At 35.2% G+C, this 57671-nt stretch carries 59 protein-coding genes and 3 pseudogenes (2 of these 62 running past the window's edge); 23 read left to right on the top strand and 39 right to left on the bottom strand.

The genetic code is table 11. From position 1 onward, the window contains the following. Positions 1–334, top strand: the end of a protein-coding gene (locus MJ631_RS07785) for an IS4-like element ISWosp2 family transposase (RefSeq protein ID WP_214303148.1). It extends 1079 nt beyond the left edge of the window; only the last 334 of its 1413 coding nucleotides appear in the window; its start codon lies beyond the left edge, outside the window; it ends in the stop codon at positions 332–334. 6 nt (positions 335–340) lie between these two features. Here MJ631_RS07785 and MJ631_RS07780 read toward each other — a convergent pair. The 27 genes and pseudogenes from MJ631_RS07780 to MJ631_RS07650 all read right to left on the bottom strand — a co-directional run. Beyond that, positions 341–490: pseudogene (locus tag MJ631_RS07780) on the bottom strand (phage major tail tube protein); the annotation flags it as partial. Between the two features lie 15 nt (positions 491–505). Beyond that, positions 506–1687 carry a phage tail sheath subtilisin-like domain-containing protein gene (locus tag MJ631_RS07775; protein WP_263858709.1) on the bottom strand — a complete coding sequence of 394 codons (1182 nt, stop codon included), beginning with the start codon at positions 1685–1687 and terminating at the stop codon, positions 506–508. Next, positions 1680–2240 (bottom strand): hypothetical protein, encoded by a 561-nt coding sequence (locus MJ631_RS07770; RefSeq protein ID WP_262986348.1) that lies wholly within the window; start codon positions 2238–2240, stop codon positions 1680–1682. The genes MJ631_RS07775 and MJ631_RS07770 overlap by 8 nt, the downstream gene beginning before the upstream one ends. A gap of 24 nt (positions 2241–2264) precedes the next feature. Then, positions 2265–2534, bottom strand: a pseudogene (locus tag MJ631_RS07765) (hypothetical protein); the annotation flags it as partial. A gap of 4 nt (positions 2535–2538) precedes the next feature. Then, a complete protein-coding gene (locus tag MJ631_RS07760; protein ID WP_214303148.1) occupies positions 2539–3951 on the bottom strand; it encodes an IS4-like element ISWosp2 family transposase in 1413 nt (470 codons plus the stop codon). Positions 3952–3998: 47 nt separating this feature from the next. Then, a complete protein-coding gene (locus MJ631_RS07755; RefSeq protein WP_262986346.1) occupies positions 3999–5240 on the bottom strand; it encodes a hypothetical protein in 1242 nt (413 codons plus the stop codon). Next, the gene (locus tag MJ631_RS07750; RefSeq protein ID WP_262986345.1) at positions 5237–5431 is read right to left on the bottom strand and encodes a hypothetical protein; all 195 of its coding nucleotides are present in this window, start codon (positions 5429–5431) and stop codon (positions 5237–5239) included. Before MJ631_RS07750 ends, MJ631_RS07755 begins: the two co-directional genes overlap by 4 nt. Positions 5432–5435: 4 nt before the next feature. Continuing rightward, positions 5436–6620, bottom strand: coding sequence for a hypothetical protein (locus MJ631_RS07745; RefSeq protein WP_262986344.1), 1185 nt, complete (start codon positions 6618–6620; stop codon positions 5436–5438). A gap of 14 nt (positions 6621–6634) precedes the next feature. Then, on the bottom strand, positions 6635–8554 hold the full coding sequence (locus MJ631_RS07740) for a DUF4815 domain-containing protein (protein WP_262986343.1): 1920 nt from the start codon (positions 8552–8554) through the stop codon (positions 6635–6637). Positions 8555–8569: 15 nt separating this feature from the next. Further along, positions 8570–9247, bottom strand: a complete 678-nt coding sequence (locus MJ631_RS07735; RefSeq protein WP_262986342.1) for a hypothetical protein — start codon at positions 9245–9247, stop codon at positions 8570–8572. Positions 9248–9268: 21 nt separating this feature from the next. After that, the gene (locus tag MJ631_RS07730; protein WP_262986341.1) at positions 9269–10558 is read right to left on the bottom strand and encodes a hypothetical protein; all 1290 of its coding nucleotides are present in this window, start codon (positions 10556–10558) and stop codon (positions 9269–9271) included. Next, positions 10555–11370 (bottom strand): baseplate assembly protein, encoded by an 816-nt coding sequence (locus tag MJ631_RS07725; protein ID WP_262986340.1) that lies wholly within the window; start codon positions 11368–11370, stop codon positions 10555–10557. The genes MJ631_RS07730 and MJ631_RS07725 overlap by 4 nt, the downstream gene beginning before the upstream one ends. Positions 11371–11379: 9 nt before the next feature. Then, entirely contained in the window at positions 11380–11715 is a 336-nt protein-coding gene (locus MJ631_RS07720; protein ID WP_065094334.1) for a GPW/gp25 family protein, read from the bottom strand. Between the two features lie 5 nt (positions 11716–11720). Next, complete coding sequence (locus tag MJ631_RS07715; protein ID WP_065094333.1) at positions 11721–11975, bottom strand: PAAR domain-containing protein; 255 nt, start codon at positions 11973–11975, stop codon at positions 11721–11723. A gap of 8 nt (positions 11976–11983) precedes the next feature. Continuing rightward, positions 11984–12439 (bottom strand): phage baseplate assembly protein V, encoded by a 456-nt coding sequence (locus MJ631_RS07710; protein ID WP_065094332.1) that lies wholly within the window; start codon positions 12437–12439, stop codon positions 11984–11986. After that, entirely contained in the window at positions 12426–12899 is a 474-nt protein-coding gene (locus MJ631_RS07705; protein ID WP_262986339.1) for a hypothetical protein, read from the bottom strand. Before MJ631_RS07705 ends, MJ631_RS07710 begins: the two co-directional genes overlap by 14 nt. Beyond that, a complete protein-coding gene (locus MJ631_RS07700) occupies positions 12880–13377 on the bottom strand; it encodes a phage tail protein (RefSeq protein WP_262986338.1) in 498 nt (165 codons plus the stop codon). Before MJ631_RS07700 ends, MJ631_RS07705 begins: the two co-directional genes overlap by 20 nt. Further along, positions 13370–13690, bottom strand: a complete 321-nt coding sequence (locus MJ631_RS07695; protein ID WP_262986337.1) for a head-tail joining protein — start codon at positions 13688–13690, stop codon at positions 13370–13372. The genes MJ631_RS07700 and MJ631_RS07695 overlap by 8 nt, the downstream gene beginning before the upstream one ends. Positions 13691–13773: 83 nt before the next feature. Then, the gene (locus MJ631_RS07690; protein WP_262986336.1) at positions 13774–14778 is read right to left on the bottom strand and encodes a major capsid protein; all 1005 of its coding nucleotides are present in this window, start codon (positions 14776–14778) and stop codon (positions 13774–13776) included. Positions 14779–14804: 26 nt separating this feature from the next. Further along, entirely contained in the window at positions 14805–15173 is a 369-nt protein-coding gene (locus tag MJ631_RS07685; RefSeq protein WP_262986335.1) for a head decoration protein, read from the bottom strand. Then, entirely contained in the window at positions 15166–16248 is a 1083-nt protein-coding gene (locus MJ631_RS07680) for a S49 family peptidase (RefSeq protein WP_262986334.1), read from the bottom strand. Before MJ631_RS07680 ends, MJ631_RS07685 begins: the two co-directional genes overlap by 8 nt. Then, on the bottom strand, positions 16245–17663 hold the full coding sequence (locus MJ631_RS07675; protein ID WP_262986333.1) for a phage portal protein: 1419 nt from the start codon (positions 17661–17663) through the stop codon (positions 16245–16247). Before MJ631_RS07675 ends, MJ631_RS07680 begins: the two co-directional genes overlap by 4 nt. Further along, positions 17664–17888, bottom strand: coding sequence for a gpW family head-tail joining protein (locus tag MJ631_RS07670; RefSeq protein ID WP_065094324.1), 225 nt, complete (start codon positions 17886–17888; stop codon positions 17664–17666). It abuts the gene before it with no gap. Further along, the gene (locus MJ631_RS07665; protein WP_262986332.1) at positions 17881–19707 is read right to left on the bottom strand and encodes a phage terminase large subunit family protein; all 1827 of its coding nucleotides are present in this window, start codon (positions 19705–19707) and stop codon (positions 17881–17883) included. The genes MJ631_RS07670 and MJ631_RS07665 overlap by 8 nt, the downstream gene beginning before the upstream one ends. Beyond that, positions 19704–21188 carry an ankyrin repeat domain-containing protein gene (locus tag MJ631_RS07660; protein ID WP_262986331.1) on the bottom strand — a complete coding sequence of 495 codons (1485 nt, stop codon included), beginning with the start codon at positions 21186–21188 and terminating at the stop codon, positions 19704–19706. The genes MJ631_RS07665 and MJ631_RS07660 overlap by 4 nt, the downstream gene beginning before the upstream one ends. Positions 21189–21207: 19 nt before the next feature. Beyond that, positions 21208–21678, bottom strand: coding sequence for a hypothetical protein (locus MJ631_RS07655; RefSeq protein ID WP_262986330.1), 471 nt, complete (start codon positions 21676–21678; stop codon positions 21208–21210). Positions 21679–21810: 132 nt separating this feature from the next. Beyond that, on the bottom strand, positions 21811–22281 hold the full coding sequence (locus MJ631_RS07650; protein WP_262986329.1) for a RuvC family protein: 471 nt from the start codon (positions 22279–22281) through the stop codon (positions 21811–21813). An 866-nt stretch (positions 22282–23147) separates the two neighbouring features. Here MJ631_RS07650 and MJ631_RS07645 point away from each other — a divergent pair. Genes MJ631_RS07645 through MJ631_RS07625 form a run of 5 tightly spaced genes read left to right on the top strand, consistent with a single transcriptional unit; the run spans position 23148 to position 28261 of the window. Beyond that, positions 23148–23639: an RNA polymerase sigma factor gene (locus tag MJ631_RS07645; RefSeq protein ID WP_262986328.1), complete on the top strand. Its 492-nt coding sequence runs from the start codon at positions 23148–23150 to the stop codon at positions 23637–23639. A gap of 51 nt (positions 23640–23690) precedes the next feature. Next, positions 23691–24488 (top strand): ATP-binding protein, encoded by a 798-nt coding sequence (locus MJ631_RS07640; RefSeq protein ID WP_262986327.1) that lies wholly within the window; start codon positions 23691–23693, stop codon positions 24486–24488. A 23-nt stretch (positions 24489–24511) separates the two neighbouring features. After that, positions 24512–25000: a hypothetical protein gene (locus tag MJ631_RS07635; protein WP_262986326.1), complete on the top strand. Its 489-nt coding sequence runs from the start codon at positions 24512–24514 to the stop codon at positions 24998–25000. Further along, positions 24997–26223, top strand: a complete 1227-nt coding sequence (locus MJ631_RS07630; protein ID WP_262986325.1) for an AAA family ATPase — start codon at positions 24997–24999, stop codon at positions 26221–26223. The genes MJ631_RS07635 and MJ631_RS07630 overlap by 4 nt, the downstream gene beginning before the upstream one ends. Before the next feature lie 22 nt (positions 26224–26245). After that, the gene (locus MJ631_RS07625; protein ID WP_262986324.1) at positions 26246–28261 is read left to right on the top strand and encodes an AAA family ATPase; all 2016 of its coding nucleotides are present in this window, start codon (positions 26246–26248) and stop codon (positions 28259–28261) included. A 12-nt stretch (positions 28262–28273) separates the two neighbouring features. Here MJ631_RS07625 and MJ631_RS07620 read toward each other — a convergent pair whose 3' ends face one another. The 3 genes from MJ631_RS07620 to MJ631_RS07610 all read right to left on the bottom strand — a co-directional run bounded on the left by MJ631_RS07620 (position 28274) and on the right by MJ631_RS07610 (position 32171). Continuing rightward, on the bottom strand, positions 28274–29383 hold the full coding sequence (locus MJ631_RS07620; RefSeq protein ID WP_262986323.1) for a hypothetical protein: 1110 nt from the start codon (positions 29381–29383) through the stop codon (positions 28274–28276). Further along, entirely contained in the window at positions 29349–30545 is a 1197-nt protein-coding gene (locus tag MJ631_RS07615) for a hypothetical protein (RefSeq protein ID WP_262986322.1), read from the bottom strand. Before MJ631_RS07615 ends, MJ631_RS07620 begins: the two co-directional genes overlap by 35 nt. Before the next feature lie 213 nt (positions 30546–30758). After that, complete coding sequence (locus tag MJ631_RS07610; protein ID WP_214303148.1) at positions 30759–32171, bottom strand: IS4-like element ISWosp2 family transposase; 1413 nt, start codon at positions 32169–32171, stop codon at positions 30759–30761. An 81-nt stretch (positions 32172–32252) separates the two neighbouring features. On the opposite strand from MJ631_RS07610, the pseudogene MJ631_RS07605 reads away from it, so the two are divergent. The 12 genes and pseudogenes from MJ631_RS07605 to MJ631_RS07550 form a co-directional block, all read left to right on the top strand. Then, positions 32253–32765, top strand: a pseudogene (locus MJ631_RS07605) (ankyrin repeat domain-containing protein); the annotation flags it as partial. Positions 32766–33022: 257 nt separating this feature from the next. Next, positions 33023–34204: an ankyrin repeat domain-containing protein gene (locus tag MJ631_RS07600; protein ID WP_213863805.1), complete on the top strand. Its 1182-nt coding sequence runs from the start codon at positions 33023–33025 to the stop codon at positions 34202–34204. Between the two features lie 122 nt (positions 34205–34326). Next, positions 34327–35553, top strand: coding sequence for a cytochrome b (locus MJ631_RS07595; RefSeq protein ID WP_052264707.1), 1227 nt, complete (start codon positions 34327–34329; stop codon positions 35551–35553). After that, positions 35553–36314: a cytochrome c1 gene (locus tag MJ631_RS07590; protein ID WP_052264708.1), complete on the top strand. Its 762-nt coding sequence runs from the start codon at positions 35553–35555 to the stop codon at positions 36312–36314. Before MJ631_RS07595 ends, MJ631_RS07590 begins: the two co-directional genes overlap by 1 nt. Before the next feature lie 85 nt (positions 36315–36399). After that, positions 36400–38334 carry an excinuclease ABC subunit UvrB gene (uvrB, locus tag MJ631_RS07585; protein WP_052264709.1) on the top strand — a complete coding sequence of 645 codons (1935 nt, stop codon included), beginning with the start codon at positions 36400–36402 and terminating at the stop codon, positions 38332–38334. Positions 38335–38641: 307 nt separating this feature from the next. Then, the gene (locus tag MJ631_RS07580; protein WP_007302153.1) at positions 38642–39838 is read left to right on the top strand and encodes an MFS transporter; all 1197 of its coding nucleotides are present in this window, start codon (positions 38642–38644) and stop codon (positions 39836–39838) included. A 38-nt stretch (positions 39839–39876) separates the two neighbouring features. Beyond that, positions 39877–40176 carry an integration host factor subunit alpha gene (locus tag MJ631_RS07575; RefSeq protein WP_007302154.1) on the top strand — a complete coding sequence of 100 codons (300 nt, stop codon included), beginning with the start codon at positions 39877–39879 and terminating at the stop codon, positions 40174–40176. Further along, positions 40173–40499 carry a MerR family transcriptional regulator gene (locus tag MJ631_RS07570; protein WP_012481900.1) on the top strand — a complete coding sequence of 109 codons (327 nt, stop codon included), beginning with the start codon at positions 40173–40175 and terminating at the stop codon, positions 40497–40499. Before MJ631_RS07575 ends, MJ631_RS07570 begins: the two co-directional genes overlap by 4 nt. 52 nt (positions 40500–40551) lie before the next feature. Continuing rightward, positions 40552–41142 (top strand): murein hydrolase activator EnvC family protein, encoded by a 591-nt coding sequence (locus MJ631_RS07565; protein WP_007302156.1) that lies wholly within the window; start codon positions 40552–40554, stop codon positions 41140–41142. A gap of 4 nt (positions 41143–41146) precedes the next feature. Beyond that, complete coding sequence (gene leuS / locus MJ631_RS07560) at positions 41147–43615, top strand: leucine--tRNA ligase (protein WP_214303203.1); 2469 nt, start codon at positions 41147–41149, stop codon at positions 43613–43615. 108 nt (positions 43616–43723) lie between these two features. After that, positions 43724–44314 (top strand): outer membrane beta-barrel protein, encoded by a 591-nt coding sequence (locus tag MJ631_RS07555; RefSeq protein WP_262986320.1) that lies wholly within the window; start codon positions 43724–43726, stop codon positions 44312–44314. A gap of 110 nt (positions 44315–44424) precedes the next feature. Next, the gene (locus tag MJ631_RS07550) at positions 44425–45162 is read left to right on the top strand and encodes a cell envelope biogenesis protein OmpA (RefSeq protein ID WP_214303201.1); all 738 of its coding nucleotides are present in this window, start codon (positions 44425–44427) and stop codon (positions 45160–45162) included. A gap of 99 nt (positions 45163–45261) precedes the next feature. Here the strand turns inward: MJ631_RS07550 and folD are convergent, their stop codons facing one another. The 6 genes from folD to ndk form a co-directional block, all read right to left on the bottom strand. After that, positions 45262–46149, bottom strand: coding sequence for a bifunctional methylenetetrahydrofolate dehydrogenase/methenyltetrahydrofolate cyclohydrolase FolD (folD, locus tag MJ631_RS07545; RefSeq protein WP_007302160.1), 888 nt, complete (start codon positions 46147–46149; stop codon positions 45262–45264). After that, the gene (locus tag MJ631_RS07540) at positions 46133–46708 is read right to left on the bottom strand and encodes a UbiX family flavin prenyltransferase (RefSeq protein WP_007302161.1); all 576 of its coding nucleotides are present in this window, start codon (positions 46706–46708) and stop codon (positions 46133–46135) included. Before MJ631_RS07540 ends, folD begins: the two co-directional genes overlap by 17 nt. Further along, complete coding sequence (locus MJ631_RS07535; protein ID WP_007302162.1) at positions 46701–46958, bottom strand: DUF2312 domain-containing protein; 258 nt, start codon at positions 46956–46958, stop codon at positions 46701–46703. The genes MJ631_RS07540 and MJ631_RS07535 overlap by 8 nt, the downstream gene beginning before the upstream one ends. A 9-nt stretch (positions 46959–46967) precedes the next feature. Continuing rightward, positions 46968–48245: an HlyC/CorC family transporter gene (locus MJ631_RS07530; RefSeq protein ID WP_214303200.1), complete on the bottom strand. Its 1278-nt coding sequence runs from the start codon at positions 48243–48245 to the stop codon at positions 46968–46970. 68 nt (positions 48246–48313) lie between these two features. Next, positions 48314–49492 (bottom strand): aspartate aminotransferase family protein, encoded by a 1179-nt coding sequence (locus MJ631_RS07525; RefSeq protein ID WP_007302164.1) that lies wholly within the window; start codon positions 49490–49492, stop codon positions 48314–48316. 122 nt (positions 49493–49614) lie between these two features. Next, positions 49615–50034 (bottom strand): nucleoside-diphosphate kinase, encoded by a 420-nt coding sequence (ndk, locus tag MJ631_RS07520; RefSeq protein ID WP_007302165.1) that lies wholly within the window; start codon positions 50032–50034, stop codon positions 49615–49617. Between the two features lie 105 nt (positions 50035–50139). Here ndk and MJ631_RS07515 point away from each other — a divergent pair, with 105 nt between their 5' ends. From MJ631_RS07515 to MJ631_RS07505, 3 genes are all read left to right on the top strand, one after another. Beyond that, the gene (locus tag MJ631_RS07515) at positions 50140–50901 is read left to right on the top strand and encodes a hypothetical protein (protein WP_214303198.1); all 762 of its coding nucleotides are present in this window, start codon (positions 50140–50142) and stop codon (positions 50899–50901) included. After that, positions 50898–51851 carry a ferrochelatase gene (hemH, locus tag MJ631_RS07510; RefSeq protein WP_214303197.1) on the top strand — a complete coding sequence of 318 codons (954 nt, stop codon included), beginning with the start codon at positions 50898–50900 and terminating at the stop codon, positions 51849–51851. The genes MJ631_RS07515 and hemH overlap by 4 nt, the downstream gene beginning before the upstream one ends. A 61-nt stretch (positions 51852–51912) precedes the next feature. Beyond that, positions 51913–52713, top strand: coding sequence for a hypothetical protein (locus MJ631_RS07505; protein WP_019236750.1), 801 nt, complete (start codon positions 51913–51915; stop codon positions 52711–52713). On the opposite strand, the gene gshA is transcribed toward MJ631_RS07505, so the two are convergent. Then, positions 52710–53864, bottom strand: a complete 1155-nt coding sequence (gshA, locus tag MJ631_RS07500; RefSeq protein WP_010406439.1) for a glutamate--cysteine ligase — start codon at positions 53862–53864, stop codon at positions 52710–52712. The two genes, MJ631_RS07505 and gshA, sit on opposite strands and share 4 nt — an antisense overlap. A gap of 82 nt (positions 53865–53946) precedes the next feature. Between gshA and hslV the strand changes: the two genes are divergently transcribed. Further along, complete coding sequence (hslV, locus tag MJ631_RS07495) at positions 53947–54501, top strand: ATP-dependent protease subunit HslV (protein WP_010406442.1); 555 nt, start codon at positions 53947–53949, stop codon at positions 54499–54501. 1 nt (position 54502) lies between these two features. Then, positions 54503–55954, top strand: coding sequence for an ATP-dependent protease ATPase subunit HslU (hslU, locus tag MJ631_RS07490; protein WP_010406444.1), 1452 nt, complete (start codon positions 54503–54505; stop codon positions 55952–55954). Positions 55955–56024: 70 nt separating this feature from the next. On the opposite strand, the gene MJ631_RS07485 is transcribed toward hslU, so the two are convergent. Further along, complete coding sequence (locus tag MJ631_RS07485; protein ID WP_052264717.1) at positions 56025–56897, bottom strand: FKBP-type peptidyl-prolyl cis-trans isomerase; 873 nt, start codon at positions 56895–56897, stop codon at positions 56025–56027. After that, positions 56890–57671, bottom strand: partial view of a polyprenyl synthetase family protein gene (locus tag MJ631_RS07480; RefSeq protein WP_006014603.1) — the 3' portion only. It continues 1 nt past the right edge of the window; only the last 782 of its 783 coding nucleotides appear in the window; its start codon straddles the right edge of the window (only 2 of its three bases are visible, at positions 57670–57671); the stop codon is at positions 56890–56892. The genes MJ631_RS07485 and MJ631_RS07480 overlap by 8 nt, the downstream gene beginning before the upstream one ends.

Raw genomic sequence — 57671 nt, 5'->3', positions numbered from 1 at the left:
AAGGTTGATGCGATATTTAACAGTAATGAGTATTATTGCTTGGAGAATTTTCTTTATTACAACAATTGCAAGAACTGATCCAACATTACCGTGTACTACCTTATTAGCCGAAGAAGAATGGAAAGTTCTATATGTAAAAATACATAGAAAACCATGTTCAAATGCAACTCCTACTATAAAAGAAGCTGTTTCATGGATTGCTCAACTTGGAGGACATTTGGCTAGAAAAAATGATCTAGAACCAGGCCCCATTACTATTTGGAAAGGATGGAGACGTCTCTTTGATCTAGCAGAAGGATGGCGACTTGCTCACGAACTTTATATTTGTGGGTAATAGTAAGATGTCAATATTTATTGGAATATCCATACCACCAGCTCTGTATTCTTCTGTTTTTATGGTAAGCTTTGGTAGCGTAATTTCATCTATTTTCCCTGCATAACCTCGACCATCAACAAATACGTTAAAATTCTTTAGGATCTTTGGTAACATCTCTCTTTCTCCTTTTTACAATATTGCGCCACTTACGAGATGCGAACGGAAAGTAATCTGTTCAGCTGGATATGGTGGTGTAAACTCAAAGTCAAAGTATACTTTTCCACTTGCAATATTTGCCGTTGTATTGAGCTCTGGAGTTGCATAACATTTTCCGCTGATAATAGCTCCCTGAGCTTTCAGATTTGCAAGATAAGAATTTACCCCCTCAATCACATCATCTATGTAAGTTTTGGTAATATTTCGATCAACTGCCCATAGATGAGCTCGAAGTAAACTATCGTTAATTAAATCTGCAGTACGCCTCACTGATAGAAAAGCCCATTTCGCATCGTTTGAACATGTCCTATTTCCCCAAAGCCTATAGCCATTTTGATGAATTATAGTTGTTACTTCATTTTCATTTAAGTGGTTTGCTCTACAATTTGTATTACCGAGCGTAAAATCAATAGGCCTGCTTGTTCCAATAATACCATTTATCTCTTTATTTGAAGGTGAGTGCCAAAATCCTTGCTCGCTATCTACTTTCACTATTAAACCAGCTACAAATGAACTTGGAGGCAAAATTTCTTCTTTTCCTTCAATAAATACCTTAACCCAAGGATCAACTACGTAAACTCTTGAGCTGCCCACACTTTTTCTCCATTTTATTGCTTCTTCATCATTGGTATTTGGTCCATCTGCTACTATTATGCTTCTCAGCTTTTCTGCTATAGGAATTAATGCTGCAACCACTGGATTTTTGCCATCTTCTGGTAGTTGGTGAGTAAACTGAGGTGCAATTAATATTCTTGGGGCAACATGAACTATACTTTCACTGCTGAGGAATGCTTGAATCCCTTGATACTCTCCAGTCTCTTTATCAACTCCACCAATGATATTTGCAGTTGTTTCTTCTTCTTTTAACTTTAGATCAATATTTTTACTTTCCTCAACTCTAATTACTATAACTGTTGCACCAATTTGGGAAAATATTCCATTTACTGCAGAAGGTAAACTGCCGCTCTTTCCAAGCTTTGCTGCTTCCTTTAAGCTTCCTGCTATTAGTACTGGACTATTGAGTGGAAATTTTTGCCCATCTGCTTCAGGTGCGGTACCAATTACACCTATCACTGATGATTTAGCTGTACGTACTGTTCTTGACCCTGAGGTTACCTCAATAACATTTACACCATGTAAAAATTCTTCAGCCATTTCTTTGCATCTTTTGTTTAAAATCATTGAGCAAAGCCTGTAGCTCTACTTCACTTTTAGCTTCTTCAATTTTCCTCTTCGCCATGTCTTCCAACTCCTCGCATTTCACTATCGCTTTTACTGCTTTTTTCACTTTTTCCTCAATTATTCTTGCCATTTCAATAACTGTAATACCGCGGACTTTTGCTAATGGCTCTATAATTTCTGCATCTTTTTCATCTATAGATTCCGGTGCTGCTAGAATGCTTTTTGCGGCTTTCGCTTGAATCTCATAAGATTTAGCTTTTTGGTGAGAATGACCTGCGTATTGGTGAGTATGATTATCATAATAGAAACGCATACTATCAAATGCACAAAGCTTCGCATTATCCAGTAACTCCTTTTGTATATCTTCTTTAGTACGCTGAGCAATTTCTCCTCCTTCTGTTAAACAATAACTTTTTTGCCAATCAAAATTCTTTGGCGCTTCGTACCAATCATTCCCTGTTGGCTTGCTTTCAAGTGTTGTTGTTTCTACTTGTTTGTGGTTTTCAAAACGTATGTAAATGCTCACAGTTTTTCTCCCTCCCTATTTGATTTACTGCCAAATCTCACGTGTGCTAGATAACCCTGGACATTGCCAAGCTCTTAGCGTTCTCTCTACGTCCACCTCAAGTCCTGTGGTGAGAAAATTGCTACGTATGTTATAAATTCCCCACTGAATAAATTGACCATAGGTATATACATTACCTGAGAGCACACCTTCACTAACTTTTGTTCTGGAATATAAATAAGATGATGTGTAAAGTAATATTGCAACTGTTTTTCCTGCTGGAATCTCCACATTTCCAGATCCAGCTAATTTCTTACTATTACCCACAAATATAAAGTTCGTGAGCAAGTCGCCATCCTTCTGCTAGATCAAAGAGACGTCTCCATCCTTTCCAAATAGTAATGGGGCCTGGTTCTAGATCATTTTTTCTAGCCAAATGTCCTCCAAGTTGAGCAATCCATGAAACAGCTTCTTTTATAGTAGGAGTTGCATTTGAACATGGTTTTCTATGTATTTTTACATATAGAACTTTCCATTCTTCTTCGGCTAATAAGGTAGTACACGGTAATGTTGGATCAGTTCTTGCAATTGTTGTAATAAAGAAAATTCTCCAAGCAATAATACTCATTACTGTTAAATATCGCATCAACCTTTCTGCTGTTCCAAGCCTACATTCTTCAACTTTGAGACCAGATTTTAAAATTTTATGTAATATTTCTATTTTCCATCTAAGACAATACCACCTAACTTTTTCAACAGCTTCATCAAAGGTATTGACTGGAAGATTTGTTAAAAGCATCCACTCTAGCGGATTTGTTTCAGAAGGAAAGTCTTTTTCAACAACGTAAACTGCATAGTGTGGTAATTTAAGTAATTCTTCTGTCTTATGCCTAATACTATTCTTAGATGGATGCATAATAAACTTTCCGAATCTAACTTCCAAATGTGCTGTTCTTTTTGGCTTATTATCTTTTGCAGGAACTTCAACTTTTACCGTACCTGCACAATGAGAGGATTTAATAAATTCCCATAACTTCTGCTCACCTTTTTCAGGATATCGAGATTTTCTATTTACTGCCCTATCTTTGGAAGCTCTAACTAACACTGCCGAATTAAGATTATATGCAAGCTCAAAAAACTCATATATATCTGCTTCTCTATCGCATATAGTTATAGTCTCAGTTTGAGTTGAATCAATAATGTTGTTTGTGTTGCTTAAAGTTTCTAACCATTTTATACTCTCTTTATCTTCAATGCGGATACTGTCATTGTTCTTTTTTTTTATGTTTTCAGATTCTTCAGGTCTTGAATAAATTTTTTGATCTAGTATCCCTAGTACCAAACCTTCTATACTAACAGCTAGAGCTGTATGCATTATAATACCTTGACTATGTTTTCTTGTAATAACTCCCAATCCACTTGTTTTTTCATGGTCTGTGTATGAAATATAACTTGTATCTTGGATCACAAAAATTTTTTTATGGGCTTTTGTTCTTTCAACTGTTTTAGCAACGTGTGAAGCTAGAATATCGCCTTCTTTCACGTTCTCATTTTGAAAAAAACGATATGCTGCTTTTGCTTCTGACCAACTTCCACACGCCTGATTGATTGAGCTTTCAGGTAAACTTGTAAAACTATCAGCAATATTTACTAATCGGTCAGTTAACCTTTTATCTCCAAGTACAGCATCTCCAAATTCATTTTCAGCCCATTCATTATTCCTGTTTGCCATTTTTTACCCTCAATGTTTGCAAACTTTAATGTTGTAATACTTTATTTTTATGTCCATTTATATTTGTGGGTAATAGTAAGAGCTAATTTGCTATCAGAGCTCATATATTGGTAAACATTTTTCCATACTATTTTCGAAATTCTTGATTTATCGGTATTATCTGGCGTTCCCACAAATAATCCTGCACCCCCATACTCCGTACTCGAGTATGATGATCCAACAAATTCTATTGTTTTATTTATGTTCACATTTGTTGTATTTTTTACAAACACTACTCCAAGTGCAGCATATGGGTAATAGTATATCTCATCATAACTACCAGAAAAACTGTTTGTGCATAACTCTCCGTAAATAAATGTTCCTTTATTTCCCTCTATAAAATAGAGTTGTCTTGGCCGATAAAAACTAACGTAATCTGTATCGTATGTATGGCTACCTGCTAGTAGCTGCAGCATATAGTCTGTTTTTGTTATATCACTGCTCCACTTTCCAAGCTCTGTTGTAAAAGTTCCGTGGCCAAAGTAATTATTTTTTCTACCCAGTACACCAAATAAGAAAGGTAATGACCCTGGTTCAACCATATTGCGCTTTCTTATTTCGTTTGTAAGCGACACTTTTAATTGATCATCTCGAGTCTTTACATCATTTGTAATAGATGTTCTTAATTGATCATCTCTAGTTTTTACCTCATTAGAGATGTTTTCTATTCGAGTTTCTATTTCTCCTATAATTGATGAGCCAGGTGGTACATTATTAACAGCACGAAAATCTTCTACTAAACCTTTAAGACCATCTTTATGACTGTTGCTAATACTATTTATTGCTGCAATATTGACATTCTTTCTCGTATCAAGTAGTGATAAATTTGTTGTGCCTTTCTCATCTATTTTCTTTAATAATTGTTTCTCTGATTCAGAGATCGCTGCTAAAGAGCTAGTTTTTTTAGTATCCAGATCACTTAAGTGTTTTCTTGTACTATCAAGAAGTTCTTTTAGCTTACCATCTGTCATCTGTACAATTTCAGAAACTGCACTTTTGTCGATTATTGATTCCAATGCTTTAGCAAGATATGCTAGTTGATCTGGAGTGCTGTTTGCTGCTAAATCCTTAAGTCTTGTTTGTAGCGCATCAATTATTTCTTTTATTTTTGCCATTTGCACAATATTGGAAATTGCTTTTTTATCTATTATCAATTCCAGGGATTTTGCAAGATATGCCAGTTGATCAGGTGTGCTATTTGCTGCTAAATCCTTTATTCTTTGGTGTAATGCTTCTATTGCTTCCTTCATTCCCAAAAATTTAAAAAAGTTTCAAAGTTAAACCGCTCAAAATTACTTTTAAGTTGATTATGTTTATCTTCTCTTTCGGTAATATCTTCATCTATTTTTTCTATAGCTCTTCGAATACGTACTACATCTTCCACTGCAATATTTTCTGGATGAGGTAGTGGATACCCTCTGCTTGTTTTATCATCTGACATTCTGCTAAGTGATAATGATTCGTAGATTTTTGACTTTAGGACGATAAACAACCGTTCCACTTAAAACTAATTTTATCCTTGTCTCATTGCCATTAAAGTTTGTCAGCACATGAGTTCTCTCTACCCAATTTTCTCCAATTGGTTTTCCTGATGTTAAATTTACTAATTGCCAATCCACATTTTTTTGCACATATGCTTTTACATCTGCAGTGCCAGGTATTAGCGCATCATACGTTATGGTAATTTTAGTGTTAGCTCCTGCGGTAATGCTCCTCGTGACATAATCTCCTTCTTCCCCTATATTTCCCAGAACTAGCTGTAACCCAGGATAGAGAACAGGACTTTTTTCTTGCCCTCCTTTTAGGCTTGCTTTTACCGTTAGCTCTCCAGATAATCTTTCACGCAGTGCGAGCGGCAAATTATCAGATAAAAAGTTTTCTTTGCCCTCCTCATCTGTTAAGATAAATTCTACATTCGTATCAAAGCCTACTTTTTCCACATTCGTCAAAACTATTAAATCTGATACATTGTTTGCTGTAACTTTGCCCAGATCAACAACGTGAGAATTTTCGCTAAATTTTGCAGCTAGTAGTCGAAACGTTAAATCTAAATTTTGATGTGATGTCCAGGTGCTTGCATTGCTTGATGACAGTAATACTCCTACTTGATATGGCTGACTCGTTACCCAGCGGCTATTTACTGCATCATATTTGCCAAGTTCTGCTATCTTTACTGCAGTACCAGGATCATCAGTAAGCAGTACTATTGCATACTCCTCTCCTGCATGGCAAAACACTGGTGACCACTCTATACGTGTTGCTGTGCCATCTATCTTTATATTTTTTGGCTCAATACAACTTTCAGCAATGACAGTCTGCGAGGGCATTCCCACTGCTGTTTCTCTAATCTGCACAACAACACGTTTTTTGCCGCTATTTGTGAACCATAAATCTAGACCCCCTATGTGTCTGCTCTCATTTAAAGTAAATGTTTGTGCTAAAGGATCAACTCTTCTTGCTGCGATAACTCTTCTTCTTTCCTCTATGATAATAGTTTTTTTACCAGTATAAGTTGCTTCTCCATAACTTCCTTTATCCCCGTAAAATTGCACTAATTTAGTACCGGCTGGAATATTTGCTGGTACTTTCACCTTTCCCTTTAATTTTCCCTGATTGTTAGCTGTTAACATTTGGTTTTCCAGTTTTAAGTTATAGGTTGAATGTTTATTCCGTCAAATTTTATCTCTTTAAGCTTCTCATTTGGCTCAAAACCTTCAATTTCAAAATTCTGTATTGCTTCTCTCATAAATTCAGTTTCGTATGAAGTACTTGACAGCAGCTCTGTCGTTTCTTTAACATTAAATACTCTTGTTACTGGACTTTTCCAATTCGTGGTAACCTCTGTCCAGTGGTCAATGTTTTTATTTAGAGTAATTTGCGCCGGGACTGGATCAAAAGCTTGATACGGATTAATCTTTTCTCCTTTAGTCTGTAAAAGCTGCTCCAGTACCGGCTCAAGTTTATATGGCAATAAATAAGTTTTCTCCCCCTCATCAATATCAGCAATCGTTACATCTATTGGTAAAATTAGTTCCTTATTTACTATTGCTGCAGACTGCGAAATTCCTTGATCGCGCATATCATCATCAAAGAATGAATCAACAAATACTCCTTTTTTGGTGGTAGGTTCTCTTGAATTTGCATCATTGCGTAGACGTTCCTCTGCAACCAGCGCATAAAGATCATTTATTCCTTTTTTCATTGCTTCAAGCTCATTCATCGGTACAGCATGAATAGCATTATTCACTATTTTTACCCCTTCGCCTTTTTTCCACGTCTGATGAATGTAGCAGAGTAAGAGCTGTCCAGAGGGAGCTTTAGGCATCGATGGTCGCCAAGGGTGAGCTATACCTTTTATTCTCCTTACCACCCCTTTGCTATCGATAGTAATTAAATCAAAGCGTGGCATTTTCCAGGTGTAATCAATCAAAACCAGACTGTTATCAACTGCTCCTTTTACTTTACACCCCTCTTCACTTATATCTTCAGGAATTACATGAGTGCGGCAGCGGTAGGTTATCAGGTAACTACTTCCAGGTGCTGGTTCTTTACCTGGTAATGACCAATCAACGTTTCCTGCATTTAACTTATAGTCTATACTGCTTTCATAAATAACATTTCCTTGCTTTATTTGAATAATCTCAAGTACTGCAGAGTCAGGTATCGGATCAACAGCTCCTGAATATGAACTATGAGTAACAGTAATAGTTTTTTGAACAGTTATGTCTACTTTTTTGATTTCACTTATTGGAAAATCATTAACCTTCAGTTCCATTACTCTTTGGCTATTTGGCTGAAAAGTATGTGGTTCTGATTCAACTGATTTTATATTCGGATCTTGATCAAAAGAAACACGAATACTATGAGGTAACTCAATTTCATAACCATCAACATGAGCTTTGCCCTCATTAATCACAAATATTTTTTTTCCTCCTTCTCCCTCTTCCTTTTGCAGGAACATTACTTCAAGACCATTTACGACATAGGAACCATTTGCTTCTTTGTCATAACGAGCAAGAGCAGTAGTTACTATATTTGCTTGTGGTGGCGGTGAATGTTCTATCAATACTCCATTTTCAATGTTATAAATTGGATAAAATTCTCCTGAAGCATTAGTAGTCATACCCTCAGCTTGATAACTCCAAGTGGTGGAAACTTTAAGCCTTGCAGCCCCTACTTCTTGATAGTTACGTGTACCAACAGCAGGATCACGAAGGTTTTCATCCTCAAGCTCTGTAATGGTAGATTCTACGTAATAAACACCTATACGCACTGTGGTACTCAGTGGAATAACAAACTCTTCTTTTTCGACTTTTCTAACTGCACCACGCAGATAGATTTTTCCTCCTTCAAGTGTAACTTTACCAGTTTCTCTATCTATAATACAATTGCTTCCTGTTATAACATCACCATCACGAAATATTGCATCGCCTATGCCTTTAAGCTTTGAAAGAGCATACTCCTGAGTCTCATTTAGTTCTGCAGACTGTAGACCTCTTCCTGCAAGAAACAAGCTTTTTTCGTATTCTTTGTCAGAGCGATTATAATAGTTATTCAAGGTCATCTTTTTTCCCTTTTGCTAAAATGTAACGACAAATGAAAAAGTTTCGCGGGTTGCTGCGGTTCTGATAAGTGGTACCGTGTGTTCTAAAACTAACAAAATTCCCGGGTCTTCTATATCTTTTGGTTCAAAATACTTCTGTCCAGGCGGTACTTTCTCTTTTACCTTAGTACCAACCATAACCCCAAGCTCTCTGATTACTTGATTTGCTGCGTCCGTGAAATCGAAAGTAAATTTAAGGTACAAGTTATTGGTTGGTACATTTGAGGGCCTAAACCTTCCAGAAGGAGTTACAAGTTCGCCGTTTTCATCACCTGTGCAGAAGAGTATCTCATCAACAACACGACGTCCAACTTCCTTAATTAATGTTGCAGAAGTAATGAGTTCCTGTGGTGTATCTTGAGTATACTCTATGGTCACCTCTGCAATGGAGCTGTTTTCTGTGCGCTTAATAACACCAGTGCTGCTATCAACTGTATAATCAATACTTGGCTGATAAATTATCTGTCCTGTAGTAACCTTCACATCTTTGACGGGGTGGTGATCTAGGGCTATTTTGCCGCCTGCTGCAAAAGTTTTTTCAACTTTGTAGCTGCTTTCCCAGGTAGAATCTCCAGATCCCCAAGCAAGATGTATCGGTTGCTCTTTTATGCTCGCAGCAATAGCTGCTCTGCCTGATTGTGTGAGTACTGACATAGTTGATTTGTGCAGTTGATATTATGTATATACAAGATCCGTAGAAAAAACGTCCAATTTTTTTGCAATAATAGGATCAAAATCTTTCCAAGGGCGATTTAAGTGGCGATGTTCATGCCAAGTAACCATACCTGGATAGAATGCTGCTACGTAATTTTCTAGCCCATGAATGGGATCTTTCTGTTTTGAATCTGAATCATTTTTACAATCAACATGATATTCCGCTAGATTAAACTCTATTATTCTTTGATCAGTAAAATTCTTCGCTTCATAGTAATAAGTTATACTAAATCGCTCTAAAATTGGTGTACGTTGAAAATTCCAAATCTGCTCAGAAAGTTTATCTTCACTTAAGTGAAATGTATGCTCTATTTCTTCATAAGTAGTTGATGCAAAACAAGCATTTATATCCCCTAAATTCCAACTATCTGACAATACTATCAATGCTTTAGCAAACTTAATTTCTGGCAATAAACTCTGTGGTAGAGGATATAGTGCTTCTAAGTTGTACCACTCATGATTTCTTTCATATGTACCGTTGTAATTCTTCGTATGAGGCTCTGTTTCTCCTAATATTGCAACATCTAACCTATATAAATCATTACTGTAGCTTCTATCATAATGTGATCTAAAAGTGCCAAATTTAAATCTTGGATTTCCTATTTTCAGTTCAAATGAATTTTTTCTTCCAAACGATAACACTGGTCCTTCTTTTGCTATTTTTACACCTGAGTAGTCTGAAAGAAGATCTCCAAAAATACTTTCATCTAATATAAATCGCTGAGCATTGTAATAGTCATTGAATATTCGCATTAATCGAGATCTTGCCGGTGCAGAAAGTTTTGCCAAAGCAATTACACTATCGACAAAAAAATCATTAGGAACATCAGAGATGCCAATTTGAAATTCAGCAAAATGCTTCCCTGGCGATTCTTCTTGAATGGTAATATTATCAATGTTTGCCCACCTAAGTGCCATCTTCAGTGACTGTGGTGTACCACGCAGATGTTGAAATTTTATTCCGTTTTGAATAACTTTCTTAGGATCTTGCTCTAAACTATAATATACCAATTTTTCTAACGCACTTTTGAGCGATTTATCGTTTAAACGCTCAAACTTTATCTTGGTAGATTTTTTATGCTCTGGTAGCCATGATAAAATTTCTCCCAAACCATACTCTGCTATCAACCATGGTAATATTTCTGTCTTAGAATTAAACTTAAATCCCCGTAGAGAATTTACATCGAGAGAATAATTAATTATACCAGCAAGTATTTGCTCTTGCTTTAATGCATTTGGAGGAAGTATCACCAGTCTTTACCTATTAACTCAATTTGTAAATCGCGTAAAGTAACACATTCATTATTTTGCACAATGATATCTTCTATGGGCTCTGTAAGCTCTATATTCTGTATACCTTCTGTAAAAAGATGAGCAATAATCCATGATTTGGTAATATTCCATCCTAACCCTTTAGCAGATTCAAGATCTTTGACAAATTGTTCTTTTGCAGCTTCGATAACATCTTTTGATGCAGTAGAATAAATATGCACTTTAGCATGAATAGTAATGGGAATAATACCACAGCCAATAACTGTAAGCGTATCTGTTAATACACGAATATCATCGCGAATAACGTGATTTCTGACGATCTCTAGCAATTCTTCTGAAGGTACTCCACCATTTTCTGTAGAAAGTATTGAAATCTGTACACTTCCTGGTATAGGTGATACCACTTGCGCATCTTTTACTCTTGTGTCAACAGATAATGCATGATAACGATAATGCTCTTTACTCCCTGCTGTTGACCAACCAACAATTTTGGCTTTTACCCGCTTTCTTAAGGATTCATCATTCTCTGACTCTTTTCTCAGCACACCATAAAATTCAGCCAAGTGATCAAGGTCATTACCTCTTGCAAAAGCAAGTAAATTTGCCTGTGCTGCATCATTAATCCTTTGCCTAAGCAAAAGTTCACGCCAGGCTGCTACTTCCAGTATCTTTATTGCTGGATCACTCTCAGTTAGCGCAGAAAAACTTGCATCTCGACGCATTAACTCTTCTTTCATTCGCGAAAGGATTTCCTCAAATTTTAATGTTTCGACAATATTTGGTGTTTTCATCCTATTACCTTATACTATAATACCATCAAGGCGGATCAGCTTTCCATTTGGCAAATAGATTCCTTCTAAAATGAGAGTTACTTTACCTTCTTTTATTTCTGTTATTTGTACACGTTTAAGCTTAAATCGGCGCTCCCACTTTTCTAATGCTTCTGCAACTGCTGCATAAAGTTCTTGTGCAAAACCAGGTACAATTGGATGATCAATCAGCTCAAATAACCTTGATCCGTAATCTCGGCGCATAACACGAGTGCCAACTGGCGTAGTTAAAATATCAACTATTGATTGTTTTAAATGCTCTATACCACTTATTGTTTTACCAGTTTCAGAACTCATACCACGCATATTATTTACCCTGCAAAAACGTTATCACTCCCTTCTTCTGCTATTGCTCCACAGGAAATTAGGTCACCAGTACGAGCAATGGCTTTGCCATTTACAAACACTGCTTTCGACCCTTGTGTCATTACTTTTCCTTCACTAAAATTATCTCCTTGCCTACAGACAGGTCTTCCGTTTATAAATACATCTCTGCTTCCACTTATACAAAAATGCAGCAACGCTCCTTCACAGTGATCTCCTAGGCGTATAACTGATTTATTCATTCCTTTCCCTAATTTAGATTTACTCTTTTTGCTTTTAGTTTTATTTCGCTCTTTGTTATCTCTACACTTGATTCCCCAACATTCAGTGTTATCTTGTCTACTACTTCAATCTCTAAATGATGTTTCTCTTTATCATATGTAAATCTTGTCCCATCTTGAAATTTTACACTATTTACTTCCTTTTTATTCTCTGGAGGAGGGTATTTTTCCTGATATATTGCCGGTAACACCACCCCCAAAGACAATTCTCCCAATGGTGATAATACTATTACCTGTTCATCAATATTTGGTGGTGACCAACTTTCAGCTCTATTTGTTATCCATGGAAGAAAATCTGTTACAAGTTCACCTATTTTAACTTTTACTTTAGCTTTTTCATAATCTATTTTTTCGACAATGCCTATACGGACAATGTTGGCCAATTTCCTCCGCAATTCTGAAATTGCAAAATTACTTTCCAACATTCACATCGATTAAATGAGGTTTTATTTTACTCACTTCCCAAATCGATCGCCCTACATGCAATTCGTGCGCCCAGTCTACCATCCACACTAAATATGCATCGAGCTCTGGCCTAAAATCATCTCCTCCTCCTGATATAAATTCTCCTGGTGAAACATTTTTCACGTTCCAAGTATTTTTATTTACTACTCTGGCAACCTCAGCAGCTAATGATCTGACAATAATAGGGGCATTTTCTATTGTGCTATCGATCACTATTCGTGCCTCAAATTTTGCTCTCAGCGCTAGCTCCTCTGTTCCTGGATCTTTTCCTTGCTCTAGACTTGACAATTCTATAAATACCGCTGGAGTTGCTAACTCTTTCCTTATTGCTGGATAAACCTCACAAGTTTGAATTGCTGGTATCTCTGCCTTTAGCGTATTACAGATTACCTCATGTAAATTAGTCCAAAATGCCGTCATAAAATAACTCATGTGTAAAATATTTTTCAAATATCCTTTCAACTTCATAATTAACAAGATTTTCTATTATCCTTGAAGCCTCAGGTTCAAGTGGTAGTTTAACTTCCTGTATTGGCAGTGCTGTTTTTCCTTCACGTTTAAAAATACCACGATAGCCTCTTGGCATCGTTGCCATAAATGCATCATTAAATGATGTTCTTATTTTTGCTTGTTTTATATTTCTCATTCTCACATCATACAGATATGCTCTAATTAAAACCTTCAAAGTGCTTTTCCTTGCCTTGATAATTCTTAGTCTTTTTCTAATTACTTTTAGCCTAATTTGCTTTTCTTCACTGATTTCTCGGACAGCCTGAGATTTTAACCATAATGCCGTTTTGTTTAGCGCTCTTACCGCTGCCAATTCTATTTTGGCTTTGTTAGCATCAATGTTGTGAATAATTCTCTCAATATTTTCATTAACCTCAATGTTAAACATCATTCTCTCCAAGTACTGTACATTTTATATTCCATACTATTCCTGAATTATCTCGCAGTGGTGGAGAATATACTTTATATTTACGGCCATCAATAACAAAAATATCTCCCACCATTGGCCTCAGTATATCAAAAACATTTACCTCAAGAAAAAGCATCTCTCCCACAAATTGTCCTTCACCAATCTCGTATAATTTATCTGGCTGTTGCTTTAATACCTGTACCATATATGACTTATCCTTTGATTTATAACAAGCCACTTCTCCTAAATGGGCAAAACAATCTTTAAATAATCTCTTAATATTCTCTTGCACATTTCTCCGCTATATACTAACATTTATATGCTAAGAAGAGGTAAAGCATTCTTCTGCCTCACACCGCTTTATATTTGCTCTACCTATGTTGCAACGATCTTGACTAGTATTGCTGGACGGTGGCACATTGGCAGAGGGTTTGACTGCGTATGCAAATCAGTCCCTCTATCAAATCTTCTTGGCTCTTGTTTTGCATATAGTGGCTGCCCAAGAGTATTTACTGTCTCGTTAAAATCTGCTGGTGCAAAATATGTTGTAAATGTGCTTGCTGTTCCTAGTGGAAAACAATGCCCTGTATCTTTCTCAATAAATCTTCTCACGGTTCCTTCAGGATCAGTTGCTTGTCCTCTATATTCCTCAAACGTTATACCACAAAACGTAAATCCTGACCTCATATCATTCCTTAGCGCTGCACCTTCTTGCCATCTTTCATATGCTTCTTTTACTTTACTATGCGAAGTTAATGCATCAAAAAACTCAGGGCTTACCAAGGCATGAATTCCAGTCATATATTCACCACTTAGGTTATCTTCTATGTGCCTCAATACCTCCATACACTTACGTTTTACATCTGTTGTTGCTGTTCCTAGTGCAAAATTTACTACTTTTGGCGTAATTTCAAATTCGTTGTACAGATTTAATAATTCACTGCCATCTGCGTCCAGAATAATCCCTTTCAGCGCTCCCATTCGCAAATGCTCTAACGTTATTGCGTGTTTGTTTCTCATTAGCTGTAAATGATCGGTTATTACATCTGCCAGCGCTTTAAGTTCACTCTCTGATCCAAAAGCTCTTATTCCTTGTACTTCTTCTGGCAGCACTACATCATCATGCGGAATGTGCGGAATCGTAAATGTTCTTACCTTTCTTTTTCCTCTTTTTCCTACTGTTGCTGGTGCTCCTGGTACTTGCGTCGGTAGTAAACTTAACACTCCGTTGTGTTCTTCTATCGTAATATGTCTAAATCTTACTGACCTACTTGGAAATAAATTTAAATTTTCAACTCGTCCATAATTTATCGGCAATATATTTATCGCATTAGTTAGTGCCGTCATGCTAAATGCTGTATTTGTAAATGGATTTTGCATTTTTTTCTCCCCCTTATTAATTTAAGTTACACTCCCTTGCGGACAATGATCCCTCGTGCTTCAAGTTGCTTTATTGCTGCAGCTTTCTGCTCTTCAGTGATATTTGCTGGCCATACAACTGCATGATCTGCTAGTATTGCTATTCGAGTAATAATTACTCCTTTAGTATTTTCTCCTGCGTTCACATCACTTATTATTACACCTATTGCTGTTTGTGTACCATCTGTGGCAGTTGGATTTATTATCTTAATCATGTTATCTTTATCACAACCAACAACTGTACCCAGTTTAAGATTTTGTCCTTTGGCTACCGTTATTTGATCTCTTGAATACAGGCTTGATGCCTCATACTTTAATAAATCACCTAGATTATTTTGTTCTGTTATACTACTCATTTTGCTTTTCTCCTTTTGTTATATATTTTAAATGCCTACGACTTTTCGCTACCTGCATCATCAACTCTTCTCCTGAATTCTGTGGTATTGCACTCAGTATCTCTGTCTTTTTCGTTCGCTCTGCAAGTAATTCCATTAAAACCTCCCTTGCTTGCTCAACACTTACCCCCTGCTCAATAAATTCTCCTATTTTCTCTGGCATTCGTGATAAGTTACATAAACGTATTAATTCAAGAACTTCAGTACGATACTTAGTTAAATTATCAGTTTCTAGGTCAGTTGTAGTTTGTTTGTTCATAGTAATACTCCTGTTTTTATTAATAGATTTAAACTCTGAAAGAATTGTAATTCCATCTGCAAGACCTATTTCTACTGCTTTCTCGCCAAAATATAGCCCTGCTTCTGTTGATTTTATTGCCTCTACAGAAAGGTTTCTATTCCGTGCTATTAGCTCAACCAGCATTTCATATAAACGATTCACTTCGCTTTTTAGATTTTCTAAACTCTCAGAAGTTATTGGCTCATGTGGATTTAAATCATTTTTTCTACTTCCTGCAAACACTGTGGTATATTTTATTCCACATTTTTCATCAAATCCACTTTGATCTATATGACTTGCTATTACTCCTATACTCCCAACTCCTGAAGTGCGGGTGAGAAAAATCTTTTCAGCGCTAGAGGCTATAGCGTACGCTGCAGAATATGCATCATCATTTGCTATCGCTATTATCCTCTTTTTTCCTCTTGATTCATAAATAAAGTCAGCTAGGTCAAATATACCGTTTACCTCTCCTCCGGGGCTATCTATTTCCAGTATAATTGTCTCTATGCTACTATCTGCTAATGCTTGTGTAATTTGTTCTTCTATTTGCTCATATGATGTCATTCCGAGCATTTCATCAAATGCACCAGGTTTTTTAGTTAAAATGCCATGTATCGGTATTATTCCTCTTTCACTATTTCTTACTGCATGTTTTATCTTTTTAAAGATAGGCTGCTTTCCTGTTTGTAGTGACAGTAATTCAAAACTCCTTGGTTCTACCATTACACATCTGTTTAGCCATTGTTGTTTCATATCACCTCTTGATTGGCCGTAACGTCAGAATCAAAACTTAAGCCCAGTTCACTTGCACGTCTTTGATCTTCAGCAATTTCCTGATCAATTTCTTCTACATCGTAACCCATTTCTGATACTACTTCTGATCGACTCTTAAATCCATTTCTTACTGCCATTTGCTGTGCTTGCTGATCTTTTAGCGGATCGACCCAATCAAATCCCTGTGGTATCCATTTTACTTCTTTTTTTGCTCCTTCTTTTCCCTTTGTCCATTCTTCACCTATGTCTAGCTCTCCAGAAAGTAGTGCTAACTCTAACCACCTATCCCATACAGGACGGCAAAACTGAAATACCATAATGTTATGCTGTAACATCGTGCACCTCCTGCGAAACTCTATTAATCCTGCTCGAATGGATGAATAATTAACGCCTGTTAAATCTCCTGTTAGCTGTTCATATGTTATCCCTGTGCCTATTGCTATTGCCCTGAGTTGCTGTCTCATAAACGCTTCATAACTTCCTCCTACATCTGACGGCTCTGAAAATTTTATATCTTCTCCCGGGTCTAAAAGCTGCATTGTTCCAGGTTCTAGGCCAGATAGTGCTATTCCTTGCTCATTACTTTCACCTTCTCCCATGATATTTGCTTCAGGATCAAGTCTCGTAATAAACCCTGCAAACATCGCTGCTGTTTTCTTTCTTACTAGCTCTGCATCGTCGTATTGATCAAGCTCATAGAGCTTTAGCAGTATATTAGAAAGCCATGGCTCTCCTCGGATCTGACCAGGTCTTAGTGGTCTATAAATATGTAAAACATCATTTGCTGGCACTCTCACTGACTCTCCAAATGAGCCTTCACCTGGATGTTCTCTAAATAGGTAATACGCTTCTCTCTGCCCAAGCCTATTGAACTCAATCCCGTTTCTAATTACATTACCGTTGGCAAGGGTTTGATTGCTCTTATTGTCTAAATGCTCTGATTCAAGTACTTGTAATTGCAGAGGTACACAAAGACCATCTTCGTATCTCAGCCGTACAAAACATTCTCCTCCCTCTATCATACTTCTGCATACTAGAGTTTGTAATCCGTAAAAATCACTTATCCCATTACTGTCTGCTTCATCTGTCCATTTCAGCCATAATTCTTGTACTTTCTTTCGAAATTCTCCATCCCTTGCTTTTGATTGCGGTTTTATTCCTGTTCCAATAGAGTTACTTACTATTGTATCAATGATATTTGCTGCATATGGGTTTTTTCTCACCATATCCCGAGAACGGCTACGTAAGTGCTCAAGGCTCTGAGAAAGTAAATTATTTATGCTTCCTGTTTCTCCTTGCCAATACATTATCCTTCTCCCTGAGCCTGATGCATCCCAGGCTGAATTTTTGATTTTTGGCTTGTAGAATAATTGTTTGAAGGTTTTTAGTAGCATTTATAAAATTCCTTTATTTGTTGAAAAAACAATCTTTCTTTTAGGTTTCACACCTACAATTTTCAATTCAGCCTTAATACGTTGCCGTAGATTCAGCAAGTCATTTATCTGGACTTCAGCATATCTCACCACATGGTCACCATATGCAATTGATACTACTCGCTCTCCGTTTTGCAGCTTCTTTATTGCTTGTTCAACTTGAAACAAATACTCTTCGTTATACATTTTTCAACCACTTACTCTGTCTTACTTTTTTAGGCTTTTTACTTTCCATTTTTCCACTCAGACTATTCCATTTACTCTCTGGCCAACGATCAATTCCAAGCGCAATAGATGCAGCTCTGGCATAAATCCGGCAATCTAGTACTTCATTTCTTTCTCTTACCTTTTGCCACTCTTGTTTAGTGTATCCTTTTACTACCTTGCTGACTAATTGCTCTGCCGTTAGCTGCTTAAAATACTCAGGTGCATACTCGGGAAAATGACAATACCCTGCTGGCACTTTCTCTTCTTCTTTTAAAACATTAAGTAATTGAAAAAGTTCTGACTTTAATATCGATACTCCTACTGGCCAAAGCTTTATTCCTCTTTTCAGCTTTTGACCACCAACTGTTATATCTACTCTGCTTGGACTGCTAAGTGGTACTAGAGCTTTATTTACACCTTTGACTGCCATTACTCTTCCAGATCCTTGATGACCTCTTACCCAGTTGTATACTTCTTGCGTTGCATATCCAGCATCTACTGCCATCATGCTTATCATATATTCAAGCCCATTTTCACCGATAAAATGATGATTGAGTAACTCTGAAAGCTTTCCCCATACTTCTCCACCTCCTGTATCTCCTTCAAATACTCGATAGTCTATTGACCAATTTTCACGGCTTTTTCCCCATGCTACAACTTCCACCTCTAGACGATCTTTTTGGACATCTACTCCTGCTGTGAGGATCACTTCGCCTTTTGGTACTGTGCCAATCTGAAAAAATTCTCTCCTGTTAAATAATTGCTTCCAGTCTGGTACTTCTCCTTTATCTACCCAAGTTTCTCCTAAAGTGGTATTTATCCATACTTTTAGTAATTGTTCACTTTCCTTTGCATGAAGAAAATCCTCCACTGCTTGTTGCCAACTATACCAGCCAACTGGACTATAAAGACTTGAAAGATGAAATCCTTTTTTCTCACCTTTCATTGGATTAGTAGGCCTCCATTCTCCACGCTCAAGCATCTCTGTCTTTTGATGATTTTCTATTTTGCCGCTACATTCAGTGCAGATATAATGTGCTGTTCTCGAATCGTTATTTTCCCATTTAATTTGTGCCCATTTTAGAACTTGATAGTAATTACAATGCGGACATGGTACAAAAAAATATCTCTTATCTGTTGCTTCAAATTCTTTCTCAATTCTGCTTATTCCATGAATTGTTGGTGTTGACACTAAAAAAATCTTTCGCCGTGCAAATGTATTAGTTCGAGCAATACTAAGCAGTACTGGATCTCCTTCTCCTCCTGAATCTCCTGGATACGCATCAATCTCATCAAGAAAGAGATACTTTACTGGCATAGATCTAAGTCCTACACTGCTATTTGCTCCAGTTATTACTACTATTCCACCTGGAAATTCCTTACTTTGTACAGTATTGCCTGAGTCTCTTGACCTTGGGTCTTTTACTTTACTTTTTAAACATGGTGTACTTTCAATCAGTGGTGCAAATCTTCCCTTTGACCAACGTTTTCCCATTTCAACTGTTGGCTGTACTACTAGCATTGGTCCTGGCGTTTGATCGATAATATAGCCAATCCAATTGTTACCAGCTTCTGTTCCCCCAATCTGCGCTCCTTTCATGAATACTACTTTTTCTGCTGGTGAGGACGGAGAAAGTGAATCCATGATTTCTCTTAAATAAGGAGTTCTTTCCGTTCTCCATTTACCTGGCTCTGATGCTGCAGTTGCTGCTAGAACTCGATACTCATTCGCCCACTCTGATACTTTAAGCTCTGGATCTGGTTTTAAACCTTCAGAAAAAGATGTTGCGTATATCATTGCCTGCATCTACTCACAACTGGTTCTATCTCAACATCATTAACAGTAGAACTACACTCTTCCAATTCCATAAACATCTTTTTCTGAAATTCGTTTTCTATATATCTTTTGCTCATCTCACTTATCATTATTGCTATAACAAGCGCAAATACTCCTGTTATTGTTGCAAAAATGATCGCACTGCTTATTGTTGTTGTTATCAATCCTATATATACTGCTATTGCTATTGCGCTGACTGTAGTATAGATGCAGATAATATTATTATGTTTTTTCGTCCTTTTATCTGCTATTTCTCTCTGTGCTGTATATTTATTATGAAGGGTTGGAAAATTAACAATGGTATCTCTGCAGAGCAGTGCCCCATTTTTTTCAGTAAATAAAACTTTAAGTAACTCCAAATTATTTGATTTGATTGCTAAGTGCAAAACAGGTGTATAATTTGCTCCTTTTTTCAGTAGTAATTTTACTACATGTAAATGCCCTTTCTCTGCAGCAAGGTAAATCGGTGATAGACCTTTATTATTTACAATATCAATATTGATTTCTTCTTTTAAAATTGCATCTACAATCTCAATTTCTCCTCTTTGTGCAGCTAAATGTAGTAGACTATTCTTTTCAGAACCGTATTTATTACTCATCAAAGCCTTCTTTATCTCAGGTTTAGCGTAATCAAATGGTGTCTTGCCGCTATCGTCTTTTACCAGAGGGTCTATATCTTCTCGCGTTAGTAAAACTTCTATTGTTTTCAGTCTTTCAGCATAATGTAGTGGTGTTTTATTTTCGTAGTCCTGCAAATTGACTTGAGCATTAGGCTCCTTTATTAAGGATTTGAGGATATCAAGACATAAGTCTCTTTCATCGTAATTAGTATTACTTACAGCTATATGCACAGGTGACAATTTCATTGAGTTTTGTCCCATACGCGCGCTATTTACATCTGCTCCAAGCTTTAGCAGTAACTTTACTATCTCTAACTTTTTGTTATTAACTGCATAGTGCATCGGTGTCTGATTTCGTGCATCAAAGACATCTATTTCAGCTTTTCCTTCTCTTATCAAAATCTTTACAACTTCTGCATGTCCTATCCCTGCTGCTAGATGTAATGGCGTATGATGCAAAGCATTTCGTACATTAACGTCAATACCCTTTCTTATTAAATATCTAACGGCATTAATTTCACCTATCATTGCAGCTAAGTGAAGTAAACTATCTTGTTCTGATCCGTATTTGTTATTAATTAGCGCTTGTAATATTTCTGCTTTTTTCCCTTCTTTTGCGTAATCAAGAGATGTTTTACCTTCACTATCTTCTACAAAAGGATTAATATTCTTTTTCGTGAGTAGCAGATCTACCATGCTTAATTCATCAAACTCTATAGCGCAATGTAGTGGTGTCTTTCCATTTAATCCTCTAACATTAACATCTAATCCAGGTTGATTGATGAGACACTTTATTAACTCTAAACTTAAGTTATCAGTCATTTTATATTCAAAATCTTTTTTATATTTGAAATTTAGTATTAGATAATTCTTGTAATGAGTTTGTAATCTCTTCAGTGAGCGTCTTATGAATCTTTTCAGTGTCACTCAGTGATGCAAGCAGCGCTGAAACCCTATTCGGAATATTAAGCAAATTATTACGGACAACTCTTGCTACATTAAATGCTTCAGTTTTTACCTCTTCAATTGACACAAATTTGCCTACTTCAGCTTTCACTTTAGCTTCCAAAAGTTTACCACGCTCCGTTTCATTTTTTATTCGCGTTTTTAGCAATATCGTTGAAAGTTTTTCTCCGCGCTCTTTTCTCCTAAGTGGTTGACTTGGATCTCTTATTGCTGCTACCGCTTCATTTGCTTGTTCTCGGTCAATAAGTCCATCTTCCAGCTCAACTATTCCTTTTTTTACTAAAGAACAGACATATTGCCTCGAAAACCCTTTTTCCCTTGCCCACTCTGCTTGCGTAATTCTCACCTTTTTTTCTCCTTTTTAGCACTGCTCAGCTATAATTTCGTAAGTAGTTAACATTTGAAATATGTCTAACGCTAAAGAAGGCCCGAGGTCAGGACCACCAAACCCGCCAGCATGGCCGAAAGGACCCACTTTTTATGATATTTTTAATGTATTAAAATCTTTACTAAAATTCATAACATAGAACATTAAAGCTAAAGAATCTGCTTCATTATCATCTGTTGGACAAAAACCCTTTTTCTGCACTGCTTCAATTACATCAGCTTTACTTGCATTTCCCTTGCCAGTTATAAAACGTTTAATAGTCTTAACCGAAACACCTTGGTAGGGAATATTGCTTTCCTCGCACCAAGCAGAAAGGTGTGCTAAAAACCCTCCATAGATATGTGCAGCATCAGTTCCTAGATGTCTTCTCACTTCTTCAAAGTACACAACTTCAATACCTGGAAATTTATACTTAAGTGCATTAAGCCAATTACGAAAATTTAAAAACTGCATTCCACCACCACTAAACCTGCTAACATGAAAACTCTTACTTCCACTTTGCACTATTCCATCATGTAAAATAGTCCAACCAGTTTGTTTGCCAAGATCTAGGGTGAGCATTTCCTTTCAATTGCCGAGTACATATATATACAAGATTTGAAAAAATTACGTCCAAAAAATCTTTAATTTTCGAAATTTAACAACTAACATGAAAACTCTTTTACAGCCAGTTTGTTTACCAAGTCTTTCAATTGCCGAGTACATATATATACAAGATTTGGAAAATTTTCGTCCAAAAAATCTTCAATTTTTGAAAAATTTTTCTCGAATTTGAAAACCTTATTTATCCCCAACATGATTTTTCTACTTTCAGAGGTTTTTTTATTATTCTAATCTGATATTTTATATGTTTTTATATATGTGTATATTTTTATATATGTATTATATATATATATTATATATAAGGGTTTCAGGAAGCTAGAATCCTCCATATTGGCGGACTTCAGATATGCCGTTCCTAGGAACGGTTTTAGGAACGCATGGTGAAAACCCGCCATACAGGCTAATTCTAGATTCCTGCTTCCTAATTCCTGATTTAGGAAGCCAGTAATTAGGAACGGAACTTAAGGTTATAGAGAGCATACTTTTCCTCTTAAAAATTTAAGCTATTCTTTTAATAGCGAAATCCACATTTTTAGCTCTTTAGGTGATATTGAATTTCAAAATATGAAATTCTTATATATTTTTAATATAACTTTAGGAAGCCTGAGCTACCCATTCTTAAAAATATTGAAATCCATTCAAAATAGGTTCTAAAAACCTGAACTGTATTATTTTAAATTGCACCGGTATTATTCTCAAAAAAAAATAACAGAATATCAATAGATTAAAAATCGCATCAGTATTATTTATTTTTGCTCCTGTCCTACATAAGGGCATTAATAACTCTCATCCTTAAAAGCATCAATTTGTTTTTAAGGAAAGTTATGAAATTACAAAACTACCATATAGTTATTAAAAATGTAAAATATCAAGCTTATAGACTGAAACTTGCTAAGTGCTTTATTAATGAAGCTCACGAAGATCTTGAGCAAGAACTCTTCTGTGAAATTTGGCCATATCTTGACCAGTATGATGAAGATAAAAGTAGCTTTAACACTTTCGTAGCAAGATTAACTGAAAACAAAGCTATTAACTTGCTAAAGAAACAGCGATGTGCAAAACGCGATATCAACAATTACATTAGTATCGATGTAACAGAGCTACTTGAGAGTGAAATAACAAAACGCATTGATGTAGACTATATGATCTCGGTTTTACCAAAGGAATGGCAAAATATATGTGAGCAACTTAAATTTTTTAACTTACATGAAGTTGCCAAAATGAACAACGTTTCAAGAACCACTTTAAACAATATTATCAAGAAGATACGTGCCAAACTTTTTCCTATTTACTACGCAGGCAAAAAGAAAAATTGAACAAAATTTTTGCCTTTCTTGTATATATATACATCGTAGCATGGATAAATAATGGTTCTTAAAATTTTGAATAATAATGAAAGATTGCAAACAATATCAACTGTAAAAATGGTCATCTTTGGTCCTTATGGTATTGGTAAAACAAGTCTACTAAAGACTATAGATGAACCAACACTTTGCCTTGATTTTGAAGCAGGGCTTCTTGCTGTTCAAGATTGGCAAGGAGATTCAATTAGTCTTCGCACTTGGAATGAAGCTAGAGATATTGCTTGTCTTATAGGGGGGCCTAATCCTGCGCTGAAGTCTGATCAAGCATATAGCCAAAGACACCATGAACATGTATCTGGTAAGTACAAAGATCTTTTCTCTGAGTTTTCTAAATACCGATGCATCTTTGTAGATAGTATAACCGTTGCTTCACGTTTATGTCTATTATGGGCAAAAATGCAACCTGAAGCTTTTTCTGAGAGATCGGGAAAACAGGACATGAGAGCTGCCTATGGATTACTTGCTCAGGAAATGATGGCTTGGCTCAATCAATTTCAACATATCAGAGATAAGGACATCATTATAGTTGGCACTTTAGGTCAATATCTCGATGACTGCAATCGTCCAACTTGGCTACCTCAATGCGAAGGGGCTAAAACTGCTAGTGAAATTCCTGGAATAGTTGACGAAGTAATCAGTATGGTTGGAATCAAGAAAGATGATGGAACGGAGAAGCGCTCTTTTGTTTGCCACACTTTAAACCCTTGGGGATACCCAGCTAAAGACCGCAGTGGACGCCTGAGTATGGTTGAAGAACCGCATTTAGGCAAGCTGCTTACAAAGATTAAAAGCAAGTTTTAAAATTTAAACACGGAGAGTGATATATGTTACAAAACCTATTAACTGATTTTAACACTGTAAAACCGCAAAGTAGACTGATACCAAAAGGTACAATAGTAAAGGTAAAAATGACAATCAAGCCTGGAGGTTATGAGCATTGGTTTACTAAAAGCCCCACTACCGGTAGCATTTATTTAAATACAGAATTTACCGTTATTGAAGGTCTATATGAAAAGCACAAGATTTATCAGATAATTGGTATTAAAAGTAGTAAAGCAGAAGATACTTGGGGAGAAATGGGTCGCTCTATGCTTCGCAGTATTCTAGAATCAGCACGTGACATTCATCCACATGATAACTCAGAAGGTGCAATCCTTGCTCGTAAGCTGAATTCAGTTGCAGAATTAAATGGGTTGGAGTTTACAGTAAAGGTAGGTGTTATAACTGATGAATATGGAGAAAAGAACAAAATTGCTTCAATAGTTACTCCGGAATACCGTAAAAATTATGAAATTGACAGAGTACCATTTTGAAGTACGACGAGGAAAAGCTTTGGTCTGCTGTCGTTACTAGAGGTATTCAGGACGCAGTAGGAAAAAACCCAAAGCTAAGAGAAGAAGCAATTCATTGGCTGAATTCAAAATCTTTTGAAACTGTTTGCGAGCTAGCTAATCTCAACTTTAATCGTATAAAAAATATGTATGGGAATTTTATGTCTAAAAAGCAAAAAGAGTTAAAGATGTTATTGATTGATAATATCAAGGAGTGTGTTTCTTACCTACTTCCAAATGGTGAGTTTTACCGAGATAAAACTTATATTGGAGACTTAAATGGAAATACAATTACAGTTAAAATAGTAGGTAAGGAAGCTGGTGATTGGCGTAATTTTACCAAAGAGACTAGCGGTGATATTATTGATCTTTGGGTTTTAATTAAAGGTGATATAGATTCTGCTAGGAAGTGGCTCAATAAGAAATCAAAGAGTGGAGAAAAAAATGGGGAAAAGAGAGAAGAAAAAATATTTTCTGTAAAGCAGTACTTGAGCGATCAATCACCAATACCAGAAGACATAATAGCTCCACGAATTCTCACTCCAGGTGGTCTTTTAGTCATTGGTGGTACGCCAAAGGTTGGCAAAAGTTATTTTCTTCTCTCTTTGCTTGCACATCTTGCAGCAGGAGTGTCGTTTCTTAAGATGAAGTCAGCAAGGCCACTAAAAATAGTCTATCTGCAAAATGAGATGGAGTACAATTATATCAGGGAACGCATACAACAAATCATAACTAATCAAAGGCTACCAAATCTAGCAGAAGAAAACTTGATCATTACTACAAAGATGAGATTAACTTTAAATGATGAAGGTATAGAGAGAATAAAAGAGATCATAGGGGAAAAATTTAAAACGATAGATCTTATCGTCTTGGATTCGATTGACTATGAAAATATATTTTCTGGCCTGCAAAGTAGAATAGAAAAACTACGTTCTATAATTAATCCTATGGCTGGAATAATTATTACACGTCATACCAGAAAAGTATCCACAGCTACACTCGCAAAAAGTCCTTTTCAAGCTTTAATTGGTGCTAATGCTTTAAGAAGTTTTTATACATCTGGTATGGTAATGTTTCAACCAAATAAACGTGCAAATGTCTTGCAAGTAGTATATGAGCTAAGAAACGGTAAATCAATACCAGCAAAATTCATTAGCAGAGTAAATGGGCGTTGGCAGAACTCTAAAGTTATAGCTACGGCTTAATTTATCCACAAAAACCGACACTATGCTAGAGCTAAAAACTCAGCTTTTGCAAAACATCAGATCTTGTCTTTTTTACCTACTACCAGGAGGGACATTTCGTGGTGATAAGTTTTATGTAGGTGATGTACAGGGTAACAAGGGCAAAAGTACTGTAATAGAGTTAACAGGCGAAAGAGCCGGATTATGGAAAGATTTTGCAACGGGAGAAGGTGGTGACATTATTGATCTTTGGGCAACGGTACACGGGAAGAATGCGAAAACAGAATTTCCTGAAGTAATGCTCTCAATAAGTGAATGGCTTGGCATCAAAGAAAAAAATAATATTAGAGATCTAGAACAATATCTGACTTGTAGTTGGAACTACTACGATGAAAATAACCAATTGATTGTAATAGTCTACCGTTATGATCCTCCTTTAGAGAAAAAACAGTTTAAACCATTTGATGCTAAAAAGCAGAGATTCAAAGAGCCAGAGATAAGGCCGCTCTACAACATTCCAGGTATCTTAAAATCAGATAAGGTTGTTCTGGTTGAAGGAGAAAAATGCGCAGAAGTACTTATAGAGAAAGGAATAACTGCAACAACAGCAATGTTTGGAGCAAATGCACCTATTGATAAAACAGATTGGACTCCGCTAAAAGGTAAACATATTATCATTTGGCCAGACAATGATGAAGCAGGTAATAAATATGCTAAAAACGCTGAAAAGAAACTTTTAGAACTTGGTGTTGCATCACTTGCTACGCTTAGGATTCCACCAGATAAACTAAGGAGTTGGGATGCTGCTGATGCTGTACAAGAGAATATAGATATTTTTGACTTCATCGAAAAAAACTCAAGAAAAATAATTATTAAATCACCGCTTGATATTTTTAGCTGGAGTGTGGAGCGTTTTGTAGGTCCAGTACCAAAGCAAAGATTCTTAGTTGAAGGATTATTTCCTTTGGGTGTCACATCTATTTTAGCTGCAATGGGTGATACTGGTAAAGGTATGCTTCTTCTTGACCTAGCCCTCAAGGTTGCAGCTAGCATAGATCAGGTATGCGGATTTGGCCAACTTGTTACTGAACACGGATCTGTTGTGGTATTTTCTGCAGAAGATGATACAAATGAAATACATCGTCGCTTAGAACGACTTGATCCCAAATGTGAAAGATTAAAATATAAAGATAGGCTATTTATTGTACCACTGCCAAATATAGGAGGATCTTTTGCCATACTTAAGAATGTTCGCGGTAAAGTTGTAGAAATATCTCCAGAATTTGAGTCTGTAATGAAGCAGCTGAGCAGGATAAAGGGTTTAAAGCTCATTATATTTGATCCCCTTGCTTCTTTCATTCATGCAGATTTAAATGCTGATCCAGCAGTAGGGGATTATCTCATGTGTTTATTATCTGATTTAGCATGTAGCACTGGAGCTTCAATAATTACTGCACATCATATGAGAAAGCTGAAGGGAGAAAAGCCTATATCAACAGTAGAGCAAGCACGAGATGCTATTCGAGGTACTTCTGCTCTCGTAAATGGAGTCAGGTGTTCTTTTGCTTTTTGGCCTGTTGAGGATATAACTAAACCAATGATTTTTAGATCAATTGGAAAAATCCCAAGACAAAATGCCTTATTTTATGGAGCTGTTGTTAAGGCAAATGGCCTGGCTGATCGTACTGTACGTACTTACCTGAGAAATGAAGAAACAGGACTATTAGAAGACATCACTGAACAATTAAAAGCTCAAAATACTAGTGATAAGGATCTTAAAATATATCTTATTGATTCAATTGCGCGAGCTGCTATTTCAGGACATCCATTTACTCATACAGGAAGTGCAGGAATACATAAACAACGACATAGACTGCCTGAAATTTTTCATAGTATGGGAAGAGATAGACTAGAGCGTATAGTTCAAGAGCTTTTACAAGCAAAGCAAATAGTTAAAGGAATGGCTAATGGTTCAAAAGAAGATAAATGGCTTGATGTAAAAACAGGACCATTTGCACGTGGAGTTGGAAAATTTACTCATGGAGCTGAAAATTTTTAAAATCAGGAAATTCTATTTTTTTATAGTCAAAGTAAAAGGGTTAATACGATAACCATGTGATGATCTTTGCCAACCAAGAGTTTGTATTACATCATCACGTTCAATACTTAATCCTAATCTCTCAGCAAGTGTAGTTTTGATTGTTCTTTGCATTTTATTTAATGGTTTTCTGATTTGATGTTCTAAATCTGCTTCTAAACTAAGTCCCAAGAGTTTTTCTAACTGATTAATATTGAGAAGTGTATGTTTTTCCGGTGGTAATTCTTTCTCACAGTCATGTAAAAATTGCTTGAACAATATTCGAAAAATATTAAGACATGATACAGCTTTTTTATTTATAACTTCAATACTATTAACATATACCATACCTTTAACTACCTGTAACTCCAAAAGCTTTGTTGGTATAATTGGTTCAACACGTTTAAGCGAAATATATGAAGCTGGTAAAACTTGCAAAGAAGTATTTTCTACTACCTTTGGTACTCCTCTTTTAGCTGCTTCTTGAAATATCTCAGTTAAAGTCTTAAGCTGACAAAACAGTTCTACCATTGGCACTACATATAGGCTCAATAATAGATTAGGTATATCTTTTTTTAGAGTGATGAGAACTGTCGGATAGACTCTAAGTTTATCTATGGTTAAAAATATCGCATCAGTACAAAAATCAAGGATTATTAGATTTACAATGCGACCTTGATTACAAATATAATAAACTCCTTTTTCCACTTTTTCCCACATAAGTCTTGAATCATTCAACTCGGTTTCAAACCAGTCTATGATTTTCTCTATATTTAAGTATATGGATAAGAGATGAAATCTCTGTTTTTGATAAGTATTAGGCAGAATATGACGAGAACAGTTTTCACAAATAGCGTCATCACATGCTTCATCAAAGTCTGGATCAATAAAAATCTCATTGCTACAACTTGGATCAATTACATTCGGCCAATCAAGATGATCTTCTTCACGAGAACAAACAATATAGCACCTTTCTTGCATTTTTATCAATCCAAGATCAAATAAGTATCTTGCTGCTTTAATATGATTTTGACTTGGATTGATCCAGGAATTATTCAAACTTAAAAGATCAGCAATTTGCTCGTGAAAGGATTTTAAGACCATAAGATTGTTCCATATGTTTTTTCAGGTCCTCTCTTTCTTTTTTATTGAGTGGATGCTCTGAATAATAAACTTCTCCACTTGCTTTGAAAGAAAATGTTACCTTTTTGTTTTGGAACATTACTTTAGCTGATTGAATAGATTGTAGTATATTGCCAACAGATGGCTTTAAAATATGTAACTCTGGTGTAATAGGATCATACGGCTTTACACTTAAAGTAAGATATGTATTACTATTTTTAAAATAATCTGACTTAAAATTTAACTCAAATATACAAATATTAGGGTCAGAACCCTCTATACATGCTTGAAGAAATTTGTGCACTTGTAGTGGAAAGTTCTTATCTTGTATATTTACAAAAGTACATTCGCAGTCAAAATACCCACTTACAATGCTATTTGCTATTTCCACAGCCTTGTTAGTATTTTTAGCACAGAGATTAACCTGAGTGCCATCAAGAGAGAAATCTAAAATCATCCACTCAGGTTTATGACCATGAACAACTTTGTTTGAATTAAGCAGTAAATCCATGTCACTTCCTCGACGTACAAACATATATATTCGATCTTGGTGATGGAAAAAACCCTGCAACTGGTCATCATCCTTAAGTATCTGTTCTACAGCTTCTTGTGACATAAATTCCTTAAATGAAGTGTTTATTTGTCTTGGTGATTTCTGTAGAGCAAATGATACGAAACCTTTCTTTTGTACTTTATCAAAGTGATAGACAGATTTTAGAAGTTCACAATTTATGTGAAATAGTAAAAACAATAAGGATCTTTTATCATACTTAGTATTGTTTTTTACCAGGTACGATCTCATTAACTTCTCAGTCAGAGCAAATCTTGCCACTTCACTGACCGTAGCCTCAAGTTTCGTACGATCAAAGTAGCTAATGAGATAATAGTCAAAAAGAGAGTCAGAGTAACTGGTAAGTATCTTACGTTTTTGTTGAGTGGATCTATCGTCATAATCTCCGTCCTGAAAAAGCTGCCCATTTAAATGATTTTTAAAGCAATGCTGAAAAATGATGCTAAGTTGTTTACCAGAAAGGGAATCTAACCAAGATTGACGTACATTAGAATCCTGAAAACGTTCTAGTAAAAGGTTAACAGGAACTTCTAAATCACTCTCCCAGAATTCATTACTTGGATAAACATTCATGATACTTTAAATAAGCTATATCATACATAATATGATAATTTAAGCAAAGATTTTTTGGACATAATTTTTTCAAATCTTGTATATTTATTAGGGAGAATTTGTGTGAACTAGACAGCTACCTTGAATAAGGTATCCATTGGTTTAGTTTAAAATGGTAAAAGTTTTCTTTTAGCTGGTGATAAGAATTCTCCCAACCTATTAGAAAACTTACTATTACCCACAAATATAAAGTTCGTGAGCAAGTCGCCATCCTTCTGCTAGATCAAAGAGACGTCTCCATCCTTTCCAAATAGTAATGGGGCCTGGTTCTAGATCATTTTTTCTAGCCAAATGTCCTCCAAGTTGAGCAATCCATGAAACAGCTTCTTTTATAGTAGGAGTTGCATTTGAACATGGTTTTCTATGTATTTTTACATATAGAACTTTCCATTCTTCTTCGGCTAATAAGGTAGTACACGGTAATGTTGGATCAGTTCTTGCAATTGTTGTAATAAAGAAAATTCTCCAAGCAATAATACTCATTACTGTTAAATATCGCATCAACCTTTCTGCTGTTCCAAGCCTACATTCTTCAACTTTGAGACCAGATTTTAAAATTTTATGTAATATTTCTATTTTCCATCTAAGACAATACCACCTAACTTTTTCAACAGCTTCATCAAAGGTATTGACTGGAAGATTTGTTAAAAGCATCCACTCTAGCGGATTTGTTTCAGAAGGAAAGTCTTTTTCAACAACGTAAACTGCATAGTGTGGTAATTTAAGTAATTCTTCTGTCTTATGCCTAATACTATTCTTAGATGGATGCATAATAAACTTTCCGAATCTAACTTCCAAATGTGCTGTTCTTTTTGGCTTATTATCTTTTGCAGGAACTTCAACTTTTACCGTACCTGCACAATGAGAGGATTTAATAAATTCCCATAACTTCTGCTCACCTTTTTCAGGATATCGAGATTTTCTATTTACTGCCCTATCTTTGGAAGCTCTAACTAACACTGCCGAATTAAGATTATATGCAAGCTCAAAAAACTCATATATATCTGCTTCTCTATCGCATATAGTTATAGTCTCAGTTTGAGTTGAATCAATAATGTTGTTTGTGTTGCTTAAAGTTTCTAACCATTTTATACTCTCTTTATCTTCAATGCGGATACTGTCATTGTTCTTTTTTTTTATGTTTTCAGATTCTTCAGGTCTTGAATAAATTTTTTGATCTAGTATCCCTAGTACCAAACCTTCTATACTAACAGCTAGAGCTGTATGCATTATAATACCTTGACTATGTTTTCTTGTAATAACTCCCAATCCACTTGTTTTTTCATGGTCTGTGTATGAAATATAACTTGTATCTTGGATCACAAAAATTTTTTTATGGGCTTTTGTTCTTTCAACTGTTTTAGCAACGTGTGAAGCTAGAATATCGCCTTCTTTCACGTTCTCATTTTGAAAAAAACGATATGCTGCTTTTGCTTCTGACCAACTTCCACACGCCTGATTGATTGAGCTTTCAGGTAAACTTGTAAAACTATCAGCAATATTTACTAATCGGTCAGTTAACCTTTTATCTCCAAGTACAGCATCTCCAAATTCATTTTCAGCCCATTCATTATTCCTGTTTGCCATTTTTTACCCTCAATGTTTGCAAACTTTAATGTTGTAATACTTTATTTTTATGTCCATTTATATTTGTGGGTAATAGTAAGAATTAAGATAGAATTGGAAGTTAGTAATACCAAAAACTTGGCAAGTAGCACAGTGAACTCTTCCTCCACTCCTACCAGAGCAGATTTTAAAGAAGCTAGCAGCATCACAAGCGGTGCAGTAAAACCTTCTTCTTCTATTAATAGTATATTTAGTTGGGTAACCACTGCCACACTCAATGGCTTATTCAGCAGTGCTCCTACTTTACTTCCTGCACAGCAATCTGTTGACCACTTAGATCGTAGCCCAATTAGTTCTTCACAAGTTGATTGTAATGGAATAATTCTACTAACTGCTGCAGCAATGAGTAAGTTCACAGGAAAAAAATATTCAAGGACACTGGACAATTCACTTCTCACAATAGAAGAAATTAGAGAAAGAAAGCTTAACACTATAGAAAAAAACTTCGAGACAGCACTTAGTAAGTTTAAAAAACTTTATCAATGTCCTGAAAGTTCATTAAGCAATTTAACGATATCTAAAGGTATACATCAAAAGTCCCTTTTAATCAGTTAAAATAAGCACTCAAGCTTGAGTGCTTATTTTCGTATAATCCTCTTTAAGTTAAAGCTCTTATATGTTGAGAATAAGCTGCTAAGCAATTTAAGCAAACTAAGGAGGCTTATGGTGTTTTGTACAAAAACTAAATGTAGCACGTGATCAAATAACAATCTCTTACGTTGTAAATTTTTTTTAATTTTACATATAAATTTCACTAGCATATGCCCAAATTATGTGGTATAAGGGCAAAAATTTTATCCTTTAGGAGGGTTATGGTTACAAAAACAGAAGTTGAAAAATGGAGAGATGGGTTACGTTCTGCAGTAAAGGAACGTGATTTTCAAAAAGCTGAGGAGTATATTAGAGAAGGAAAGACACATACTACTAATGTTATTAACTCTAAAGATAGAAATGGTAACTCACCTTTATCGATTGCTGTTAGTAAACAAGATTTAGAAATGATGAGGTTTTTAATTGAGAATGGTGCAGATGTTAATATTGAGGACTTTTTTCGTGTGCCTCCTATATACTATGCTGTTACAAAGGGCACCAAAAAAATGATAGAGCTTCTAATCGATAAAAAGGCTAGCATTAGTGGTTATTTTTCATATGCTGGTGAAAAACGTACTCTTATAGGCTGGGCTATAGATAAAAATAGTTCGGAAAAAGTAGAGGTCCTACTTAAACATGGTGCTAGTCCAGATGGCAAATTTGATTTTAATGATTCTTCACAAGATTCGTGTCTACATATTGCCATTCAGAAAGATTACCAAAAAATAGTAGAGCTTCTTATTGAATATCATGCTGACGTCAATGTTCAAAACAGACGGGGGCACACACCTATATATTTGGCTATTAGTTTAAAACGTCCAAAAATAATGAAGCTGTTATACGATAGTGGTGCTGATATTGATAATGTTAAGGATATAAGGAACGAGACACCATCAGATTATGTTAAGTTATTTTATCCCGGTAAAACGATAAAAGAGATTGTTGCAGAAGCAGAGAGTGCCAATGTAAACCCAGGTGATACTACTCTTGCACCAAGTAGTGCAGTAAGACCTTCTTCTTTTATTAATAGTGTATTTAGTTGGATGGGAACTTCAACAACTGCTGCACTCAGTAGCTTATTTCAGAGTGCCCCTGCTTTACCTCCTGCACAGCAATCTATTGCACATTCAACTGGAAGCTCAATTGGTTCTTCACAAGTTGATTGTAATGGAGCAATTCTGCTAACTGCTATAGCAATCAGTAAATTCACAGGGGAAAGATATTCAATGCCACTGGATAATTCGCTTTTGACATTGGAGCAAATTAAAGAAAGAAAGGTTAGTGCTATAGAAAGAAATGTCAAGATGGCACTTAGTAATTGTGAAAAACTTTATCAATGTCCTCGAAGTTCATTAAGCAATTCAACAATATCTAAAGGTGTATGTCATCAAAAGTCCCTTTAAAACAAGCACTCAAATTTGAGTGCTTGTTTTTGTGAAATCTACTCTTTAAACTTAAACTTTTTATTGTTTATTAGCGTTAAATTGTTACAATACAATGAGTTAAGATGACAAAGCTTTAAGTTATGGAAGATGATAGCAAAAAAGAAATAATAGAAGAAAAAGGTATATTAGGTTGGATAGAATATAGACTGCCTATATTTTCTTTTCTAAAACATATTGCTTCTTATCAAGTACCAAAAAATTTAAATTATGCTTGGAATTTTGGTTCTTTGGCTGGTATAGCGCTGATTTTACAAATAATAACAGGTATATTTCTTGCTATGCACTATACTCCGCATGTTGATTACGCGTTTAATAGCGTGGAGCGTATAATGCGTGACGTAAGTTACGGATGGTTAATACGCTATACTCATGCTGTTGGGGCGTCACTCTTCTTTATGGTGGTCTATGTTCATATCATGCGTGGATTATATTACGGATCTTATAAGAGACCGCGAGAAATGGTATGGTTTATTGGCATATTTATATTTTTTGCAATGATGGCAACTGCCTTTATGGGATATGTTCTTCCATGGGGACAAATGAGTTTTTGGGGTGCAACAGTTATAACTACTTTATTCTCGGCTATACCTTTAATTGGTGATAAAATAGTTATATGGCTATGGGGAAGTTTCTCTGTTGATAATCCAACGCTCAATCGTTTTTTTGCGCTGCATTATCTTATGCCTTTCATTATTATCGCTTTAGCTATGTTGCATGTTGTTGCTCTGCATAGGTTTGGCTCTAATAATCCAAGTGGAATAGAAGTCAGGTCAGATAAGGATACCATTCCTTTTTACCCTTACTATATAGCAAAGGACTGCATAACTTTTGGTTTATTTTTTATAATTTTATTTGCATTTGTTTTTTATGCCCCTAATTATCTTGGGCATCCTGATAATTATATAGAGGCTGATCCTATGGTAACTCCAGTACATATAGTGCCAGAGTGGTATTTCTTACCTTTTTATGCGATGCTGCGTTCAATTCCAAATAAACTTATTGGTGTACTTACCATGTTTGGATCTATTTTAGTGTGGTTTCTTTTGCCTTGGCTTGATAAATCAAAGGTTAAAAGTGGTGCTTATCGCCCATTATTTAAGAAATTTTTTTGGGTTTTTGCAATAAATTTTGCATTTCTTGCCTGGCTTGGGGGACAAGAAATTAAGGAGCCTTACATTACTTTAAGTAGGCTCTCAACTCTTTATTATTTTTCATATTTTGTGATAATTTTACCTTTACTTAGTAAGTATGAGAAACCAAAAAAATTACCAAAAACAATAAGCGATTCCGTGCCGGAGATGAAGTGATGCTATTGGTTAAAGTTGCTGTGTTTTGTGTATTATTTTTCGCTAATTCTTTGTCTGCAGAGGAGTTTAAACCTTTACCAAATAAGAAAATCGACTGGAGTTTTGATGGAATTACTGGATCTTTCGATAGAGAGTCAATTCAGCGTGGCTATAAAGTATACAAGGAAGTCTGTGCTGCTTGCCATTCAATGAATAGAATAGCGTTTCGTAATTTGCAAGATGTTGGTTTTTCTGAAGAGGATGTAAAACAAATTGCAGCCTCTTACCAAGTTAAAGATGGTCCGAATGATTTGGGTGAAATGTTTGATAGGCCGGGAGTGTCTTCGGATTATTTTATTGCACCTTTTGATACAAAAGAAGCAGCTGCAGCAAGCAACAATGGAGCAATTCCACCGGACTTATCATTAATTGTCAAAGCAAGACATGATGGTGCAAATTATGTCTATTCACTACTAATTGGTTATCAAAACGGTGAACATGATGAGAACGGTTTATATTTTAATCCATATTTTTCAACAGGCAGGTTAGCTATGGCACCACCACTCTCTGAAGGAATGGTAGAATATGATGGTACAAGGCAAGCCACAGTTGAAAATATGGCATATGATGTGGTAAATTTCTTACAATGGGCAGCAGAGCCAGAACTGGAGCGCCGACATAAACTTGGGCTAAAAATAGTGACATATTTTATAATTTTGACGGTGTTTTTTGTATTAACCAACAACAGGATTTGGAGCAGGCTCTATAAAAAGAAAAAATAGAGTTTTTTATGTTCATTCTTTCATACCTTATTTACACTAGCAAATGTATTGTATAGTAATAAATACATTATGAAAATATAAAGGTATGGAATTTCAAATAGTTACACATTTTCAGCCAGCTGGAGATCAACCACAGGCAATAGACAACTTAGTTGCAGGGTTAAATAGTAATAAAAGAGATCAGGTTTTACTTGGAGTAACTGGCTCTGGAAAAACTTTTACTATGGCAAATGTTATTGCAAGAACAAACAGGCCTGCGTTAATTATGGCACATAATAAAACTTTAGCGGCGCAGCTTTACGAGGAGATGAGAGGATTTTTTCCTCACAATGCTGTTGGATACTTCATTTCTTATTATGATTATTATCAGCCTGAGGCTTATTCACCACAAACAGACACTTATATTGAAAAAGACTCTTTAATAAATGAAAGAATTGATATGCTACGCTATTCTGCTATATGCTCTCTTTTGGAGCGTAGGGACACGATTGTAGTTGCGAGTGTTTCTTGTATATATGGTCTTGGTTCGCCTGAGAGCTATCTCAGCATGACCTTGACTTTAAGTGCTGGAGATAAGATTCATGTTAATGACTTTCTGAATAATTTAGTTAATCTCCAATATAAACGTTCTGATGTCAGATTTGAGCGAGGATATTTCAGAGTGCGCGGCGATATTATTGATATATTTCCTGCCTATTATGAAAATAAAGCTTGGCGTTTATCATTGTTTGGTGATGAAATAGAGGAAATTTCTGAGATTGATGCCATGAACGGCAATATTATCAGACGCATAGATACAGTCACCATTTTTCCAAATAGCTATTACACTACATCACGTGAGACTCTTTTGCAAGCAGTTCAATTGATTAAAAAAGAACTACATGAACGCCTGGATTATTACTATTCACAGAACAAAATTGTTGAAGCAAAACGCCTTGAGCAGCGTACTAATTTTGATATTGAAATGATGATGGCAACGGGAGTGTGTAAAGGTATTGAAAATTATTCGCGTTATCTTTACGGAATGAAAGCCGGAGATCCACCGCCTACATTGTTTGAGTATTTACCTAAAGATGTAATTTTATTTGTTGATGAAAGCCATGTAACCGTTCCCCAGATAGGTGCAATGTATAGCGGTAATGAAGCACGTAAAAAGAAATTGATAGATTATGGTTTTAGGCTACCTTCTGCTTTTGATAACCGTCCATTAAAATTGGAAGAGTGGGAGGCAATACGGCCACAGACTATTTACGTTTCGGCTACTCCAGGAAAATATGAATTAGAAAAGACTAATCACGCATTTATAGAGCAAGTTATCCGCCCAACAGGACTGACAGATCCCATCTGCACCATAAAACCAACAGAGAGTCAGGTTGATGATGTGATTCACGAGGCGCAAGTAACAATAAAAAAAGGATTTTGTATTCTAATTACCACATTGACAAAAAAAATGGCTGAAAAGCTAGCTGAGCATATGAGTGAGCTCAGTATGAAAGTAACTTACCTACATTCAGATATTGGTGCACTGGAAAGAATTGAAATTATATGCAAATTAAGATCTAAAGAAATAGATGTTCTTGTTGGCGTTAACTTGTTGCGGGAAGGTCTTGATATTCCCGAGTGTGGATTGGTTGCAATTTTAGATGCTGACAAAGAAGGGTTTTTACGATCAGAGACTTCGCTCATTCAAACGATAGGTCGTGCTGCACGAAATGTTGAAGGCAGAGTAATTTTATATGCAGACAAAATTACTAATTCTATGGATCGTGCACTGAAAGAAACTGAAAGGAGAAGAAAGAAACAGACAGAGCATAATACACTGCATAATATTGTACCAAAAACTATAATAAAGCCTATATCAAATACTTTACAGGAAAAAGTGGTAGTTGAGAATTTTAGCAAGGATGATCTAAATAGTTTGAAAAAGCAAATGTTGAAGCATGCTGAAAATTTAGAGTTTGAAGAGGCGGCGAAAATAAAAGGTATTATTGAAAAATTTAATAACAGACCCGTTACATAACTAGAAAAAAAGATAAATAATTAATAGTTAAGCTGACTTTGATTTATCAACAATTTGAAAAAACATCATCTAAGTGGCAGAAAAATGAGCCAGTTCATGATAATTTCAAATTTTCACCTTTTATCTTATAGGTAATGATTGTTGAACTTATTTCTTTCTTGAGATTATGTACAGACTCTAACAAATTAAATCTCACAACAAATTTGTTGTTTCATAGCTTTTATATCATACTATAATTGCAACTGTTTTAACAATAATCAGAGCCTAAAAGAGGTTTATTATCAATGGACTATTTATAAAAAATCTTATGGAAAATAAAGCTTGGTTCATTTGGCTGATCAGCAACTTAATTGTTATATTCAGCAATATGCAGATAATCTACACCTTTATAAGTGTGAATCTTGAAAAAGAACTTGGGCTCACGATTGCGCAAGTTGCACTAGCTAATTCAGCATATACTTGGACTTTTGCTATCTCACAATTTTTTAGTGGGGCAATGTTTAATGTTTTTTCCAGCAAAAAAATTTATTTTTTCTCGTTATCAATCATGCTCTTTGGTTTTTTTGTCCTTATCAAGAGTGACAATTTTGCCCATTTAATTTTATCTCAATTTTTGATCGCAATTGGAGCATCGTTTGGTTTTGTTGGCGCTGCTCATGTAAGTAGCACATATTTTCCCCTTACTCAATTTGGACTGATGTTCTCACTAGTGCAGACAATTTCAAGTCTTTCTGCTTTGATGATTCAAATGTGCTTCTCTAGCTTGCTTGCCGAAGGTGCAGATTGGAAAAATCTTATTGTATGCGTAATATTATTTGGCGTATCAATATTCGTACTTATGTTTTTTTATCCGAAAGGACTTTCAAAAAAAAATTTGGGGGAATACACAATAAAGAGCTCTATAAAAACAGTAATATGTTCTGTACTAACAGTGCTAAAATTAAGAGATATCTGGATAACCTCAATAGTGGGTGCTATTACTTTTGGAACATTTTTAGCGCTTAATATGCTGTGGGCACCAAGGTTACTAAGCAACTTAGAACTCAATACAATGGAGTTAGGTGTGGCAACTGCAATATTGTGGCTTGGTCTTGCAGTTGGTGCTCCAATTGCAGATCTAATCTCAAATCTATTTAAAAATAGAAGGCACGTAATCTCTGCTTTTGCCACATTGCAAAGTATTTCAGCTATTATTTTACTATGCGGTAATTTAACAGTTCATATTATATACTTTTGTATGTTAATGTTTGGTTTTTTTGCAGGAGGACATATGCTTAATTTTACTGTTGGTAGTGAGATTGTTGAGCAGAAGTATATTAGCACATCATCATCCATTATCAATGGATTTATGTTTGTTATGAGTGGAATTTTAGTGTCAATTTTAGCACTTTTTTCAGATCATCAAATGGCGCTTTTCACAATATTTGCAATGTTAACATTTGCTAGTATTTTTAATTATGCTACAAAAGAAACATACTATAAAAATAAAGTAGCTGAATCTTGAGTCGATTGTTATATTATATTAACATACTGTAATAAATTATGACAACAAAAGACACAACAGTAACTAAGGCAACAATAGCTGAATGTATAAACCAGGAAATTGGATTATCGAAAGAAGACTCTATTGCAATAATAGATGACATATTGGATGAGATAAAAACGAGCTTAGCAAAGGATGGAATAGTAAAAATATCTTCATTTGGAACATTTTTGGTTAAAAACAAGAAAGAAAGACCAGGAAATATACCAAAGACATCGGAAAGGGTAGTAATTAAAGCGAGAAAATCAATTTCTTTTAGACCTTCAAAAATGATGAAGAAATTAATAAACAACCGATGAATAAGGAAAAATTATTTTACACAATTGGAGAAGTAGCTGAAGAACTACATTTGGAGCAGCATGTTTTAAGATTCTGGGAAAGTCAATTCCATCAAATTAAACCCATAAAACGGAAGGGAAGAAGACTATATGATCATAAGTGTATAGAGGCAATAAAGAAAATAAAATATATGCTATATGACAAAGGATATACAATAAAAGGAGTACAAAAGGAATTTGGTAACGATGTAAGAATTGATCATTATTCAAGAAATTTGTTGAAAGAACTTACCGATTTAAGAGACTATTTGACTGATAAAATAAATGAAGAAAGTAATAAATAGACGAAAAACACTATAAAGTTTTGTGAAAGTTGATATATCTAGAGATAAGTGTATGTGTCGTATAGCCTTGTTCTTTATATTATCAGCAATACTGATAAGCTGTGGCCTGCAAAAACCTGCACCTGTACTACTTAAAGGCGAAGAATTTTATGGGAAAAGAGACCTAGAGTACACAAGGGAGTATCATTTGATTAAAGAAAATGTTGATTCTTCGCTGCGAAAAGAAAGTAGAAAAGCCTTTGTAGATAAGGTATATAACAATAATGCACAAAGCATGTGTAAATTTGTAATACCGGTTAAAGGTGCAGTTACCTCTTCTGATAAAATATGTCAAGATGGCATAAAAATTACTGCTCAAAGTGGAACAAAGGTTATTGCTTCTGCACCTGGCAAAGTAATATACGTAGGCAAAGGCCTGAGGTGGTACGGAAATTTAATTATAGTGGAACATAAAGATAATTACATGACTATGTACTCCTATTTAAAAAACATACAAGTTGAAATTGGTGATAAAGTAAAACAAGGTCAAGTAATTGGATCTGCAGGTAAATCAAGCACACAAGATAAAGATCCGCAGATGTGTTTCACAATAAGACATAATGGTCAAGCAGTCGATCCTTTAGTACATATAAACTGTGATTGAATTTATGAAATATGATTTTAAAAACGTTGAAAAATTCTACCAAAATAAGTGGGATTTTTCTGTAAGCAAAGATAGTAAAAAGAAGAAATGTTACGTGTTGGAAATGTTTCCATATCCATCTGGTAAGATTCATATGGGGCACCTGCGTAACTATGCAATAGGAGATGTTATAGCACGTTACAAGAGAGCTCGTGGATTTGAGGTTTTGCACCCAATTGGCTGGGATGCGTTTGGATTACCAGCTGAAAATGCAGCAAGGGACAATAACATTAACCCTGCAGCATGGACACAAGATAATATAGATAATATGCGCACGCAGCTAAAATCTATAGGTCTTTCATACAATTGGGATCGTGAGCTCTCCACATGTGAGCCTGATTATTACAAACACGAACAGAAATTTTTTCTGGATTTTTTAAAGCATGGTCTTGCCTATCGAAAAGAGTCGTGGGTTAATTGGGATCCAGTGGACCAAACAGTGCTTGCAAATGAGCAAGTGGTTGATGGAAAAGGATGGCGATCAGGTACAGTTATTGAAAAACGTAAGTTATTCCAATGGTTTTTAAAGATTACTGATTTTGCTGAAGATTTGCTTCATTGTCTGCAAAGTTTAAAAAATTGGCCAGAAAAAGTCAAAACTATGCAAGAACGATGGATAGGAAAATCTGAAGGTGTAACTATAGATTTTGAAATAGTTGGCTTGAATAAGAAGTTAAAGATTTTTACAACTTCTCCTCATACTTTATTTGGAGCTTCTTTTCTTGCAGTAGGAGCAGAGCACCCTATTGTACAAGACCTTAAGGACAAAGAAATAAGAGACTTTATTGGTAATATGAAGGCAAAGGGGGAGAATGATGAAAAAATTGGAATTTACACTGGACTGAACGTCAGGCACCCATTTCTCGACAAGGAATTACCAATTTATATAGCGAATTTTGTGTTGATGGAGTATGGAGAAGGTGCGATTTTTGGTTGCCCTGCACATGATCAGCGTGATTTTGAATTTGCACAGAAGTATGGTTTACCGATTATTCCTGTAGTTTGTGAAGAGAGCACAGAGAGCACAGAGATCTTAAAAGAACCGTACTTCGGTGATGGAGTGATGTTCAATTCTGAATTCTTAAACGGACTAATGATTAATGAGGCAAAGGAAGTAATCATTAAAAAGCTTGAAGAAAAAGGAATAAGCAAAAAAACAGTAAACTACCGTTTGCATGATTGGGGAATTTCAAGGCAACGTTATTGGGGATGTCCTATACCTGTTATATATTGTAAAGATTGTGGAATTGTTCCAGTTCCAGAAAAAGACCTCCCTGTTGTTCTACCAACGGATGTAGAATTTACAAGTGGTGGTAATCCCCTGGACAAGCACCCAACCTGGAAATTTGTTGATTGTCCAAAGTGCGGAAAGCAAGCAGAACGTGAAACTGATACATTTGACACTTTTTTTGAATCTTCTTGGTATTTTGCTGCATTTTGCAGTGAAAATAAATCGATTAATAAAGATACTTGTAATCGTTTTATGCCTGTTGATTATTACATAGGTGGAATAGAACATGCAATTCTACATTTGCTTTACTCAAGGTTTTTCTGCCGTGCTTTAACTAAATGTGGCTATTTTGATGTTAAAGAGCCTTTCTCTACTTTAATCACTCAAGGAATGGTCTGCCATATAACTTATAAAGATGAGAATGGCAAATGGCTCTTTCCCGAAGAAGCAAAAGAGTTGATTGCGAAGGGTGCTAAGATCCAAGTTGGAAAAGTCGAAAAGATGAGTAAGTCAAAGAAGAATACAGTTGACCCAAACTTTATCATAGAAAAATACGGTGCTGATACTGCTCGTTTGTTTGTATTATCCGATACCCCCCCAGAAAAAGATATGGAATGGTCTGATGATGGCGTGGAAGGTTGTTTTCGCTACATAAATAAATTGTGGCGTATGGTAGTGCAACTTAGGCCCGTAAACATACACTATGATAATGAAAACATTGTAGGTAAACTCCTAGAGTACAGAAAAAAAATCCATAAACTATTGCAAGTGCTTACAGATGACTTGGAAAACTGCAGATTAAACTGTGTGGTAGCAAAGTTTCGTGAAATGACAAATTTAATAGCTGAAATAGACGTAAAAACTGGAAAATCTCTTATTGATGAAGGTATATGCATACTAATCAGAGTAATTGAGCCATTCATGCCACACCTGGCTGAAAATTTATGGCAAAAAATAGGAGGCGAAGGCATGCTATATATGCAACCTTGGCCAAAAGCTGATGAATCACTACTAATTGATAATATGGTAACTGTGGCAGTACAGATTAATGGAAAGTTGCGTGCGACTATCAAAGTAGAAACTGATTTACCTCAAGAAGAATTGAAGAAAATAGCAACAGGTTCTGTATCTAACAAAATCGATCAAAGCAAAATTCGCACTATATATGCTGTACCAAATAAGGTAGTAAACATAGTTATATAAAAATTTTGAGTAGCATGTCCCTAATTTCGTAGGTATACTTTTTTTGATATGAGGTTATATCTTTTTTAATATAAAGGATATATACTTGTGCATTATATATTTTTTTGTATGGGTAGTTATATGAAAATAAAAGGATTGTGTGTTTTAGCTGTTTTGCTCACTTCATCTCTAGCAGGTGCAGCTAGTAATAAAGCAGCTAGTAATAGTGCAAAAGAGCAGTACTACGCAGGTTTAAACTTTGGTGGTGGATGGGGCACTGGATTAAAAATAAAACCTGGCTTAGTTTTTGGTTATAATTATGATAAAAGCTCTAAGTTTGAACTTGAGATTCTCACTGACGTAAGTGATATGTTTGGAGGTAAGGATGCAGAAGGAAAGGACACAAACAAGAAAATGGGAGCTAGTTTATTAGCACATTACCGTTATTATCCTGACGTTGACATTGATCCTGTGAAACTATATGTCAGTGGAGGTTTAGGAGGACATCTACAAGTATATCCTTTTGACATTGTTGGCACTGAAACACTAGATAAAATACTGGGTGCTATTTCGTACAAACTGAAGGTTGGTGTTGATTATGAAGTTGCTCCACAGATAGTTGGTACAGCTGCTTTAACCGTAGGCGGGCAACTGAGTGGTTTAAAAGCAAAACAAATACCAGATGCGATGCTGGAAGTAGGAGTACGTTATAGTTTTTAATGCTGGATGGCATTGTGTACATGTTTAATGGTTAGGTGTAACCATAAGCAATGCTCAAAACTTGCTGCTAGCATGTTTGAACACTTATTCCAGTCTGTTTTAAGGAAGTAATGTGTATGAATTATATGAGAACGATGAAAGTGTTCGCTGTGTTGATTGCTTTAGCAAGTACAGCTAGTAATGGTACAAGTGAGTTAGAAGATCAGTACAAAGATCGGTATGAAGACCAGTACAAAGATCAGTATGAAGATCAACACAAAGATCATTGTGAAGATCAATACGAAGATCGATATGAAGACCAGTACGAAGATCATTACTATGTAGGTTATGTAGGTTTAAACTTTGGGACTCGATGGGGTGAAAGCTTTAAATTGAACCCTAACGTTGTCTTTGGTTATCATCATAACAAAAATTCTAAGTTTGAACTTGAGGTTCTTGCTAACATAAGTGATATAACTGATAAACAAAAAAGGAAAGTAGGAGCTAGTTTGTTGGCAAATTACCTTTACTATCCTGATCTTGAAATTGATCCTATTAAATTATATGCTAGTATAGGACTGGGTGGATATATTCGAATATTGCCATCTTTTGGTCTTGGTGAGGATACAAATGCAGTTAACACTCCAAATTCGGCTGCAACTGTAGCTGCAGCCGCAGGTCAAAATGAAACACTAGATAAAATACTGGGTGCTATTTCCTATAAAGTAAAGTTAGGTGTTGATTGTGAAATTATTCCGCAGATAGTTGGCACAGTTGCTATTACTGCAAGCGGTCAATTAAGTGGCTTTAAACCACCGATGAAAAAACCAGATGCAATCATAGAAGTAGGTATACGTTATAATTTTTAAGCTATGAACACTTTGAATCCCTATACACAGTTGTATGCTTGGTGCTATATATGTGCTATTTGCAAAGGTATTCTGTTTATGCTAACATTAAGCTAAACCTTAAGCAATAAAATCAGAAGGATCAACTCCCTTCTGTAAGCAAGCAGCAACTAAAGTGTTGATCATAAGAAATGCTATTGTCATCGGGCCAACTCCACCAGGCACTGGAGTAATAGCTTTGACTTTTTCTTTTACTCCCTCAAAGTCAACATCACCCACAAGCTTACTTTGATTTCCTATGTTAATGCTATTTATGCCAACATCAATCACTATTGCACCTTTTTTTATCCAATCTGGTTGAACAAAATTTGGCTTTCCAACTGCTGCAACTACTATATCCGCCTTAGAGCAATAATCAGCTAAATCCCTACTTTGTGAATGCAAGATGGTAACAGTGCAATTTTCTTGCAACAATAGGTGAAACATTGGCTTACCCACAATATTTGATCTGCCAATGATTACCGCATTTTTACCGGACAGATTATTTTCAACTGACTTAATTAAATGCAAAGAACCTTTGGGAGTACAAGGTATCAGACAATTTTTTTCACCTTTAACTAACCTGCCAACATTCTCATCATGAAAGCCATCTACATCTTTTTCAACACTTACTGTATTAATTATTCTGCTTGCACTGATGTGCTTTGGTAAAGGTAACTGAACTAAAATTCCATGCACAGATGAATCTTCATTTAATGTATTAACTTTTTCAATCAATTCATCTTCTGAGATACTATCAGGCAAAACAATAGTTTCAGAACTTATGCCTATTGATTCTGCTTTTCTTTGTTTATTACGAACGTAGACCTGACTTGCTGGATTGCTACCCACGAGAATTACTTTAAGACAAGGAAAAACATTATACTCTTTCTTTAAAATATCAATTTTTTTTGATAGCTCCTCACAGAGATCATTTGCTGTTTTTTTACCGTTAATAATAATTGACATTTCCTTGCCACTCCTCGAAGTCAGGTAATGCGATATCAAATAAATTCAATACTTTACCAACAGAATGATTTACAATATCATCCAAAGATTTTGGTTTAATATAAAAAGCAGGCATCGGCGGAGCAATAATTGCTCCCATCTCCGTTAGTTTTAAGATATTTCGTAGATGTCCAAGATGTAGTGGAGATTCTCGCACCATAAGAACTAATTTTCTTCTTTCTTTTAGAGTTACATCTGCAGCCCTTGTTAATAGATTGGAAGTCACCCCCGATGCTATTTCAGACATTGTTTTCATAGAACATGGAGCAATAACCATACCTGAGGTTTTAAATGAGCCGCTTGCTATTTTTTCTCCTATTTTTTCTTCAGAATAGTAAAAATCTGCAAGCGACATAATATCTTCAAGTTTTTCTTTAATCTCATGAGCTATAGTTATTTTTCCAGCACTGCTGATCACTAAATGAGTTTCATGATTGGTATTTTTTAGTGCCTCTAGAATCCGTACACCGTAAATAGAACCAGATGCTCCACTTATTCCAATTACAATCCTACTATTCACCTTCGTAATTCATTCCCAATGCACGTTTGTAGGTATCAAGTAATATTTCCTGTTCCTCCCTGTCATCATCATCCATCTTTCTTAGCCTAATAATCTGTTTCATCACTTTTATATCCCAACCTTCATCTGCAGCTTTTGCATATACATCACGAATGTGATCTTGCACATCCCTCTTTTCTTGTTCAAGTTTTTCTATTCTCTCTATATAGTTCTTCAAATCTTCAGCCGTTATTTTTAATGTATCTTCCATAGAACCCAACTAATTAATTGCTACTACAGTATTATCAGTTTTTACTTGTACTTCAATCATAGTAATAATATTTTTATCTTTTTTTAAAATCTTAAAGTAAAAACCGTACATGGAAAACTCTTCATTTTCTTCAGGAATGCGCTCTATCTCGTTTACAATCATACCTGCTAGAGTTGTAGCTTCTTCATCAGGAAGATCCCAATGTAACTGTCTATTAATATCCCTAATAGTAGATTTTCCTTCTATGTGATACATATTATCGGATATCTTTTTTATAAAATTCTCTGTGATCAAATCATGTTCATCTGAAATTTCTCCAACTATTTCTTCCAGTATATCCTCAAGAGTTACGATTCCCTGTAGTGTTCCATACTCATCAATAACAAATGCAAGGTGTTTCCTGTTTTTACGGAAGTTGTGAAGTTGTACACTGAGTGGCGTACTTTCTGGTATAAACCAAGGCTTTGACATAACTTTGGCAATCTCTATTTTATTATCCTTTTCACGCAAGGCATTTATTAGATTTTTCACGTGAACCACTCCAACAATATTATCTGGTTCTTTTTGCCATAAAGGTACTCTGCTATGGCTACTGGTTAAAATCTCTCTTATTAAATCCTCTTTGTTTCGATCTATATCAAGAGAAAATAAGCTTCTCCTGTGAGTCATAATCTGTGATATTTCTGTCTCAGCCAAATCAAGTATACTACTTAGCATATCTAAATCCTGTTGTAACATAGTTCCTTCACTGCGATGAAGAGTAATCATGTTACGCATTGCATCTGCTGCAGATATTACCTCCCTATTCTTATGAAGCCCACATAACTTCAGAATGAGATTGACAATAAACTGAATGCCTAATGTCAATGGAGAAAGAATCTTGACAAAAAACAGCATAAAATAAGAAGAAAGCAATGTAAATTTTTCAGGATTTTGCATGGCGTAAGTTTTTGGTAAAACTTCACAAAATAGCAAAATACAAAACGTCATCATGAATGTTGAAAGAAAGATGCCTTCACTTTCAAAGAAATGTATAAATATTGCTGTAAATAAAGCGGAACAAGTAATGTTAATAATTGTATTGCACAGTAATATTGTTCCTATTGTTAATTCTTTTGTATTCAACAAGCGGTCTATTATCTTAGCTCTTTTATTGCCATCTAGCTTTAGTTTATTAACTCGGGAGCGGCTAATTGAGGTTAACCCTATTTCTGCTCCTGAAAACAAAAACGATAAGATCAACAAGAAGAAAATTGCTGACAATACTGAAATCAATAACCAATCCATTAAAGTATGATGTTATTGCGATATAGAAACAGAGTTGATTTTATATGTTGTAAGAAGCATTTGCAAGTCTATATATCTTTAATATAAAAAAATAAATCATGAAATATATCACACACTGCATTCACATGCATACTCTCAACAACAAGTGGAGGAGTTATTCTTATTACCTTATTATTTAAAATATTAGTCATTATTAAGCCTTTGTCAAGAGATTGTTTAACAATTTTATCAGCCAAAGGTACTCTAAGCTCTATCCCTATCAATAAACCCTCCCCACGAACTTCTGAAATGATCTTCGGAAATTCTTCAGTCAAAGGCAACAACTTTTCTTTTAGATATTTACTGACCTTCTTAACATGGTCAAAAAAGCCTTCCTTTAGCATTACATCGAGTACTGCATTACCAACAGTCATGGCAAGTGGATTACCTCCATAAGTTGACCCATGAGTTCCTGGAGTGATTGCTTCTGCTATATAATCTTTTACTAAACATGCAGCCAGAGGAAATCCATTACCCATAGCCTTCGCACAAGTGAGCATATCAGGTTCAACTCCTATATTTTGATAGTAAAATAGAGAGCCAATCCGTCCATATCCGCATTGCACTTCATCAAAGCATAAAATTATTCCTTGAGCTTTTGTTATCTCTCTTACTTTTTTAAGATACTCTACGTCCAATGGATGTACTCCGCCTTCACTTTGTATGGGCTCTAAAAATATGGCAGCTGTTTCGCTATTGATTTTCTTTTCTAATGCTTCAATGTTATTTCTTGGAACTTTATCAAAACCAGAAAGGAGTGGAGCAAAACCTTCGCGTGATTTTTCATTTCCCCCAGCTGAAATTGCAGCAATACTGCGGCCATGAAAACCTCCTTCAATTGTAATGATGTGACTGCGCTTTTCTTGTCCATTTAAGTAGAAATAGCGGCGAATAAATTTAATTGCAGCTTCTGTTGCTTCAAGTCCACTTGAGCAGAAAAAAACTTTATCGGCAAAGGTAAGTTCTGTTAAACGCTGAGCAAGCCTTTCCTGCTGAGGAATAGTAAAAATATTAGAGCAGTGCCATAATGAATCCAGTTGCTCCTTCAGTTTATCTGTAATGTATGGATGACAATGCCCTAGAGAGGTTGTAGAAATTCCTGCAGCAAAGTCTAAATATTTTTTACCATCCTTATCGAAGAGATATACTCCTTCTCCTCTAACTATAGAAGCTTCAGATCTATTATAAGCGTTAACAACATGATCCATTTTAAATATTATCTATACTGTGCATGAAAAAGCTTTCCCTTAATATTGCTTAAACTAAAAATTGGGCTAATATTATACAGTTCAACATAAAATTCAGAAATTTAATATGTAAAAAGGTAAAACTACACCAATTCACATTCAGCAAAAAAGAAAGCTATTTCTCTATGAGCATTCTCTAGACTATCAGAACCATGCACTCTATTTTCACTAATATCATTAGCAAAATCACCCCTAATTGTACCTTTATCTGCCTGTTTTGGATCTGTAGCACCCATGATTTGTCTGTATTTACTGACTGCATTTTCACCGATTAAAACTTGAACTATCACAGACCCAGAAGTCATAAATTCCACCAACTCTCCAAAAAAAGGCCTATCCTTATGAATTTCATAAAACAGCTCTGCTTGTTTTTTTGTCAGCAGCATCTTTCTCTGTGCTATAATTTTTAGTCCAGATTTTTCAATGTAAGAATTTATACTGCCTGTAATATTATTTTTTACTGCATCAGGTTTTAATATCGAAAGTGTTCTCTCAATTGCCATATCATTCCCTTATATTAAGATCGTATATTTACTTTATTGTGAATTTTTGTTCCATCAAAGAGATTTTTTATTTATAGTCAAGAATAAAACATCAAGGGGTAGTTTATGGTTTACTGTCGTAAGAAACTAGTGAATAATCTTAAATCATCAATTTTCTGCGGAACAAAAGGTTTTTTAACCTTTAATTTGGCATTTTTAAGTTATTTAGAGTATAGCTTACACAATAATACAAAATTAAAAGAAGGTGCCGCTTTTGGGATGAAAAGGAACGTTGTTCCATTTGGTGAAATGATTGCCATACCGCTGTTTTTTTGCTTTGTATTACCAGCTATGGTAGGCAACATAAGCCTTATCGAGTGCGCACTTATATGTGCTGCACTGATGGTTGCAACATGTTTTGTTGTAAGAACCTTTCACTTGCGTGAAAAGTTATTGAAAAAAATGACTAATAATGAAAATTATACCGAGGAACAAATAGAGCAGGAATTTAAGAAAGACATTATAAAATTTCCTATCTTTGATAAAAACAGACAGCATATTGAGTATAATTCTCCTAATCCAGGACAACTAATGAATGACAGTCTTCCCTCTCTCTTTGTTAGGGTTTTACTTTTTCCCCTTACGATTTTTCTGAAGGCTCTACAAAGCTGCATAATGATATCTTTGGCTGCTGTTGAACTTTTTGAAGCAGTGCCAAGTTTTTGTGTTGATGTGGTTTTTGATAGAAACTTTGTATCTACACAGAGTAACGTGAAGAGATCTGGTCATCTATTGTATGCTAGTGTGAGAAATTTAGTGCCTGTAACTAAACTTGATGAGTGTGTAGCTGATTTTATAGGCAAACCTGAAGAAAGGTGCTGTCAGTGAAGAAGGCAGTAATCTTATTTAACCTTGGTGGACCTGATTCACTAAGTGCAGTACGTCCTTTCTTGTTTAATCTATTTTATGATAGAAGAATAGTCAATCTACTCAATCCTTTCCGCTTTCTTTTAGCAAAGTTTATCTCCAAAAGGCGAGAAAGCACTGCACAAGAAATATACGAGCACATTGGAGGTAAATCGCCAATCTTGGAGAATACGAAAGCACAAGCTGATGCTTTAGAACTAAAATTAAATGAAAATGGAAACCATGTATATAAGATATTCATCTGCATGCGTTATTGGCATCCATTTGCTGATGAAGTTGTTAAAAGCGTAAAGCAATTCGACCCTGACGAAATCATTCTGTTACCACTATATCCGCAATATTCAACCACCACAACTCTATCATCCATCGAGAATTGGCAAAAAAATGCCAAACTGGAATGTAACACAAAAACAATTCACCATTATTATGACAATGAAGACTTTATTGAAGCTCATGTTAATCTGACGTCTAAATATTATAAATTAGCTAGCAAAATCGGTAAGCCAAGAGTCCTATTCTCGGCTCATAGCTTACCTCTTAGTATCATTAAAAAAGGCGACCCTTACGCTTCACAGATAGAAAAAACAGTAAAATTAATAGTAAAAAAATTGAATATTGAAGATCTTGATTGGGGAATATGTTATCAGAGTAAGGTTGGCCCTGTAAAATGGTTGGAGCCTAGCACTGAAAGTGAGCTATCACGCGCAAAAGACGATAATATACCTGTAGTTTTATCACCTATATCTTTTGTTTCTGAGCATTCTGAAACACTGGTTGAACTTGATATAGAGTATAAAGCAATTATCAAAGACGGATATTACTTTCGCGTACCAACTCTCAGTACTGATCTCTTATTTATCAAGTGCTTGGCCGATTTATGTTTAGATCACTCTCAAAGTACTGATTTATAGCACTTTTCTTTTTAGATTTTTATAGTATAATATTAAAAAGTTATTATTTTATTATCTACTTATGCCAAAAGGTAAGCCAAATACATTTATAGAAAATATACATGATGCTCACAATCATGATATTAGAAAGATGTATTGTATTGCAGTAGGTTTAACAGGCATATTGTGTAAAATTTCATTGCAATTCTGTTGCGAGTTTATTGATAACAACAGATCCAATATTTGCACTGTATTAGATATTTCTAAGTTCATAAAACTACCAACATCAATAATATTTGCTCTTCATTTTGGTCTCAATTTAGCTGGATATAAATCTAAAAAACTTCAGAATGGTAAAGGGGGAAATGAACCTGAAAAACCAATACAGGTTGTGGGTAGCTTAGCCTTCTTGGCAAACTGTGTCATAGGAATATTGATGCAGACAAAAATCATTCATTTCTTAGCTAGAAACAACAAGGATGTAATAAGTTATATTAGCTTAACATCAGCAGTTCTATTTCTATTTTCAGAATGCATAAACTGTTATTATACATGGAAGAAGTATCTAGATAATAAGGATTCTGAAAAGTCTGCTAAATATGGCAAAGAAGTTATTTTTAGCACATTCACTTTGTCATTGGGCTTGTTAAGCTTCATATTAAAAAGAATGGAACTTCCAACCATACCAATAGACTTGGGTGGTGGCATAATCTATAATTTCAACTTAACTGTTACGGTTAGTTTGATACTAAGTATAGCATATCTAGTATCAAACATCGATAAGTTTGTCAATCAACCTAATAATGGTACTGATCCTTCTACTGGACTTGATGACGCTCACCATATTCAGCATAATGGCAGCATTGTAGAAATTAATTATTAGAGATGAAAAGACTTAATTTCTACTGCCAATGCTAGCACTGCTAATTTGCTAACAATATTCCAAAGTGGCAAAGTTTTATTTTCTTGGCTGATGTCATAAAATTCACAGTCAGTGGAATTCAAGCTAGAATATACATCTTTCCTGCTATTACATCGGTATAAGTAACATGTTGGAGTATCTCCTATATAGTATATTAGCGGTTCTGCAGAACTACTTTTAAATATGTCAATAGTTGGTACACCTTCTTGTATAATAACACTATTGATTGCTATTCCTTCTTTTATCTTTTTCATTTTATGACGCTTTTTTTTATTGAGATTTAATATTTCCTTTCCACTTGTTGCTGTTATAATGCCCATTCCATATGTGCCATTGCTTGCTTTGATAAAAACGTAAGGTTGTGTTTTTATTTCATATTCCTCATATTTTTTTTGCACTAGAGATAATATTTGGTCAACTTTAGTCGCTACTGCTCCTAGTGATGAATCATCATTAAAGTCAACTCCATTACAGCTTTCTGTAAGCACAGAAATAAGCCATGGGTCCATTTTAAATTCGCCACAAAATTCGGACACTAATTTTTGATAGATTTCAAAATATTGAAATTTCTGCCTACTGTGCCAGCCATATAATGGACTTGGCACTATCTCTTGTTTTACGTTTTCTAGCGTGTCTGGAATGTGGCTCGTCATATCACGGTTCAGTATAATAATATCAGGCACAAATCCTGAAGTTGTCTTCAGCAAAGAGTTTTCTTTCACAACAGTTTCATACTGTTCTATTAAATTGTACGTTTCATTATGAAAGAGGCCAATTCTAGTTTCAAAACCTGCGAGTTGCAGTACCTTTTCTATAGCAAATACATTTTCTATATACATTTTATTTCGTGTGTAATTCTCCGGTATTATAAGGGCCTTTTTATATTGTTTTGTTTCGAAGTAGCTTTTTATCAATTTTGCTGCTATCGCTTTTGATACTTCACTTAGGTTATTAAACCCTGCAGGAAATAAATTGGCGTCTACTGGAGCAATTTTGTAGCCTGAATTCCTAAGATCTATGGAGCTATAAAATGGTAATGTAAAACCATTAAATTTTGTTTTGAACCAATTATTTATATCTTTTTCCAGATTTGGATGAATTATGTTTTGCATCTACACTTTAAATGTTATAAGAAAAGTACTATATTATAAGTTATAATCTTAATATAATATAACGAATTAAAATAACAAAAAAATGATTCATCATGACAGCAGTAAAATGTATGGTACTACTATACTGTCAATTAGAAGAGACAAAAATGTAGTAGTAATAGGTGATGGGCAAGTCTCGCTAGGCCATACCGTTATAAAATCTGGAGCAAAAAAAGTTAGGCGTCTTTCTGGTGATTCCGTAATTGCCGGTTTTGCTGGAGCAACAGCTGATGCATTTACTCTCTTCGAAAGGCTAGAATCTAAACTTGATAAGCACCCAGGACAGTTAATGAGGGCATGTGTTGAACTTGCAAAAGACTGGAGAATGGATAAATATCTAAGAAAATTAGAAGCTATGATGATCGTGGCAGACAAGTCCATTTCATTGGTCATTACAGGAACGGGTGATGTTCTTGAACCTGAAGATGGCATTGCAGCCATTGGCTCTGGAGGAAATTTTGCTTTATCTGCAGCAAAAGCTTTGATTGACGTTGAAGGAATATCAATAGAGGAGATTGCAAAAAAGGCTATGAAGATAGCTGCTGATATATGTGTTTATACAAACCATAATCTAATTATCGAAAAAATAGAGGAGTAATATGTCAAGAACTTTGTGTGCCAATTTTTCTAGTCAATCTGTAGTGGGTCAATTTGATAATAATGATGACTATAATGAGAAAAATAGCCTCTATGAAAATGAAGGTACAGGAAGTAGCAGCATTCAAAGCTCACAAGCTTTATTAGATGATCTACCACCACAGAAGATAGTTAAAGAATTAGACAGATTTATAATCGGGCAGAATGATGCAAAGCGCGCTGTTGCTATTGCACTCAGAAATCGTTGGCGTCGAAATAAAGTCCCACTTCCACTACGTGAAGAGATTATACCTAAGAATATACTCATGATAGGCCATACGGGAGTTGGTAAAACTGAAATAGCTCGCCGTTTAGCAAAGCTTGCTGGTGCACCTTTTATAAAAGTTGAAGCAACGAAATTTACTGAAATAGGATATGTTGGACGTGATGTTGACTCGATAATACGTGATTTAGTTGACGCAGCAATAGTTTTAGTTAAGGAAAAAGCACGTAAAGCCTTAACTAAAAAAGCTTTAGGTTTGGCTGAAAAGATAATAGTCAACTCCATGGTTGGTGAAGATGCAACCGAGGAAAGCAAAAAAGTTTTCAGAGAAAGACTGAGAAATAAGGAATTTGAAGATGGAGAAGTTTCTATTAACGTCAGGGAGAGCAAGGGTATGTTACCCACTTTTGATATACCTGGCATGCCAGGTGGGCAAATTGGTGTGATGAACGTAACAGAAATCGTGGGCAAGATGTTTAATGGGAGCAAAAAAACAAAAACTATTACAGTTAAAGTGAAAGAAGCACGTGAAATATTGATTAATGAAGAAAGCGAAAGGTTAATGGATGAAGACAAGATAATCAAAGAAGCGATTGATCTTGTTAGCAATGAAGGCATAGTGTTTTTAGATGAAATAGATAAAATTGCAGCACGTACAGAAATAAAAGGTGAAGTCAACAGAGAAGGAGTGCAGCGCGATCTGTTACCATTACTTGAGGGAACAACTGTTTCAACTAAGTATGGCCCCGTAAAAACAGACTATATATTATTTATTGCATCTGGTGCTTTTCATTTATCTAAGCCATCTGATCTTTTACCAGAATTACAGGGTAGATTGCCAATTAGAGTGGAACTTAAGGCGCTTACTCAAGAGGATCTAATAAAAATATTAAAGGAACCAGAATCTAGTTTGTTAAAACAGTATATAGCGTTAATGAAAACGGAAAATGTAACACTTGAGTTTACTGATGATGGTATAGAGACTATAGCTGAAATAGCATTTACAGTTAATAGAGAAGTGGAAAATATAGGTGCAAGAAGACTTCATACTGTCATGGAGAAGCTTTTGGATGAAATAAGTTTTATCGCTTCTGAAAAAAATAGTGAAAAATTTGTTATAGATAGCAAATATGTAAGAGATAAACTAGAGTCAATTTCAAAGCAGCTTGATTTATCTAAATTTATACTTTAGAGGAAGCCTACTTTAAGTAATATAGAGCATTCAAGAGGTTTTATTTTTTCTTACTTCGTAATTCTTCAAGCTATTTTCCAATAGTAGAATTCAAGCTTAAATCAATTATTGCAATATCACAATCTATGCCTTTTGTTAACACATCAGTTAAAAGATCAGGTGAAGAAAGAACTGTTCTTTTATTACCAGCTCTCATTCCCACAACTCCAAGTTCTATAGCAAGTGGTATTTTTTTGTCACCAACCTTAAACTGCACTATTTGATCTTTGATTATATACTCACCATTATGTCTCTTTATGCTATATTGAACTGATATCTCATCGCCACATTTTACTCGTTTTCCAGTTTTGTTAATTAAGTCATTAAAAATCATTAGGTTATTTACTGAATCAGGATATTTATCTTTTACTTCAATCAGTTTGATGTAATAAGAGTTAAAACTCATTTTGTTGTCATCAGCGGCAATAGTAACTACACGCTCTCCACCTTCTTTCATACCTATTACCCCTAAACTCACTTCTTTTAAGTAATCCTGACCTATTTTCAAATTGACATCAGTCGGAAGTAGCGTTGCTAGGTTGTTGGAGACTTTGTACATTTGTAGCAGAACTTCTTGGCCACAGAAAACTTTACTGCCACTGCCTTCAGTAATTTCATAAAAGTTTATCATCTCTTCTTCTTTTTGCTGTGTTATTTCTTCTAAATATTCTGCTAACCCATGCTTTTCAATATAACGATCAAGAGCTGATTCAAGTATCGGCCTGACCAAATAACTTGCTATCATCTGTGTCAAACCACCATGTGTAGCATTTATTTCGTAAAGCTTTTCCCTTTTCTCTGGTTTATCTTTGTTTATATAAACAATCGTAATTATAAAAGCAGAAGCTAAAGTGAGAATCATTACTACAGAGATAAACATTTGTAATATAATTTTTCTAACCATCTTTTTTTACTTGATTCAATAAATCATATAAGTCACTAGTATTCCCTGAAAGCGTACTTAAATTATCTGAGGCCTGTTTAAAGAGACTATCTATATAGTTTTCCATTTCATTTTTTCCAAGCACGGACATTAAATTGTTTGTTTTATCTTGCTCATAATCTTCGATATCATCCTTGGCTTGAAAAATAAGCCCTAGATTTATTCCATAGTTATATAATGCTTCCCGCTCCTTGTCTGTAGCGCCTCCTATTATAGCCCCTATTTCACATGAAGCTGCAAATAGTTTTGCAGTTTTCATCAAATGAATTTCTTTTATTTTGTCAAAATCTGCACCTATATCTAAAATCTGCCCTCCCACCATTCCCTTCATTCCTATTGCTTGAGAGAGCACTTTTATGATCTCACAATTTAACAAAGATAATACCTCAAAAGCCAGGGTAAGTAATGCATCTCCGGCCAGTACTGCTGTTGCTTCACCAAATTTTTTGTGGCAGCTTGGCTGGCCTCTTCGAGTGTCACTGTTATCCATACATGGCAGATCATCGTGAATTAGGGAGTAAGCATGAATAAATTCAATTGCTGCTGCTGCTGTTATTGCTTTTTCAACCTTTATGTTGAATATCGACGAAGATGCTATAACTAAAAAAGAACGTATATGTTTTGCAGGAGCAAGAAGTACATAACGCATAGCTGATATAAGTTTATTCTCGCTATTTTCAGGTAAGAGCTTATTCACTTCTACAACAAGCAAATTTTTTGTTGTTTCGTCTAGCA

It is taken from the genome of Wolbachia endosymbiont of Oryzaephilus surinamensis, assembly GCF_025617515.1.
Classification (GTDB): Bacteria; Pseudomonadota; Alphaproteobacteria; order Rickettsiales; family Anaplasmataceae; genus Wolbachia.
The sequence above is the reverse complement of the archived record's forward strand: the minus strand, read 5'-3'. Positions and strand labels throughout refer to the sequence as shown.

Coding starts and splice junctions, on each gene's coding strand:
- MJ631_RS07725 (WP_262986340.1), bottom strand. CDS start 11,370: ATGAAAACACCAAATATTGTCGAAACATTAAAATTTGAGGAAATCCTT.
- MJ631_RS07710 (WP_065094332.1), bottom strand. CDS start 12,439: ATGTTGGAAAGTAATTTTGCAATTTCAGAATTGCGGAGGAAATTGGCC.
- MJ631_RS07705 (WP_262986339.1), bottom strand. CDS start 12,899: ATGACGGCATTTTGGACTAATTTACATGAGGTAATCTGTAATACGCTA.
- MJ631_RS07550 (WP_214303201.1), top strand. CDS start 44,425: ATGTGTATGAATTATATGAGAACGATGAAAGTGTTCGCTGTGTTGATT.
- MJ631_RS07755 (WP_262986346.1), bottom strand. CDS start 5,240: ATGAAGGAAGCAATAGAAGCATTACACCAAAGAATAAAGGATTTAGCA.
- MJ631_RS07505 (WP_019236750.1), top strand. CDS start 51,913: ATGCCAAAAGGTAAGCCAAATACATTTATAGAAAATATACATGATGCT.
- MJ631_RS07690 (WP_262986336.1), bottom strand. CDS start 14,778: ATGCAAAATCCATTTACAAATACAGCATTTAGCATGACGGCACTAACT.
- MJ631_RS07570 (WP_012481900.1), top strand. CDS start 40,173: ATGAATAAGGAAAAATTATTTTACACAATTGGAGAAGTAGCTGAAGAA.
- leuS (WP_214303203.1), top strand. CDS start 41,147: ATGAAATATGATTTTAAAAACGTTGAAAAATTCTACCAAAATAAGTGG.
- MJ631_RS07625 (WP_262986324.1), top strand. CDS start 26,246: ATGCTAGAGCTAAAAACTCAGCTTTTGCAAAACATCAGATCTTGTCTT.
- hslV (WP_010406442.1), top strand. CDS start 53,947: ATGATTCATCATGACAGCAGTAAAATGTATGGTACTACTATACTGTCA.
- MJ631_RS07645 (WP_262986328.1), top strand. CDS start 23,148: ATGAAATTACAAAACTACCATATAGTTATTAAAAATGTAAAATATCAA.
- MJ631_RS07525 (WP_007302164.1), bottom strand. CDS start 49,492: ATGGATCATGTTGTTAACGCTTATAATAGATCTGAAGCTTCTATAGTT.
- MJ631_RS07685 (WP_262986335.1), bottom strand. CDS start 15,173: ATGAGTAGTATAACAGAACAAAATAATCTAGGTGATTTATTAAAGTAT.
- MJ631_RS07650 (WP_262986329.1), bottom strand. CDS start 22,281: ATGCTCACCCTAGATCTTGGCAAACAAACTGGTTGGACTATTTTACAT.
- MJ631_RS07600 (WP_213863805.1), top strand. CDS start 33,023: ATGGTTACAAAAACAGAAGTTGAAAAATGGAGAGATGGGTTACGTTCT.
- MJ631_RS07740 (WP_262986343.1), bottom strand. CDS start 8,554: ATGACCTTGAATAACTATTATAATCGCTCTGACAAAGAATACGAAAAA.
- MJ631_RS07715 (WP_065094333.1), bottom strand. CDS start 11,975: ATGAATAAATCAGTTATACGCCTAGGAGATCACTGTGAAGGAGCGTTG.
- MJ631_RS07610 (WP_214303148.1), bottom strand. CDS start 32,171: ATGGCAAACAGGAATAATGAATGGGCTGAAAATGAATTTGGAGATGCT.
- MJ631_RS07680 (WP_262986334.1), bottom strand. CDS start 16,248: ATGAAACAACAATGGCTAAACAGATGTGTAATGGTAGAACCAAGGAGT.
- MJ631_RS07530 (WP_214303200.1), bottom strand. CDS start 48,245: ATGGATTGGTTATTGATTTCAGTATTGTCAGCAATTTTCTTCTTGTTG.
- MJ631_RS07620 (WP_262986323.1), bottom strand. CDS start 29,383: ATGGTCTTAAAATCCTTTCACGAGCAAATTGCTGATCTTTTAAGTTTG.
- MJ631_RS07700 (WP_262986338.1), bottom strand. CDS start 13,377: ATGTTTAACATTGAGGTTAATGAAAATATTGAGAGAATTATTCACAAC.
- MJ631_RS07665 (WP_262986332.1), bottom strand. CDS start 19,707: ATGATATACGCAACATCTTTTTCTGAAGGTTTAAAACCAGATCCAGAG.
- gshA (WP_010406439.1), bottom strand. CDS start 53,864: ATGCAAAACATAATTCATCCAAATCTGGAAAAAGATATAAATAATTGG.
- MJ631_RS07720 (WP_065094334.1), bottom strand. CDS start 11,715: ATGCGTGGTATGAGTTCTGAAACTGGTAAAACAATAAGTGGTATAGAG.
- MJ631_RS07535 (WP_007302162.1), bottom strand. CDS start 46,958: ATGGAAGATACATTAAAAATAACGGCTGAAGATTTGAAGAACTATATA.
- MJ631_RS07615 (WP_262986322.1), bottom strand. CDS start 30,545: ATGAATGTTTATCCAAGTAATGAATTCTGGGAGAGTGATTTAGAAGTT.
- MJ631_RS07675 (WP_262986333.1), bottom strand. CDS start 17,663: ATGCTACTAAAAACCTTCAAACAATTATTCTACAAGCCAAAAATCAAA.
- MJ631_RS07575 (WP_007302154.1), top strand. CDS start 39,877: ATGACAACAAAAGACACAACAGTAACTAAGGCAACAATAGCTGAATGT.
- MJ631_RS07485 (WP_052264717.1), bottom strand. CDS start 56,897: ATGGTTAGAAAAATTATATTACAAATGTTTATCTCTGTAGTAATGATT.
- MJ631_RS07775 (WP_263858709.1), bottom strand. CDS start 1,687: ATGGCTGAAGAATTTTTACATGGTGTAAATGTTATTGAGGTAACCTCA.
- ndk (WP_007302165.1), bottom strand. CDS start 50,034: ATGGCAATTGAGAGAACACTTTCGATATTAAAACCTGATGCAGTAAAA.
- MJ631_RS07750 (WP_262986345.1), bottom strand. CDS start 5,431: ATGTCAGATGATAAAACAAGCAGAGGGTATCCACTACCTCATCCAGAA.
- hslU (WP_010406444.1), top strand. CDS start 54,503: ATGTCAAGAACTTTGTGTGCCAATTTTTCTAGTCAATCTGTAGTGGGT.
- MJ631_RS07745 (WP_262986344.1), bottom strand. CDS start 6,620: ATGTTAACAGCTAACAATCAGGGAAAATTAAAGGGAAAGGTGAAAGTA.
- MJ631_RS07555 (WP_262986320.1), top strand. CDS start 43,724: ATGGGTAGTTATATGAAAATAAAAGGATTGTGTGTTTTAGCTGTTTTG.
- MJ631_RS07640 (WP_262986327.1), top strand. CDS start 23,691: ATGGTTCTTAAAATTTTGAATAATAATGAAAGATTGCAAACAATATCA.
- MJ631_RS07660 (WP_262986331.1), bottom strand. CDS start 21,188: ATGACTGATAACTTAAGTTTAGAGTTAATAAAGTGTCTCATCAATCAA.
- MJ631_RS07735 (WP_262986342.1), bottom strand. CDS start 9,247: ATGTCAGTACTCACACAATCAGGCAGAGCAGCTATTGCTGCGAGCATA.
- MJ631_RS07590 (WP_052264708.1), top strand. CDS start 35,553: ATGCTATTGGTTAAAGTTGCTGTGTTTTGTGTATTATTTTTCGCTAAT.
- uvrB (WP_052264709.1), top strand. CDS start 36,400: ATGGAATTTCAAATAGTTACACATTTTCAGCCAGCTGGAGATCAACCA.
- MJ631_RS07565 (WP_007302156.1), top strand. CDS start 40,552: ATGTGTCGTATAGCCTTGTTCTTTATATTATCAGCAATACTGATAAGC.
- folD (WP_007302160.1), bottom strand. CDS start 46,149: ATGTCAATTATTATTAACGGTAAAAAAACAGCAAATGATCTCTGTGAG.
- MJ631_RS07635 (WP_262986326.1), top strand. CDS start 24,512: ATGTTACAAAACCTATTAACTGATTTTAACACTGTAAAACCGCAAAGT.
- MJ631_RS07595 (WP_052264707.1), top strand. CDS start 34,327: ATGGAAGATGATAGCAAAAAAGAAATAATAGAAGAAAAAGGTATATTA.
- MJ631_RS07670 (WP_065094324.1), bottom strand. CDS start 17,888: ATGTATAACGAAGAGTATTTGTTTCAAGTTGAACAAGCAATAAAGAAG.
- MJ631_RS07760 (WP_214303148.1), bottom strand. CDS start 3,951: ATGGCAAACAGGAATAATGAATGGGCTGAAAATGAATTTGGAGATGCT.
- MJ631_RS07580 (WP_007302153.1), top strand. CDS start 38,642: ATGGAAAATAAAGCTTGGTTCATTTGGCTGATCAGCAACTTAATTGTT.
- MJ631_RS07515 (WP_214303198.1), top strand. CDS start 50,140: ATGGTTTACTGTCGTAAGAAACTAGTGAATAATCTTAAATCATCAATT.